56 protein-coding genes (2 of these 56 cut by a window edge) are annotated in these 56,425 nt (G+C 65.2%); 7 read left to right on the forward strand and 49 right to left on the reverse strand.

All coding sequences use genetic code 11. From position 1 onward, the window contains the following. The 19 genes from hisF to D9X30_RS15075 all read right to left on the reverse strand — a co-directional run. A protein-coding gene (hisF, locus tag D9X30_RS14985; protein WP_153949122.1) for an imidazole glycerol phosphate synthase subunit HisF crosses the window boundary here: on the reverse strand, positions 1–693 show its 5' portion. It extends 78 nt beyond the left edge of the window; 693 of the gene's 771 nt are visible here — the first part of the coding sequence; its start codon is at positions 691–693; the stop codon falls past the left edge of the window. Between the two features lie 79 nt (positions 694–772). Continuing rightward, a complete protein-coding gene (gene hisA / locus D9X30_RS14990) occupies positions 773–1,516 on the reverse strand; it encodes a 1-(5-phosphoribosyl)-5-[(5-phosphoribosylamino)methylideneamino]imidazole-4-carboxamide isomerase (RefSeq protein ID WP_153949121.1) in 744 nt (247 codons plus the stop codon). 174 nt (positions 1,517–1,690) lie between these two features. Next, positions 1,691–2,344 carry an imidazole glycerol phosphate synthase subunit HisH gene (hisH, locus tag D9X30_RS14995; RefSeq protein WP_153949120.1) on the reverse strand — a complete coding sequence of 218 codons (654 nt, stop codon included), beginning with the start codon at positions 2,342–2,344 and terminating at the stop codon, positions 1,691–1,693. Continuing rightward, on the reverse strand, positions 2,341–2,964 hold the full coding sequence (locus D9X30_RS15000) for a YchE family NAAT transporter (RefSeq protein WP_153949119.1): 624 nt from the start codon (positions 2,962–2,964) through the stop codon (positions 2,341–2,343). The genes hisH and D9X30_RS15000 overlap by 4 nt, the downstream gene beginning before the upstream one ends. 101 nt (positions 2,965–3,065) lie before the next feature. Then, on the reverse strand, positions 3,066–3,653 hold the full coding sequence (gene hisB, locus D9X30_RS15005) for an imidazoleglycerol-phosphate dehydratase HisB (protein WP_066731163.1): 588 nt from the start codon (positions 3,651–3,653) through the stop codon (positions 3,066–3,068). Between the two features lie 7 nt (positions 3,654–3,660). Further along, complete coding sequence (gene hisC / locus D9X30_RS15010; protein ID WP_153949118.1) at positions 3,661–4,761, reverse strand: histidinol-phosphate transaminase; 1,101 nt, start codon at positions 4,759–4,761, stop codon at positions 3,661–3,663. Positions 4,762–4,795: 34 nt separating this feature from the next. Further along, positions 4,796–6,130 (reverse strand): histidinol dehydrogenase, encoded by a 1,335-nt coding sequence (hisD, locus tag D9X30_RS15015; protein ID WP_153949117.1) that lies wholly within the window; start codon positions 6,128–6,130, stop codon positions 4,796–4,798. Between the two features lie 60 nt (positions 6,131–6,190). Further along, positions 6,191–6,865 carry an ATP phosphoribosyltransferase gene (gene hisG / locus D9X30_RS15020; protein ID WP_153949116.1) on the reverse strand — a complete coding sequence of 225 codons (675 nt, stop codon included), beginning with the start codon at positions 6,863–6,865 and terminating at the stop codon, positions 6,191–6,193. A 47-nt stretch (positions 6,866–6,912) separates the two neighbouring features. Beyond that, entirely contained in the window at positions 6,913–8,163 is a 1,251-nt protein-coding gene (murA, locus tag D9X30_RS15025) for a UDP-N-acetylglucosamine 1-carboxyvinyltransferase (protein WP_153949115.1), read from the reverse strand. A gap of 65 nt (positions 8,164–8,228) precedes the next feature. Then, a complete protein-coding gene (locus D9X30_RS15030) occupies positions 8,229–8,477 on the reverse strand; it encodes a BolA family protein (RefSeq protein WP_092602220.1) in 249 nt (82 codons plus the stop codon). A gap of 34 nt (positions 8,478–8,511) precedes the next feature. Then, positions 8,512–9,339, reverse strand: coding sequence for an ABC transporter permease (locus D9X30_RS15035; RefSeq protein ID WP_400391786.1), 828 nt, complete (start codon positions 9,337–9,339; stop codon positions 8,512–8,514). After that, positions 9,336–10,286: an ABC transporter ATP-binding protein gene (locus tag D9X30_RS15040; protein WP_153949114.1), complete on the reverse strand. Its 951-nt coding sequence runs from the start codon at positions 10,284–10,286 to the stop codon at positions 9,336–9,338. Before D9X30_RS15040 ends, D9X30_RS15035 begins: the two co-directional genes overlap by 4 nt. A 250-nt stretch (positions 10,287–10,536) precedes the next feature. Next, positions 10,537–10,839 (reverse strand): STAS domain-containing protein, encoded by a 303-nt coding sequence (locus D9X30_RS15045; RefSeq protein ID WP_153949113.1) that lies wholly within the window; start codon positions 10,837–10,839, stop codon positions 10,537–10,539. A 136-nt stretch (positions 10,840–10,975) separates the two neighbouring features. Then, on the reverse strand, positions 10,976–11,605 hold the full coding sequence (locus tag D9X30_RS15050) for an MlaC/ttg2D family ABC transporter substrate-binding protein (protein WP_153949112.1): 630 nt from the start codon (positions 11,603–11,605) through the stop codon (positions 10,976–10,978). Positions 11,606–11,856: 251 nt separating this feature from the next. Next, the gene (locus tag D9X30_RS15055; RefSeq protein WP_153949111.1) at positions 11,857–12,639 is read right to left on the reverse strand and encodes an MlaA family lipoprotein; all 783 of its coding nucleotides are present in this window, start codon (positions 12,637–12,639) and stop codon (positions 11,857–11,859) included. Continuing rightward, a complete protein-coding gene (gene mlaD, locus D9X30_RS15060) occupies positions 12,636–13,220 on the reverse strand; it encodes an outer membrane lipid asymmetry maintenance protein MlaD (RefSeq protein WP_153949110.1) in 585 nt (194 codons plus the stop codon). Before mlaD ends, D9X30_RS15055 begins: the two co-directional genes overlap by 4 nt. A 23-nt stretch (positions 13,221–13,243) precedes the next feature. After that, the gene (gene mlaE / locus D9X30_RS15065; protein WP_101680505.1) at positions 13,244–14,020 is read right to left on the reverse strand and encodes a lipid asymmetry maintenance ABC transporter permease subunit MlaE; all 777 of its coding nucleotides are present in this window, start codon (positions 14,018–14,020) and stop codon (positions 13,244–13,246) included. Beyond that, a complete protein-coding gene (locus D9X30_RS15070) occupies positions 14,017–14,868 on the reverse strand; it encodes an ABC transporter ATP-binding protein (protein WP_249640972.1) in 852 nt (283 codons plus the stop codon). Before D9X30_RS15070 ends, mlaE begins: the two co-directional genes overlap by 4 nt. Before the next feature lie 148 nt (positions 14,869–15,016). Then, positions 15,017–16,105 carry a Bug family tripartite tricarboxylate transporter substrate binding protein gene (locus tag D9X30_RS15075; protein WP_153949108.1) on the reverse strand — a complete coding sequence of 363 codons (1,089 nt, stop codon included), beginning with the start codon at positions 16,103–16,105 and terminating at the stop codon, positions 15,017–15,019. Between the two features lie 173 nt (positions 16,106–16,278). Between D9X30_RS15075 and D9X30_RS15080 the strand changes: the two genes are divergently transcribed. After that, positions 16,279–16,812, forward strand: coding sequence for a GNAT family N-acetyltransferase (locus tag D9X30_RS15080; RefSeq protein ID WP_153949107.1), 534 nt, complete (start codon positions 16,279–16,281; stop codon positions 16,810–16,812). A 130-nt stretch (positions 16,813–16,942) separates the two neighbouring features. On the opposite strand, the gene D9X30_RS15085 is transcribed toward D9X30_RS15080, so the two are convergent. The 11 genes from D9X30_RS15085 to pilM all read right to left on the reverse strand — a co-directional run bounded on the left by D9X30_RS15085 (position 16,943) and on the right by pilM (position 32,592). Continuing rightward, positions 16,943–18,406, reverse strand: a complete 1,464-nt coding sequence (locus D9X30_RS15085; RefSeq protein ID WP_153949106.1) for a glutamate synthase subunit beta — start codon at positions 18,404–18,406, stop codon at positions 16,943–16,945. 112 nt (positions 18,407–18,518) lie between these two features. After that, the gene (locus D9X30_RS15090) at positions 18,519–23,186 is read right to left on the reverse strand and encodes a glutamate synthase-related protein (protein WP_194946570.1); all 4,668 of its coding nucleotides are present in this window, start codon (positions 23,184–23,186) and stop codon (positions 18,519–18,521) included. 389 nt (positions 23,187–23,575) lie between these two features. After that, positions 23,576–24,310: a transposase gene (locus tag D9X30_RS15095; protein WP_153949105.1), complete on the reverse strand. Its 735-nt coding sequence runs from the start codon at positions 24,308–24,310 to the stop codon at positions 23,576–23,578. Between the two features lie 73 nt (positions 24,311–24,383). After that, a complete protein-coding gene (locus D9X30_RS15100) occupies positions 24,384–25,544 on the reverse strand; it encodes a deoxyguanosinetriphosphate triphosphohydrolase (RefSeq protein WP_153949104.1) in 1,161 nt (386 codons plus the stop codon). A 55-nt stretch (positions 25,545–25,599) separates the two neighbouring features. After that, positions 25,600–26,706, reverse strand: a complete 1,107-nt coding sequence (aroB, locus tag D9X30_RS15105) for a 3-dehydroquinate synthase (RefSeq protein ID WP_153949103.1) — start codon at positions 26,704–26,706, stop codon at positions 25,600–25,602. Further along, positions 26,703–27,302, reverse strand: coding sequence for a shikimate kinase (locus tag D9X30_RS15110; RefSeq protein ID WP_249640973.1), 600 nt, complete (start codon positions 27,300–27,302; stop codon positions 26,703–26,705). The genes aroB and D9X30_RS15110 overlap by 4 nt, the downstream gene beginning before the upstream one ends. A gap of 214 nt (positions 27,303–27,516) precedes the next feature. After that, entirely contained in the window at positions 27,517–29,646 is a 2,130-nt protein-coding gene (locus tag D9X30_RS15115) for a type IV pilus secretin PilQ (protein ID WP_153949102.1), read from the reverse strand. Beyond that, on the reverse strand, positions 29,643–30,182 hold the full coding sequence (locus tag D9X30_RS15120; protein WP_249640974.1) for a pilus assembly protein PilP: 540 nt from the start codon (positions 30,180–30,182) through the stop codon (positions 29,643–29,645). Before D9X30_RS15120 ends, D9X30_RS15115 begins: the two co-directional genes overlap by 4 nt. Next, positions 30,179–30,853, reverse strand: a complete 675-nt coding sequence (locus D9X30_RS15125; protein ID WP_153949101.1) for a type IV pilus inner membrane component PilO — start codon at positions 30,851–30,853, stop codon at positions 30,179–30,181. The genes D9X30_RS15120 and D9X30_RS15125 overlap by 4 nt, the downstream gene beginning before the upstream one ends. A 2-nt stretch (positions 30,854–30,855) precedes the next feature. Continuing rightward, entirely contained in the window at positions 30,856–31,503 is a 648-nt protein-coding gene (locus D9X30_RS15130) for a PilN domain-containing protein (protein WP_153949100.1), read from the reverse strand. Between the two features lie 18 nt (positions 31,504–31,521). Further along, positions 31,522–32,592: a type IV pilus assembly protein PilM gene (gene pilM / locus D9X30_RS15135; RefSeq protein WP_153949099.1), complete on the reverse strand. Its 1,071-nt coding sequence runs from the start codon at positions 32,590–32,592 to the stop codon at positions 31,522–31,524. Positions 32,593–33,056: 464 nt separating this feature from the next. On the opposite strand from pilM, the gene D9X30_RS15140 reads away from it, so the two are divergent. Continuing rightward, positions 33,057–35,435 carry a penicillin-binding protein 1A gene (locus D9X30_RS15140; protein ID WP_153949098.1) on the forward strand — a complete coding sequence of 793 codons (2,379 nt, stop codon included), beginning with the start codon at positions 33,057–33,059 and terminating at the stop codon, positions 35,433–35,435. Positions 35,436–35,513: 78 nt separating this feature from the next. On the opposite strand, the gene cyaY is transcribed toward D9X30_RS15140, so the two are convergent. After that, positions 35,514–35,849, reverse strand: coding sequence for an iron donor protein CyaY (cyaY, locus tag D9X30_RS15145; RefSeq protein ID WP_101680491.1), 336 nt, complete (start codon positions 35,847–35,849; stop codon positions 35,514–35,516). Positions 35,850–35,981: 132 nt separating this feature from the next. Here cyaY and lptM point away from each other — a divergent pair, with 132 nt between their 5' ends. Further along, positions 35,982–36,233, forward strand: coding sequence for an LPS translocon maturation chaperone LptM (gene lptM / locus D9X30_RS15150; protein WP_194946567.1), 252 nt, complete (start codon positions 35,982–35,984; stop codon positions 36,231–36,233). A gap of 14 nt (positions 36,234–36,247) precedes the next feature. Beyond that, positions 36,248–37,510 (forward strand): diaminopimelate decarboxylase, encoded by a 1,263-nt coding sequence (gene lysA, locus D9X30_RS15155; protein ID WP_153949096.1) that lies wholly within the window; start codon positions 36,248–36,250, stop codon positions 37,508–37,510. Positions 37,511–37,570: 60 nt separating this feature from the next. Here the strand turns inward: lysA and msrQ are convergent, their stop codons facing one another. The 8 genes from msrQ to D9X30_RS15195 form a co-directional block, all read right to left on the reverse strand. After that, positions 37,571–38,272, reverse strand: a complete 702-nt coding sequence (msrQ, locus tag D9X30_RS15160; protein WP_153949095.1) for a protein-methionine-sulfoxide reductase heme-binding subunit MsrQ — start codon at positions 38,270–38,272, stop codon at positions 37,571–37,573. Further along, entirely contained in the window at positions 38,272–39,282 is a 1,011-nt protein-coding gene (msrP, locus tag D9X30_RS15165; RefSeq protein WP_153949094.1) for a protein-methionine-sulfoxide reductase catalytic subunit MsrP, read from the reverse strand. The genes msrQ and msrP overlap by 1 nt, the downstream gene beginning before the upstream one ends. Before the next feature lie 106 nt (positions 39,283–39,388). After that, entirely contained in the window at positions 39,389–40,219 is an 831-nt protein-coding gene (locus D9X30_RS15170) for an anti-sigma factor family protein (protein WP_502799637.1), read from the reverse strand. After that, complete coding sequence (locus D9X30_RS15175) at positions 40,219–40,752, reverse strand: RNA polymerase sigma factor (RefSeq protein WP_153949092.1); 534 nt, start codon at positions 40,750–40,752, stop codon at positions 40,219–40,221. Before D9X30_RS15175 ends, D9X30_RS15170 begins: the two co-directional genes overlap by 1 nt. A 34-nt stretch (positions 40,753–40,786) precedes the next feature. Continuing rightward, the gene (locus tag D9X30_RS15180; protein ID WP_153949091.1) at positions 40,787–41,212 is read right to left on the reverse strand and encodes a COG4315 family predicted lipoprotein; all 426 of its coding nucleotides are present in this window, start codon (positions 41,210–41,212) and stop codon (positions 40,787–40,789) included. A 195-nt stretch (positions 41,213–41,407) separates the two neighbouring features. Then, entirely contained in the window at positions 41,408–42,631 is a 1,224-nt protein-coding gene (gene ccsB, locus D9X30_RS15185; protein ID WP_153949090.1) for a c-type cytochrome biogenesis protein CcsB, read from the reverse strand. A gap of 105 nt (positions 42,632–42,736) precedes the next feature. Further along, complete coding sequence (locus D9X30_RS15190; protein ID WP_153949089.1) at positions 42,737–44,989, reverse strand: cytochrome c biogenesis protein ResB; 2,253 nt, start codon at positions 44,987–44,989, stop codon at positions 42,737–42,739. Between the two features lie 196 nt (positions 44,990–45,185). After that, entirely contained in the window at positions 45,186–45,845 is a 660-nt protein-coding gene (locus D9X30_RS15195; RefSeq protein ID WP_153949088.1) for a c-type cytochrome, read from the reverse strand. 328 nt (positions 45,846–46,173) lie between these two features. Between D9X30_RS15195 and yihA the strand changes: the two genes are divergently transcribed. The 3 genes from yihA to D9X30_RS15210 all read left to right on the forward strand — a co-directional run bounded on the left by yihA (position 46,174) and on the right by D9X30_RS15210 (position 49,440). Next, positions 46,174–46,857: a ribosome biogenesis GTP-binding protein YihA/YsxC gene (gene yihA, locus D9X30_RS15200; protein WP_153949087.1), complete on the forward strand. Its 684-nt coding sequence runs from the start codon at positions 46,174–46,176 to the stop codon at positions 46,855–46,857. Positions 46,858–47,143: 286 nt separating this feature from the next. Beyond that, a complete protein-coding gene (gene hemB / locus D9X30_RS15205; protein WP_153949086.1) occupies positions 47,144–48,142 on the forward strand; it encodes a porphobilinogen synthase in 999 nt (332 codons plus the stop codon). Positions 48,143–48,159: 17 nt separating this feature from the next. Further along, positions 48,160–49,440: a magnesium transporter CorA family protein gene (locus D9X30_RS15210; RefSeq protein WP_153949085.1), complete on the forward strand. Its 1,281-nt coding sequence runs from the start codon at positions 48,160–48,162 to the stop codon at positions 49,438–49,440. 34 nt (positions 49,441–49,474) lie between these two features. Here the strand turns inward: D9X30_RS15210 and dsbD are convergent, their stop codons facing one another. The 10 genes from dsbD to secY form a co-directional block, all read right to left on the reverse strand. Then, entirely contained in the window at positions 49,475–51,469 is a 1,995-nt protein-coding gene (gene dsbD, locus D9X30_RS15215; protein ID WP_153949084.1) for a protein-disulfide reductase DsbD, read from the reverse strand. A 29-nt stretch (positions 51,470–51,498) separates the two neighbouring features. After that, positions 51,499–51,876 (reverse strand): divalent-cation tolerance protein CutA, encoded by a 378-nt coding sequence (gene cutA, locus D9X30_RS15220; protein ID WP_153949083.1) that lies wholly within the window; start codon positions 51,874–51,876, stop codon positions 51,499–51,501. A 100-nt stretch (positions 51,877–51,976) separates the two neighbouring features. Next, complete coding sequence (rplQ, locus tag D9X30_RS15225; protein WP_008642987.1) at positions 51,977–52,372, reverse strand: 50S ribosomal protein L17; 396 nt, start codon at positions 52,370–52,372, stop codon at positions 51,977–51,979. 157 nt (positions 52,373–52,529) lie between these two features. Next, on the reverse strand, positions 52,530–53,510 hold the full coding sequence (locus D9X30_RS15230; RefSeq protein ID WP_066731234.1) for a DNA-directed RNA polymerase subunit alpha: 981 nt from the start codon (positions 53,508–53,510) through the stop codon (positions 52,530–52,532). A 175-nt stretch (positions 53,511–53,685) separates the two neighbouring features. Next, positions 53,686–54,309 (reverse strand): 30S ribosomal protein S4, encoded by a 624-nt coding sequence (gene rpsD, locus D9X30_RS15235; RefSeq protein ID WP_249640976.1) that lies wholly within the window; start codon positions 54,307–54,309, stop codon positions 53,686–53,688. 282 nt (positions 54,310–54,591) lie between these two features. Beyond that, positions 54,592–54,993, reverse strand: coding sequence for a 30S ribosomal protein S11 (rpsK, locus tag D9X30_RS15240; protein WP_066731240.1), 402 nt, complete (start codon positions 54,991–54,993; stop codon positions 54,592–54,594). Positions 54,994–55,017: 24 nt separating this feature from the next. Continuing rightward, positions 55,018–55,383: a 30S ribosomal protein S13 gene (gene rpsM / locus D9X30_RS15245; RefSeq protein WP_011299299.1), complete on the reverse strand. Its 366-nt coding sequence runs from the start codon at positions 55,381–55,383 to the stop codon at positions 55,018–55,020. Between the two features lie 19 nt (positions 55,384–55,402). Further along, entirely contained in the window at positions 55,403–55,519 is a 117-nt protein-coding gene (gene rpmJ, locus D9X30_RS15250; RefSeq protein ID WP_008642959.1) for a 50S ribosomal protein L36, read from the reverse strand. 31 nt (positions 55,520–55,550) lie between these two features. Then, on the reverse strand, positions 55,551–55,769 hold the full coding sequence (gene infA / locus D9X30_RS15255; protein WP_019451035.1) for a translation initiation factor IF-1: 219 nt from the start codon (positions 55,767–55,769) through the stop codon (positions 55,551–55,553). A 30-nt stretch (positions 55,770–55,799) separates the two neighbouring features. Then, positions 55,800–56,425: the end of a preprotein translocase subunit SecY gene (gene secY, locus D9X30_RS15260; protein ID WP_092602192.1), read on the reverse strand. Its footprint extends 718 nt past the window's final position; the window shows 626 of its 1,344 coding nt (coding positions 719–1,344); its start codon lies beyond the right edge, outside the window; the stop codon is at positions 55,800–55,802.

Raw genomic sequence — 56,425 nt, forward strand, 5'->3', positions numbered from 1 at the left:
GCTGGCGGCCAGCACCGCATCGGCGTGACCGAGCTTGATGCCGTCGGCCAGATCCTGCAGGCCGCCCACGCCACCTGATGCAATAACGGGTACCGGCACGGCGTCGCTGACCGCGCGCGTCAGTTCCAGGTCGAATCCGCTCCTGGTGCCGTCGCGGTCCATGCTGGTCAGCAGGATTTCGCCGGCGCCGCGGCGCGCCATCTCGCGGGCCCACTCCACGGCGTCCAGGCCGGTGGCCTTGCGTCCGCCATGGGTAAAGACCTCCCAGCGGGCCGGCTCGCCCGGCGCCGAACTGCGCTTGGCATCGATTGCCACCACGATGCACTGCGAGCCGTACTTGCCGGTCGCATCTGAAACCAGTTGCGGATTGGCGATGGCCGACGAATTCACGCTGATCTTGTCCGCCCCGGCATTGAGCAGCCGGCGCACGTCTTCCACGGCGCGCACGCCGCCGCCCACGGTCAGCGGGATGAACACCTGCGAAGCCACGGCCTCGATGATATGAAGGATCAGGTCGCGACCGTCGCTGGTCGCGGTGATGTCGAGAAAAGTGATTTCGTCGGCACCTTGCTCGTCATAGCGGCGAGCGACTTCAACGGGGTCGCCAGCATCGCGCAGTTCGACGAAGTTGACACCCTTGACCACCCGCCCGTTGGTGACGTCGAGGCAGGGGATGATACGTTTGGCTAGCATGTGGTTCCTTGCCTGCCGCGCCCCGCGCGGGGCACGGCTGGTTGTGGCGTCCTGCCTGGCGGCGTGATCCGGCCGCCGGTTATTCGGCCGTCAGCTTGTCCGCGTGCGCCTGGGCGTCGGCAAAGACCAGGTCGCCCGAATAGATCGCGCGGCCGCAGATCACACCTTCCACGCCCTCGCCTTCCACGGCGCAGAGCTGGTCGATGTCGGCCATGTTCGACAGCCCGCCGCTGGCGATCACAGGGATCGACATCGACTGGGCCAGCTTGACCGTGGCGTCGATGTTGATGCCCTGCAGCATGCCGTCGCGGCCGATGTCGGTGTAGATGATGGCTTCCACGCCGTAGTCTTCGTACTTGCGTGCCAGATCCGCCACTTCATGGCCAGTCAGCTTGCTCCAGCCATCGGTGGCCACCTTGCCGTCCTTGGCATCGAGCCCGACGATGATGTGGCCGCCGAACGCCGAGCAGGCGTCCTTCAGGAATCCGGGGTTCTTCACGGCCGCGGTACCGATGATCACGTACGACAGGCCGTCGTCGAGCCAGCGTTCGATCGTGTTCAGATCGCGGATACCCCCGCCGAGCTGGACCGGAATCTCGTCGCCGACTTCCGCGATGATGGCCTTGATGGCGGCCTCGTTGCGGGGCTTGCCAACAAAGGCGCCGTTCAGGTCGACCAGATGCAGGCGACGCGCACCCTGGTTCACCCAGTGACGTGCCATGGCGGCGGGATCTTCGGAAAAGACGGTAGCCTGGTCCATATCGCCTTGTTTGAGGCGTACACACTGACCGTCCTTCAGGTCGATGGCCGGAATGAGCAACATAGCGTAACGAGCGTGGTGGTTGTGTAAAGGAAAAGGGCAGCGATGCCAGCGCGGGCTGCGCGGGCGCTCAGGTCATGTCAGTTTTGCAGTGGATGCAGTCTGGGTCGGTGGCTCTGAACGGCAGGTATCGCTGTTGATCTTGTGGCGCTTCTGGTAACAGGTGCTTCTGACGCTTTACGGATTCCAGTGCACGAAATTCCGGTATAGCTGCAAACCCATCGCGGCGCTCTTCTCCGGGTGGAACTGCGTGGCGAAAATATTATCGCGTGCCACCGCGCTGGTAAACACGACGCCATAGTCCGTCTCGCCGGCAATATGCGCGGGCTCCTGCGCCTGCACATAATAGCTGTGCACGAAGTAAAACCAGCTGTTGTCCGGGATGCCCTGCCACATCGGGTGCGCCATTGCCTGCCGCACGCGGTTCCAGCCCATCTGCGGCACCTTGAAGCGCGAGCCATCCGGCTGCATCATCCCTTCCAGTTCAAAGCGGATCACCTCGCCCGGCATCAGGCCCAGGGCTGGCGTGCTGGCCGCACCCGACCTGGCTTCACTGCTGCGTTCGAACAGCATCTGTTCGCCAACGCACACACCCAGCATCGGCTTCGACGCCGCGGCCTCCAGCACGGCCTGCTGCAGCCCCGAATCTCCCAGGGCGCCCATGCAGTCGGGCATCGCACCCTGCCCCGGCAGCACCACGCGGTCGGCCGCGCGGATCGCCTCGGGGCGGTCCACAACCTGCACGTCCGCTTCCGGTGCCGCGGCACGCAGAGCCTGCGCCACCGAGCGCAGGTTGCCCATGCCGTAATCCACAATTGCTATGGTAGTCATGATTTCAAAACAGGCAACAATGTCTTCAGCCCGTCCACAATGAATTCAACGGCCAGCGCCGACAGGATCAACCCCATCAGGCGCGTGCCGATATTGATCCCGGTCCTGCCAACCACCCGTGCGATGGGGTCCGCCGCACGGAACGTGCCATACACCACCAGCCCCAGCAGCACGCCGATCCCGACCAGGATCAGCAGCTCGTACCAGTGATGCGTCTTGCCCGCATACACGATCACGGTGCTGATCGACCCCGGGCCGGTCAGCAACGGCAGCGCCAGCGGCACCACCGCGATACTGGTCTTGGCCTCCGCCTCGTCCTCTTCCTCTGGCGTGGCCTTGGTCCGGCCCGTCTGGGCGTTGAGCATGTTCATGGCCATCATGATCATGATCAGCCCGCCGCCCACCTGCAGCGACGCCACCGAGATATTGAAGAACTCGATGATCTGCTGGCCCAGCAACGCCGACAAGCCCACCACGATCGCCACGGCAATCGACGCCGTCTTGATCGTCTTCAGCTTCTCCGCCTCGGTCTGCTGGCTGGTCAGGCTGATGAAGAACGGGATCGCCCCGATCGGATTGATCAGCGCCAGCAGCGAGATGAAAGACTTGAGCGTATCCATCGGATGCGGGTGTGTCGGGGTTGTCAGCGTCGCCGCAACCAGCCGGCACGCCTGCTATATGGGGGCGCAGGTCAGTGTTTCAGGTCAGACACCAGTATGGGTCAGAGCGTACCCTTGGTCGATGGAATCTGGTTGGCCGCACGCGGATCCAGCTCCACCGCCATGCGCAACGCACGGCCAAAGGCCTTGAACACCGTTTCGCACTGGTGGTGGGCGTTGATGCCGCGCAGGTTGTCGATATGGAGCGTTACCCCGGCGTGGTTGACGAAGCCGCGGAAGAACTCGATCGTCAGGTCGACGTCGAAGCTGCCCACCCGGGCGCGCGTGAACGGCACGTGGAATTCCAGCCCCGGGCGGCCCGAGAAGTCGATCACCACGCGCGACAGGCACTCGTCCAGCGGCACGTAGCTGTGGCCGTAGCGCGTGATGCCCTTCTTGTCGCCGATGGCGCGCGCCACGGCCTGGCCCAGCGTAATGCCGACGTCTTCCACCGTGTGGTGGTCGTCGATATGGGTGTCGCCCGTGGCCTCCACCTCCAGGTCGAACATGCCATGCCGGGCAATCTGGTCCAGCATGTGGTCGAGGAACGGCACGCCGGAAGCCAGCTTCTGGCGGCCGGTGCCATCAAGGTTCAGCGAAACGCGGATCTGCGTTTCCGAGGTATTGCGGGTGACCTCTGCAACACGCATGGTGGGGTTAATCCTGCAATGAGGCACGGAATGCCTCAAGAAACTGCGCGTTTTCTTCGGGGGTGCTGACCGTCACGCGCAGACAGTTGGCCAGCAATGCGTGCATTTTACTCACGTTCTTGATCAATACCTTCCGCGCCAGCACGCGCTCGAACGTCTGTGCCGCATCCGGCACGCGCACCAGCAGGAAGTTGGCGGCGCTCGGGTAGACCGTCACGCCCGGCATGGCCGCCATGGCGTCGGCCAGCTTCGCGCGCTCGGCACGCAGCTGGGCGGCCTGGTCGTCCAGCACATCCACATGTTCCAGCGCGAACAGCGCGGTGGCTTCGGTCAGGACGTTGACGTTGTACGGCGGGCGCACCTTGTCCAGCTGCGACAGCCATTCCGGCGACCCCGCCATGTAGCCCAGGCGGATACCGGCGAGCCCCAGTTTCGACACCGTGCGCATCACCAGCAGGTTGCCGAACTCGGTCAGGCGCGGCATCCAGCTTTCCTGGGCGAACGGCTGATAGGCCTCGTCCACCACCACCAGGCTCTGGCATACCTCGCCCTGCGCGGCGCGCACGATCGCTTCCATGTCGGCGGCGTCGAACAGGTTACCGGTGGGGTTGTTCGGGTAGGCCAGATAGATGATGGCGGGCTTGTGCTCGGCCATCGCGGCCAGCATGGCGGCGCGGTCCAGCGTGAAATCCGCGCGCAACGGCACGCCGACAAACCCGAGGCCCGCAAACTGGGCCGACATCGCATACATGACGAAGCCAGGCACCGGCGCCAGCACCTTGGCACCCGGCTTCGATGCGGCCAGCGAAATGATGCTGATCAGTTCGTCCGAACCGTTGCCCAGCATCACGTCCATGCCGGCTGGCACCTTCATGACCGACTTGAGCTGCGCGCGCAGCGCCTCGCTGCTGGGCACCGGGTAGCGGTTCAGGGCCACCTCGCCCAGTCGCGCGGCCAGTTGGGCGCGCAGGTCGGGCGGCAGCCGGTACGGGTTCTCCATCGCGTCGAGCTTCACCAGTCCGTGCGAGTCGGCGACATGATAGGCGCCCATGGCGCGCACGTCGTCACGGATGATGCGTTCGATCAGGGATGGGTCTACGGCTGGCATGGTGGTCCTATGGTTTCGTGCCTTGCGGCATGTCTTAACGCTTGAATCGGTACTCGGCGCTGCGCGCGTGGGCCTGCAGCCCCTCGCCATAGGCCAGTTCGGCGGCGATCTGGCCCAGCATCTGCGCCCCGCCCTCGCTGACCTCGATCAGGCTCGAACGCTTCTGGAAGTCGTACACGCCCAGCGGCGACGAGAAGCGCGCGGTGCGCGAGGTGGGCAGCACGTGGTTCGGGCCAGCGCAGTAGTCCCCCAGCGACTCGCTGGTATAGCGGCCCAGGAAGATGGCGCCCGCATGGCGGATCTTCTCGCTCCACTGGCGCGGGTGTTCGGCGGAAATCTCCAGGTGCTCGGGCGCGATGGCGTTGGCGATCTCGCAGGCTTCTTCCATGTCGCGCACCTTGACCAGGGCACCGCGTCCGGCCAGCGAGGCGGCGATCACCTCGCGGCGCGGCATCGTCGGCAGCTGGCGCTGGATGCTCGCTTCCACGCGGTTCAGGTAGGCCTCGTCCGGGCACAGCAGGATCGACTGCGCCAGTTCGTCGTGCTCGGCCTGCGAGAACAGGTCCATGGCCACCCAGTCCGGATCGGTCGTGCCGTCGCAGATCACCAGGATTTCCGACGGGCCGGCGATCATGTCGATGCCGACCGTGCCGAACACGCGGCGCTTGGCGGCGGCCACATAGGCATTGCCCGGGCCGACGATCTTGTCCACCTGCGGCAGCGTTGCGGTACCGAACGCCAACGCGCCCACGGCCTGCGCGCCGCCGATCGTGAACACGCGGTCCACGCCGGCGATCTGCGCGGCGGCCAGCACCAGTTCGTTGCGCACGCCACCGGGCGTGGGCACCACCATGATCACTTCCTTGACGCCAGCCACGCGCGCGGGGATCGCATTCATCAGCACCGACGACGGGTATGCGGCCTTGCCGCCGGGCACGTACAGGCCCACGCGGTCCAGCGGGGTCACCTTCTGGCCCAGCATCGTGCCGTCGGCCTCGGTGTATTCCCAGCTATGGCTGCCGCATTCGATCTTCTGCTTCTCGTGGTAGGCGCGCACGCGGGCGGCGGCGGCCTCCAGCGCGGCGCGGCGCTTCGGCTCCAGGTCTTCCAGCGCCGCTTCCAGTTGGGATTGCGACAGCTCCAGCGCGCCCATCGAGGGGGCTTCCAGTCGGTCGAAACGGCGCGTGTATTCGAGCACGGCCTCGTCGCCACGGCGGCGCACGTCAGCCAGGATATCGGCAGCGGCGCGATCGATGGCCTCGTCTTCCGACGCCTCGAACGCCAGCACCTGGCGCAGGGCATCGGCAAAGCCGGGCTCGGTCGAGTCGAGCCGGCGGATCGACAGGTTTTCCATATCGGTGTCGTTCATGACTGCTTGTCCTCGGGGAATCCCTGACGGACTCCCGGTCGGGTTCAACTTGTGCGTACCTCAGGCGAGCGCCGCCGAGGCCCGTTCGAATGCTTCCAGGATCGGCGCCAGCCGTTCCCGTTTGAGCTTCAGCGCCGCCTGGTTGACCACCAGGCGCGACGAGATCTGCACGATCTCCTCCACTTCGACCAGGTTGTTCGCGCGCAGCGTGCCGCCGGTGCTGACCAGGTCGACGATGGCATCGGACAGCCCCACCAGCGGGCCCAGCTCCATCGAGCCGTACAGCTTGATCAGGTCCACGTGCACGCCCTTCTTGGCGAAGTGCTCGCGCGCGGTCTGCACGTACTTGGTGGCCACGGCCAGGCGCGCACCCTGCCGCACCGCGTTGGCGTAGTCGAACCCGGCAGGCACCGCCACCGACATGCGGCAGCGCGCGATGTTCAGGTCGATCGGCGCGTACAGGCCGGTCATGCCGTGCTCCATCAGCACGTCCTTGCCGGCCACGCCGAAGTCGGCCGCGCCATACTGCACGTAGGTCGGCACGTCCGACGCGCGCACGATGATCACGCGCACGGCCGGGTCGGACGTGGGCAGGATCAGCTTGCGCGAGGTCTCGGGGTCCTCGGTCACCTGAATGCCGGCCGCGGCCAGCAGCGGCAGCGTTTCGGTAAAGATGCGGCCCTTGGACAGTGCCAGCGTCAGCTGGTTGGGCGAGGCGTTGAAAGCGGGGCTCATCGTCAGTTCTTCAAGGTTCGGGGCGGCCTGGGGCGGCGGCTTCTGGTTCAGGCGATCCGGCGGATCTTCGCGCCGACTGCCGACAGCTTGTCTTCCATGCGGTCGTAGCCGCGATCCAGGTGGTAGATGCGGTCGATCGTCGTTTCGCCATCGGCCACCAGGCCGGCAATGACGAGACTGGCCGATGCACGCAGGTCGGTGGCCATCACGTTGGCGCCCGACAGGCGCGGCACGCCGGTCACCACCGCGGTGTTGCCCTCGGCCGTGATGTTCGCGCCCAGACGGTTCAGCTCCTGCACGTGCATGAAGCGGTTTTCGAAGATCGTTTCGGTGATGCGCGCCGTGCCTTCGGCCACCGCGTTCAGGGCCATGAACTGGGCCTGCATGTCGGTCGGGAAGGCCGGGTATTCCGACGTCCGGAAGCTCACGGCCTGCGGACGTTGCGGCATGGCCAGGCGGATCCAGTCGTCGCCGGTCTCGACCGTGGCACCGGTCTCGCGCAGCTTGATCAGCACGGCGTCCAGGATCAGCGGCGGGACGTCGCGCACGACGATGTCGCCCAGCGACGCGGCGGCCGCGCACAGGAACGTGCCGGCCTCGATACGGTCGGCCACCACGCTGTGCTGCGCGCCGTGGAGCTTGTCCACGCCCTGCACGATCAGGCGGTCGGTGCCGATGCCCTCGATCTTCGCGCCCATCTTGACCAGCAGTTCGGCCAGATCGGTCACCTCGGGCTCGCGGGCGGCGTTTTCCAGCACGGTCTCGCCTTCGGCCAGCGTGGCGGCCATCAGCAGGTTCTCGGTGCCGGTCACGGTAATCATGTCCGTCACCACGCGGGCGCCCTTCAGGCGGCTGGCACGGGCGTGGATGAAGCCGTGCTCGATGTTGATTTCCGCACCCATGGCCTGCAGGCCCTTGATGTGCTGGTCCACGGGGCGTGCGCCAATGCCGCAGCCGCCCGGCAACGACACGCGGGCCTCGCCGAAGCGGGCCACCAGCGGGCCGAGCACCAGGATCGACGCGCGCATGGTCTTCACGAGGTCGTAGGAAGCTTCCGGCGAATTGATGTCGGCGCCGTTCAGCGTGGCCACGCCATTGGCCATGTCGGCCTGCATGCCCATCTGGCGCAGCAGCTTGAGCATGGTGCGCGTGTCCTGCAGGTCGGGCACGTTGGAAAGCGATACGGTATCGGCGGTCAGCAGGCCGGCGCACAGGATGGGCAGGGCGGCGTTCTTGGCGCCCGAGACGCGGACTTCGCCCTTGAGCGGCCCGTTGCCCTGGATCTGGAATTTGTCCATGTTTCTGTCTTGTCAGCCGGCGGTGTCGGACCCGCCGGTATGTTGTCTTGTGAGGTATCGACGCCTTACTTGGCGCCGTCGGCCTGCCATTCGGCCGGCGTCAGCGTCTTCATCGACAGCGCATGGATCTCGGCGCGCATGCGGTCGCCCAGCGCCGCGTAGACGCGCTGGTGCCGCTGGATCAGGCGCTTGCCCTCGAACTCCCCGCTCACGATCGTGGCGAAGAAGTGCTGGCCGTCGCCCTCCACGTGCAGATGTTCGCAGGGCAATCCTTGGGCAATGTAATCCCTGACTTGTTCCGGAGTAGGCAGCATGTCTGTCTCTGTGAATTCGGTGATTTGCGGCAAATCAGTGCCGCAGCTTGTAACCCTTGCGCAGCAGGCGCAGCGCCAGCGCGGCCAGCACCACGAACGCCACGACCACCACGGCCAGGCTGTGCAGCGGCGGCACGTCGGACACGCCGAAGAAGCCGAAGCGGAAGCCGTCGATCATGTAGAAGAACGGGTTGGCGTGCGACACAGCCTGCCAGAACGGCGGCAAGGAGTGAATCGAATAGAACACGCCGGACAGGAACGTGGCCGGCATGATCAGAAAGTTCTGAAACGCGGCCAGCTGGTCGAATTTCTCGGCCCAGATGCCGGCGATCAGGCCCAGCGTGCCCAGGATGCCCGCGCCGGCCAGCCCGAACACCAGGATCCAGAGCGGATGCGCAAAATGCAGGTGTGCAAACCAGGCGGTCACCAGCAGCACGCCCAGGCCCACGCAGAGCCCGCGGATGATCGACGCCGCCACGTAGGCGCCGAACATTTCCCAGTGCGACAGCGGCGGCAGCAGGATGAACACCAGGTTGCCGGTAATCTTGGACTGGATCAGCGACGACGAACTGTTGGCGAACGCATTCTGCAGCACGCTCATCATCACCAGGCCCGGCACCAGGAAGGCGGTATAGCTGATCTGGTCATAGACGCGCACGCGGTCTTCAAGCACATGGCCGAAGATCAGCAGGTACAGCACGGCTGTCAGCACCGGCGCGGCCACGGTCTGGAACGATACCTTCCAGAAGCGCAGCACTTCCTTGTAGAGCAGCGTGCGGAAGCCGACCAGGCCGCCGACTTTCATCGATGCCAGACGCTGTTCCTCGCGCTGGGCCACATTGATCTCGGCGGGATTCTTCATGCCGCGGCCTCCATGGCGGTGTTCGGCGTGCTGCCGGGCATCTCGCCCTCGCGGCGCATGATCTGCACGAACACGTCCTCCAGGTCGGCCTTGCTGATTTCCATGTCTTCGATTTCACAGCCGGCGGCGCGCAGCGCGGCCAGGATGGGTTCCACGGCCTCGTAGCCCGACAGCCGCAGGCGATGCGCGCGCTCGCCCGGGTTGCCCGGCGTGCGCAGTGCGTCCAGTTCGGCCGGCAGCGTCCCCTTCGACAGCGTCAGAACCAGTTGCAGGCCCGCGAACTGGTTCAGCAGGCTGCTGGTGCGGTCCAGCGCCACCACCTCGCCGAACTTGAGCATGGCGATGCGGTCGCACAGTGCCTCGGCTTCTTCCAGGTAGTGGGTGGTCAGGATGATCGTGTGGCCTTCGCGGTTCAGGCGCGAGATGAATTTCCACAGGGTCTGGCGCAGTTCCACGTCCACGCCGGCGGTGGGTTCGTCCAGCACGATCACGGGCGGACGGTGCACCAGCGCCTGGGCCACCAGTACACGGCGCTTCATGCCGCCCGACAGCTGGCGCATGTTGCTGTCGGCCTTGTTGGTGAGATCGAGGTTGGCCATGATCTCGTCGATCCAGTCGTCGTTGCGCGACAGGCCGAAATAGCCCGACTGCAGCCGCAGCGTCTCGCGCACCGTGAAGAACGGATCGAAAACCAGCTCCTGGGGCACCACGCCCAGCATGCGGCGCGCCATGCGGTAGTCGTCCACCACATCGTGGCCCAGCACGCTGACCGTCCCCGAATCGGAGCGGTTCAGGCCGGCCAGAATGGAAATCAGCGTGGTCTTGCCCGCGCCGTTGGGGCCGAGCAGGCCGAAGAATTCCCCGCGCTCGACGCTGAAACTGACACCCTTGAGCGCCTGCAGGTTGCGATAGCGCTTGCGGACATCGGTAATTTCGATGGCTTTCATGGCCGAATGTCTTGGGATGGGGCCGCTTGGCGGTCAGCCTTACCTGGATTTGGGGGGCGCCCCTGAGGTTAGCCGCGCAGCACCTGTGGATCGTGTCAGGACACTTGGGGGCGACATGGGGACGAACAACCCGGAATTATAGGGGATGAGGGGGTTCCCCCGCTCTGCCCGGCGCGGCGCCAGGCCATCGGCCCGACGCCGTGGCATCGCATGGCCGCACGCAATGGCACGCGCGGCGACGGATGCCGGTTCAATGTCGGTGGTGGTGGTGTTCCGGGTGGGTAGCGGTGGCGGTAGCCAGGCCCAGCAGGCCTTCGACCCCATAGAGGGTGGCCAGCGACCGAAGCTGCGGCGACGCACCGGCGACAGTCAACGACTGGCCGCGCTCGGCGGCAGCCCGTTGCCAGGCCAGCAGCACGGCGACGGCGGAGGAATCCACCTGCGTCAGCGCGCTGCAATCCACGGTCACGTCGCCCTGCTGCACGCGCGACAGGCCGTCACGCAGCACGACGGCAGCGTTGCGGTTGGTCAGCGAGGCGCCAAGGGCAGGCATCGATGGATGGGAGCTGGAAACGTGAAACGGGCTTGTCGAATGAAAACTCCCGCCCGGAGGCGGGAGCGTCTGGCCATTGTAGACCAGTTTGGCCGCGCCGTGCTGCGGCGCAACCGGAATCGGGCGGATCGGCCGTTCAGCCCTTGGCGTTGGCCAGTTGGCGGTTGCGGTCCTGCAGCGTCTTGATGACGCCGTCCACGCCCTGCTGGTTGGCGATGGTGTTGAAACTGCCCTTGTACGCCTCGGTCAGCCAGGCGCCCAGCACGTTGATGTCATAGACCTTCCAGCCCTCGGCCGTCTTTTCCAGGCGGTAATCCATCTGGATCGGCTCGCCCTTGTTGATGACCTGGGTGCGGATCGTGGCGTCGGTGTCGTCGGCCGTGCCACGATAGGGACGGAACTGCACCTTCTGGTCGCGGATCTGGGCGATGGCGCCAGCGTAGGTACGGATCAGCAGCGTCTTGAACTCGTCGGTAATCACCTTCTGCTGTTCCGGCGTGGCCTTCGACCAGTTGCGGCCCATGGCGATCTGCGTGGTGCGCGTGAAGTTGGCGTGCGGCAGGATCTTCTGCTCGACGAGCTGGGTAATCTTGCCGATATTGCCGGCCTGCATGTCCTTGTCGGCCTGCACGGTGGACATCACGTCGTTCACCACGGCCTTGACCAGGCCGTCCGGCGTCGAGGCGTCGGCCTGCTGCGCCTGCGCGGCGCCAGCGCCGGCAAAGGCAACAACAGTGAGGAAGGGAAGCAGCAGTCGCTTGATCATGTGAATTTTTTCCTTTCTTTCCGGGAACGTCACCTGCAGGGTATCGGCAGGTTCGCGCCCATCCGACAGGGCAACAACGCACCGCCATCGGAAATCATTGAAACACAGGCGTCAGCCGGGCATGGTATCTGCACATGCATGAAACGCCACTTTCATACACTTTGTTTCAGGCCTCACAGCGCGCTCACAGGCCCGCCCGGGCATTGTCGGGACAAGGCTGGCAGGCAGACCTTCGGGCTGCCCACGGCGCCTCAGCCCTCTTTGGTATCGGCTCCGGCCGGCGCGGACTTGCTGCCGCCGTCCTGATCCGGATGGGGTTGCTGCGGCGCGCCCTCGTCATCCTGCGACGGCGGATTGCCGTCGTGGATCAGGTATTCGCGGCGCTGCAGGTACGAATCGCGCAGGAACGCGTACTTGTCCAGCGCGGCCGCCTCGATCAGGCTCGTGGCACCCAGCAGCTGGGCCCGGCCGTCGACCACGCGCACGGTGGACACCGACAGGCTCGCGTACCACGGTGAAATATAGGTGGTCGGGTCCATGAAGCGGTCCACCACCATGCCGGTGCCGTCGCGCACGCTGCTCGGTCCGAACAGCGGCAGCACCAGGTACGGGCCCGGCGGCACGCCCCACACGCCCATGGTCTGGCCGAAGTCTTCCTTGTACTTCGGCAGGCCGGCCGGCGTGGCGATATCGATCAGGCCGCCCAGGCCGAGCACGCTGTTGATGGCCACGCGCATCGTGTCTTCCGCTGCCCGCGACGGCTTGCCTTGCAGCAGGTTGTTGGCCGCCGAGTAGACATCGCTGACATTCGAGAAGAAGTTGCCCACCGCCGTGCGCACCGGCGACGGGATGTAGTCCTGGTAGCCCTCGGCCACCGGCTTCAGCGCGTACTTGTCGAGGTTGTCGTTGAACGTGGAAACGCCACGGTTGAACGGCTCCAGCGGATCTGCCGGGTTGGCGCCGGGCCCGGTGGCGCAGCCGGCCAGGGCCAGCGCGACCAGCGAAGCCGCGCTCAGGCGATGAAAAGTGCTCATTTGCCGCCGCCCATTCCCGGCGCGGCCGGCAAGGCCGCCGCACCCGCGCCGGACGCATTCGCCGACGGAGACGAGGCCGGCGCCGGGGCCGACGCGTTGCCGTTGCCGCTGTTGCCGCCGGCGCCGGCATCGGCCGCCTTGTTGTACAGGAACTGGCCGATCAGGTTTTCCAGCACCACGGCCGACTGCGTCATCGTGATCTTGCTGCCCTGGGCCAGCATCTTGTCGTCACCGCCGGCTTCCAGCCCGATGTACTGCTCGCCAAGCAGCCCCGACGTCAGGATCTTGGCCGACGTGTCGCGCGGGAACGCGTAGCGTTTATCCAGATTCATCGTCACCGTGGCCTGGTATTGCTTGTCGTCGAAGTTGATCGACGCCACGCGGCCCACCACCACGCCGGCGCTCTTCACCGGCGCACGCGGCTTCAGTCCGCCGATATTGTCGAACTGCGCGGTCACCGCGTAGGTGTCCTGGAACGACAGGCTGCTCATGTTGCCGGCCTTCAGCGCCAGGAACAACAGGGCGGCGAAGCCCACCACCACGAACAACCCCACCCAGTAGTCGAGCGAATTTTTCTTCATGCGAGTCTCTTGTCGAATGCTTGTCAGCTGAACATCAGCGCGGTCAGCAGGAAATCCAGGCCGAGCACGGCCAGCGACGCCATCACCACGGTCCGCGTGGTGGCGCGTGAAACGCCTTCGGGCGTCGGGTTCGCCTCGAACCCCTGGTACAGCGCGATGAACGTCACCGCAATGCCAAAAATAAAGCTCTTGATCACGCCGTTCAGCACGTCGGCACGCACATCCACGCCGCCCTGCATCTGCGACCAGAACGCGCCGGCATCCACGCCGATCAGCTGCACGCCAACCAGGTAGCCGCCCAGGATGCCCACCGCGCTGAAGATCGCGGCCAGGATCGGCATGGCGATGACACCGGCCCAGAAACGCGGCGCGATCACGCGCTGCAACGGGTTGACGGCCATCATTTCCATGGCGGTCAGCTGCTCGCCAGCCTTCATCAGGCCGATCTCAGCGGTCAGCGACGTGCCGGCGCGGCCCGCGAACAGCAGCGCCGACACCACCGGCCCCAGTTCGCGCACCAGCGACAGCGCCACCAGCAGGCCCAGCGCCTGCTCGGACCCATAGCGGTTCAGCGTGTAGTAGCCCTGCAGGCCCAGCACGAAGCCGACGAACAGGCCCGACACGGCGATGATCACCAGCGACAGGTTGCCGACGAAGAACACCTGGTCGGAAATCAGCCGGAATCGGCGCAGCAGTGCCGGCGACAGCGCCAGCACGGCCAGGAACATGCGCGTGGCACGGCCCAGGCCGCCCACGAACTGGCGCACCGCGGCGCCGATGGTAGTGAAGAAGCCGGTCAACGCGCGCCTCCGGCCAGGAAATCTTCGGCCAGCGTGGGGCCGGCGTAATGGAAAGGTACCGGGCCGTCGGCCTCGGCGTGCACGAACTGGCGCACGAACGGGTCGCTGGACGCCCGCAGGTCCTCCGGCGCGCCTTCGGCGGCAATCCTGCCGTTCGCAATGAAATACACGTAATCGGCGATCTGGAAGGTTTCCTGCACGTCGTGCGAGACGATGATGGTGCTGGCGCCCAGCGCGTCGTTGAGGTCGCGGATCAGGTTGGCCGTCAGGCCGAGCGAGATCGGGTCCAGGCCGGCGAACGGTTCGTCGTACATCAGCAGGGCCGGGTCCAGCGCAATAGCCCGCGCCAGCGCCACGCGCCGCGCCATGCCGCCCGAGATCTGCGCCGGCATCAGGTCGCGCGCCCCGCGCAGCCCCACCGCGTTGAGCTTCATCAGCACCAGATCCCGGATCATCGATTCGGGCAGGTCGGTGTGCTCGCGTAGCGGAAATGCGACGTTGTCGAATACCGACAAGTCAGTGAACAGCGCGCCAAACTGGAACAGCATGCCCATCTGGCGGCGCACCGCGTACAGCGCGGTCTGGTCCATGACATCGATGTCGGCGCCGTTGAACGTCACACGGCCGCGCTGCGGGCGCACCATGCCGCCCACCAGCCGCATCACCGTGGTCTTGCCACAGCCCGAACCGCCCATGACGGCCACCACTTTCCCGCGCGGAAAGCGCATGGAAAGGCCGGATAGGATGGGCTTGTCGCCAGCCGCGTATGCAAAATCGACATCCGCAAGTTCGACGACGTTGGGGCCTGTAAAAGCCTGGCCAGACGGGTTCGGCACGGTAGCGGTCACAATGTCACCGGATTTGGACAGGCCGCCATTATAAGGGCTACTACCTATCGGTCGCCGTCCCGTGTGGTGATCTCACCATTGCATGTCCGACAACAATCCGAGGCATTCGTGTGATGCCTGCCGGACAAAACTTGCCCGGCTGCTCCACTCAGGGCTCGCTGCGCGGACCCGCCTGGCGCAGAATCACCTGCCATTGCACCGATTCCGATCGGATGGCAGTAGCAAAGGCGTCGGGCGAGTCGCGAACTGGCGTAAGGCCGGCAGCCATCAACTGGGCCTGCACGCCGCGCTCGCTGGTCACACTGTCCAGCTCGGTAGCCAGTCGCGCCACGATGGCCCGGGGCGTCTTGGCCGGGGCCATCACGCCATACCAGGCGAGCGCCCCGTAGCCCTCCATGCCCGTTTCCTGCAGCGTCGGCACCTGCGGCGACAGCGGCGAGCGCACCGGCCCGGTCACGCCCAGGATTCTCAGTGCACCCGAGCGCACATGGGTCTGCACCGCAGCCCAGGAACAGAAACAGGCGCTGATCCGGCCGGCGAGCATTTCCTGCACCACCGCACTCTCGCCCTTGGCCATCACCAGCGGCACGCTGGTTGGCATGCCCCGCACCGCGTACTCGGCGTACAGATGCTGCGGGCTGCCCGGCTGGCCATAGCCATAGCTGTACGATGCCGGGCTCGATCGCACAGCCGTGACCCACTGCTGGGGTGTCGTCATCGGCAAATGACCATCGATCACCAGGAACAACGGCATGGCGGCCACCCGCGCCACGGGTGTGAAATCGCGCGTCACGTCATAGGGCACCGGTTCGAGTCCGGGCTGGATCAGCATGTTGGCCTGATGGAACAGCAGCGTGTGGCCGTCGGAACTGGCCTTGGCCACAAGGTCGCCGGCCATGGTGCCCGCCGCGCCTGGACGATTGTCCACGTCGACAGGCACGCCAAGCCGCTGGGATAGCCGTTCGGCCACCAGTCGCGCCACGGCATCGGCAACACCGCCGGCCGGGAACGGCACGATCATGCGCAGCGGCCGGGCGGGGAACGAGACCTGACGGGCCGGCGATTCCGTCCGTGCGGCAGGCGGAATGCTGGCAAGCTGGGCGACCGCGGGAGGCTGAGCGAGGGCCGTCGCCGTGCATAGCGCAACGGCAACCGCACACCCCGTCCATCTGGCAGCGAGTATTGGCAACTTCGCTATACCTCGCCAAAGCCGCATGCAATTGCGTACTTCGGGCATCAATTTCCTCCGGGCCGTACCCACCGCTACGGCACCAAATCGGCTGAAAGGGATTTCGAGGCAGTCTCTTCTTATCTAGTTTGAAGAAATTGTAAGGACATTGCCTGGCAGCGCACAGACCGCGTAAACGCTCTCCGGGCGGACCCCAATGTGAGCGCCCGTATAATCGGCCGATGCCTGAATTCACCCTTCGGCCCATGCGCGCCGCCGACCTGCCCGCCGTGCTTGCCGTCCAGGCGCAGTGCTATGGGGATGCACTGGTGGAGTCCGCCGATGCCCTGGAAAGCCGGCTCACGCTATCTCCCGCCACCTGCTGGGTCGCAGCCCTGTCCGCGCCATCGCAAAACGGCCAATCCAGCCCTGCCCTGGCCGCCTACCTGTTTACCCATGCATGGCCAGAGGCGTCCCTGCCACCCTGGAACGGCCGGCTTGCCCGCGACTGGCCCGATACCGAGCCGCTGACATGGTTCATTCACGACATGGCCGTGGCACCGATCGGGCGCGGCGGGGGACTCGCTACCCGCCTCCACCACGCGGCACGCAACGTGGCGATGCACGACGGACTGCGGGCGTCGCGCCTCATCGCCGTCCAGTCGGCCGATACGTACTGGCGCAGGCTCGGGTACGCACCGCTGACCGCCGGCAGGCATGCAGACAAGCTGGCAGCGTATGGAGAGGGGGCGGTGTTGATGGGGCGTCTACTGTAGCGAGCGGGCTGACTCGCCCTAGGAACGGACCGGGCTTCTTGCTCTATTGTGCGATTAGCCCAGGGACCAAAAAACAAAACCCCCGCAAGCTTTCGCTTACGGGGGTTTTGATTGAACCGGGCGCTGGGGCTTAGCGCGGCAGTTCGGAGTGGCCCATCAGGAATGCGTCCACCGAGCGGGCGGCCTGGCGGCCTTCGCGGATGGCCCAGACCACCAGCGACTGGCCGCGGCGCACGTCGCCTGCGGCGAAGACCTTCGGCACGTTCGTCTGGTAGGCGCGGTCGCCTTCGGTCGATGCCTTGGCGTTCTTGCGCGCGTCGGTGTCCACGCCGAAGGCTTCCAGCATGGAGCCCACGGGGTTCGTGAAGCCCATGGCCAGCAGCACCAGGTCGGCCTTCAGCACGAATTCGCTGCCCGGCACTTCCTGCATCTTGCCGTCCTTCCACTCCACGCGGCAGGCCTTCAGCGCCGTGACCTTGCCGTTCTCGCCGATCAGTTCCTTGGTGGCCACCGACCAGTCGCGCGAGCAGCCTTCGTCATGCGACGACGACGTGCGCAGCTTGATCGGCCAGTACGGCCAGACCAGCGGCTTGTTTTCTTCTTCCGGCGGCTGCGGCAGCAGTTCGAACTGCGTGACCGATTCGGCGCCATGGCGGTTGGACGTGCCGACGCAGTCCGAACCCGTATCGCCGCCGCCAATCACGATCACGTGCTTGCCTTCGGCACGGATCTCGTTGGCGCCGTCGCCGGCCACTTCCTTGTTCTGCGGGATCAGGAATTCCAGCGCGTAGTGGACGCCGGCCAGTTCGCGGCCCGGCACCGGCAGGTCGCGCGGCACTTCCGAGCCGCCCGCCAGCACCACGGCGTCGAACTGGTCCATCAGCGCCTGCGCCGAGATGGTTTCGCGCGCGTAGTTCTTGATGCCGGCCGGCAGCGCGCCGTCGGTCACCATCACGCCCGCACGGAAGGTCACGCCTTCGGCCTGCATCTGCTCGATGCGGCGGTCGATCAGGTCCTTCTCCATCTTGAAGTCGGGGATGCCGTAGCGCAGCAGGCCGCCGATGCGGTCGTTCTTCTCGAACACGGTCACGTCGTGGCCGGCGCGCGCCAGTTGCTGCGCGGCTGCCATGCCAGCGGGGCCCGAGCCGACCACGGCCACGGTCTTGCCGGTCTTGTGCTTCGGCACCTGCGGCGCCACCCAGCCTTCTTCCCAGGCCTTGTCGATGATCGCGTGCTCGATCGACTTGATGCCCACCGGCAGCTCGTTGATGCCCAGCGTGCAGGCAGCCTCGCACGGCGCCGGGCAGATACGGCCCGTGAACTCGGGGAAGTTGTTGGTCTGGTGCAGGACTTCGATCGCGGACTTCCAGTCCTGGCGGTACACCAGGTCATTGAAGTCGGGAATGATGTTGTTGACCGGGCAGCCGTTGTTGCAGAACGGGATACCGCAGTCCATGCAGCGGGCACCCTGGACCTTCGCTTCGCTGTCGGAGAGCGCGAACACGAATTCCTTGTAGTGCTTCACGCGCTTGACTACCGGTTCGTAGCCTTCGTTCTGGCGCGGAAATTCGAGAAAGCCTGTCGCCTTACCCATGTTGCATCCTTGGTCTTGCTGGCGCGAGGCGGCCGGGCCGGCCTCGCTTGGGGTCAGTATCTTGTTGGCGCCGCAGCCGTTGCCGCGGCGCCTCTCGTGGTGTGGCTGCCGGTCAGGCGGCTACCGCTTCGCGGTCGCTGTCGCGGGCTGCCTGTTCCTTTTCGAACATCTCGCCCAGGGCGCGCTTGTACTCGGTCGGGAAGACCTTGACGAACTTGCGGCGAGCCGTGGTCCAGTCGGCCAGCAGCGCCTTGGCGCGCTCCGAACCGGTGTAGCGGAAATGCTGCTCGATCAGGTTGCGCAGGATCACTTCGTCCAGCTGGCGCGTGCCGTTGAACTTGTGCCATTGCGATTCCGGCTGGCCCTTCTGCTGGTCGGCCGACGCGAGCACCGCCTCCAGCGCCACCATCGACGTATTGCAACGCTTGTCGAACAGGCCGTCCTCGTCATAGACGTAGGCCACGCCGCCCGACATGCCGGCCGCGAAGTTGCGGCCCGTGCCGCCCAGCACGACCACGGTACCGCCGGTCATGTATTCGCAGCCATGGTCGCCGGTGCCTTCCACCACGGCGGTGGCACCCGAGTTACGGACCGCGAAACGCTCGCCGCCCACGCCGTTGAAGAACGCCTCGCCAGCCAGCGCGCCGTACAGCACGGTGTTGCCCACGATGATGTTGCGGGTCGGGTCGCCACGGAATTCGTGCGGTGCGCGCACGATCACGCGGCCGCCGGACAGGCCCTTGCCCACGTAGTCGTTGGCGTCGCCCACCAGGTCCATCGTGATGCCGTGCGCCAGGAACGCGGCAAACGACTGGCCGGCCGTGCCCTGGAACTGGATGTGGATCGTGTCGTCGGGCAGGCCCTCGTGGCCGTACTGCTTGGCCACCACGCCGGACAGCATCGCGCCCACCGTGCGGTTCACGTTCTTGACCGGCTGGATGAACGACACGCGCTCACCCTTGTCGATGGCCGGGCGCGCCTTGGCGATCAGCGTGTGGTCCAGCGCCTTGCCGGCTTCCACCGACAGGCCGTGATCCTGCACGTCGGTGTGGTAGCGCGGCACGTCGGCCGGGATCGGTGCCTGGAAGAAGATACGGCTGAAGTCCAGGCCGCGTGCCTTCCAGTGTTCGATGCCGTGACGGATGTCGAGCAGGTCGGCGCGGCCGATCAGTTCGTCGAACGTGCGGATGCCCAGCTGGGCCATGATTTCACGCGCTTCTTCCGCAACGAAGAAGAAGAAGTTCACCACGTGCTCGGGCTTGCCCTGGAATTTCTTGCGCAGCGCCGGATCCTGCGTGGCCACGCCCACCGGGCAGGTGTTCAGGTGGCACTTGCGCATCATGATGCAGCCCTCGGCCACCAGCGGCGCGGTGGCGAAGCCGAACTCGTCCGCACCCAGCAGCGCGCCGATCACCACGTCGCGGCCGGTCTTCATCTGGCCGTCGGCCTGCACGCGGATGCGGTTGCGCAGGCCGTTCAGCATCAGCGTCTGCTGCGTTTCGGCCAGGCCCAGTTCCCACGGCGAACCGGCGTACTTGATCGACGACCACGGCGATGCGCCGGTGCCGCCGTCATGGCCGGCGATCACCACGTGATCGGCCTTGGCCTTGGCCACGCCGGCGGCCACGGTACCCACGCCCACTTCGGACACCAGCTTGACCGAGATGTCCGCCACCGGGTTCACGTTCTTCAGGTCGTGGATCAGCTGCGCCAGATCCTCGATCGAGTAGATGTCGTGGTGCGGCGGCGGCGAGATCAGGCCCACGCCCGGCACCGAGTAGCGCAGCTTGCCGATGTAGTCGGACACCTTGTGGCCCGGCAGCTGGCCGCCTTCGCCCGGCTTGGCGCCCTGCGCCATCTTGATCTGGATCTGGTCGGCCGATGCCAGGTATTCGGCGGTCACGCCGAAACGGCCCGACGCCACCTGCTTGATCTTCGAGCGCAGCGAATCGCCGGCCTGGAGCTCCAGGTCTTTCTCGATCACGTGGTCGCCGAGGATGCTCTTGAGCGAGTCGCCCTGCTTGATGGGGATGCCGCGCAGTTCGTTGCGATAACGCTTCTCGTCCTCGCCGCCTTCGCCGGTGTTCGACTTGCCGCCGATGCGGTTCATCGCCACGGCCAGCGTGGCGTGGGCTTCGGTCGAGATCGAGCCGAGCGACATGGCGCCCGTGGCAAAACGCTTGACGATTTCCTTGGCCGGCTCCACTTCTTCCAGCGGAATCGCGCGGGCCGGGTCGACCTTGAACTCGAACAGGCCGCGCAGCGTCATGTGACGGCGGCTCTGGTCGTTGATGATGTTGGCGTATTCCTTGTACGTCTGGTACTGGCCGCGGCCATCGTCGGCGCGCACCGAGTGCTGCAGCTTTGCGATGGAGTCCGGCGTCCACATGTGTTCTTCACCGCGCACACGGAACGCGTACTCGCCGCCGGCGTCGAGCATGTTGCTCAGCACCGGGTTGCTGCCGAATGCGTCGGTATGCAGACGCAGCGCCTCTTCGGCTACCTCGAAGATGCCGATGCCCTCGACGTTCGACGGCGTGCCGTGGAAGTACTTCTGCACCAGTTCGCGCGACAGGCCGATGGCCTCGAAGATCTGGGCGCCCGTGTACGACATGTACGTGGAGATGCCCATCTTCGACATCACCTTGAACAGGCCCTTGCCGATCGCCTTGACGAAGTTCTTGACCGCCTTTTCCGGCGACAGGTCGCCCGACAGGCCCGAGGCCATGTCGGCCAGCGTTTCCATGGCCAGGTACGGGTGCACGGCTTCGGCGCCGTAGCCGGCCAGCAGCGCGAAGTGATGCACTTCACGGGCCGAGCCGGTTTCGACCACCAGGCCGGCCGACGTGCGCAGGCCCTTTTCCACCAGGTGGTGGTGGATGGCCGACGTGGCCAGCAGCGCCGGAATGGCCACCTGGGTGTCATCGACGCGGCGGTCCGACACGATCAGGATGTTGTAGCCCGAACGCACGGCGTCCACGGCTTCGGCGCACAGCGATGCCAGGCGGGCCTCGATGCCTTCCTTGCCCCACGCCACCGGGTAGCAGATGTTCAGTTCGTACGAACGGAACTTGCCGCCGGTGTAGTGCTCGATGTTGCGGATCTTGGCGATGTCCTTGAAGTCCAGCACCGGCTGGGACACTTCGAGGCGCATCGGCGGGTTGATGTTGTTCAGTTCCAGCAGGTTCGGCTTCGGACCGATGAACGACACCAGCGACATGACCATGTTCTCGCGGATCGGGTCGATGGGCGGGTTGGTCACCTGCGCGAACAGCTGGCGGAAGTAGTGGTACAGCGTCTTGTTCTTCGACGACAGCACGGCCAGGGGCGAGTCGTTGCCCATCGAGCCCGTGGCTTCCTCGCCGGCCAGCGCCATCGGCGCCATCAGGAACTTGACGTCTTCCTGCGTGTAGCCGAACGCCTGCTGGCGGTCCAGCAGCGGCGACACCGGCTTCTTCTCGGCGGCCACGTCTTCCGGCTTGGCTTCCAGCTCGTCGAGCTTGATGCGCACGGCGTCGATCCAGCTCTTGTACGGCTTGGCGTTGGCCAGGTTGTCCTTGAGTTCCTTGTCGTCGATGATACGGCCCTGCTCCATGTCGATCAGGAACATCTTGCCCGGCTGCAGGCGCCACTTGTTGACGATGCGCGACTCGGGGAACGGCAGCACGCCGGCTTCCGACGCCAGCACGACGAAGTCGTCGTCGGTCACGTAGAAGCGGGCCGGACGCAGGCCGTTACGGTCCAGCGTGGCACCGATCTGGCGGCCGTCGGTGAAGCAGATGGCGGCGGGGCCGTCCCACGGCTCCATCATCGCGGCGTGGTACTCGTAGAAGGCGCGACGGTTGTCGTCCATCAGCGTGTGCTGTTCCCAGGCTTCCGGGATCATCATCATCATCGCGTGGACGAGCGGGTAGCCCGCCATCGTCAGCAGTTCGAGGCAGTTGTCGAACGATGCCGTATCCGACTGGCCCGGATAGATCAGCGGCCACAGCTTGGGCAGGTCGTCGCCCAGCACCGGCGACGAGATCGCGCCGGTCCGTGCGTTGACCCAGTTCACGTTGCCCTTGACCGTGTTGATTTCGCCGTTGTGGGCGACCATGCGGTACGGGTGGGCCAGTTCCCAGGCCGGGAACGTGTTGGTCGAGAAACGCTGGTGCACCAGGGCCAGGGCCGAGACGGCGCGCGGGTCCTGCAGGTCCAGGTAGTACTCGCCCACCTGGTTGGCCAGCAGCAGGCCCTTGTACACGACGGTACGGGCCGACATCGACGGCACGAAGTACTCCTTGCCGTGCTTGAGCTTGAGTGCCTGGATGGCGTGGCTGGCCGTCTTGCGGATCACGTAGAGCTTACGTTCCAGCGCGTCCGTGGTCATGATGTCGCGGCCACGACCGATGAAGATCTGGCGGATCACCGGCTCGGTGGTGCGCACGGTCGGGGACATCGGCATGTTGCAGTCCACCGGCACGTCGCGCCAGCCCAGTACGACCTGGCCTTCCAGGCGCACGGTGCGCTCGAGCTCCTGCTCGCAGGCCAGGCGCGAGGCGTGTTCCTTCGGCAGGAAGATCATGCCGACGCCGTATTCGCCGTTGGGCGGCAGCGTCACGCCCTGCTTGGCCATTTCTTCGCGGTAGAACTGGTCCGGGATCTGGATCAGGATACCGGCGCCGTCGCCCATCAGCGCGTCTGCGCCGACTGCGCCCCGGTGGTCCAGGTTCTCAAGGATCTTCAGACCCTGCGAAATGATCTCGTGGGATTTCTTGCCCTTGATATGCGCCACCATGCCGACGCCGCAGGCGTCATGCTCGTTGGTGGGGTCGTACAGGCCCTGGGCCTGGGAGCGGGCGGCGAGATCGGAAGATTGTTGCGAGTGGTCCACGGGCTGAATTCCGGTGAAGGCTGCGCAGCCAGCAAGGGCATAGACCGAACGGGATGGGCTGTCGCGGGGGGCCTCTTGATCGGGCGTGGCAGACAGCTGGGACCGCAGCGGCGTACACGAGCGTGACGCGCCGCACAATGACTGTGGGTGCAGCAACTATAAGAGAATCGTCCGAGCCTCGCAAAATTATTAAATGGGGTCAGAACACATTAAATATTGCACCATCGCGGCCGCCATTTTAAATGGGGACACATTACTTTACCGGCATTTTTGCACTGATATGGTGCACTCCATCAGCTCTCCAGCGTGGAGTCGGCCTCTCCGCCCTCAGCATCCGAAATAACCGACTTCCTTGGTCGGCCTTTAGGTAGCGGCTGGACGCGCCGCGTGGCGTGACGCTCAAGTTGCATCAGGAAGGCATCGCTGCCCAGAGGCCAGCCACTATGCGCATGCTTCTGCAGCGTGGCGAGCGTGCGGCCGGACAAACCCTCGGCCGTCAATGCGCGGTAGTTGGACTGCCGCTCGAACGGCGTATTGCCCAGGTCCCAGTAAATGGAGTGATCACTCACAATCGGATGGGATTCGAAGCCAGCGTGGTGCCGATAGCTGCTCCAGCGATCTGCCTCGGGCGCCGTCACGTCGCCGGCGCGCACGGCATTGCCTTCCGTATAGAGCATGGCCGGCAGCAGCCAGGTCTCGGGCTCGATGACCGCCGATCGGAAGCGGCCCTCCCAGAGGGTGCCCGTGCGATCGGCCACGCGGTTGAAATGGCGGGCGTAGCGGCGCCCTACCGCCTGCATGGTCAGGCTCAGCGAATCGGGGCCCTTCGGGGTCGCCACCAGATGGATATGGTTGGGCCGCAGCGCATAGGCGTGGATGGCCAGCTCATGCTCGCGAGCCGCCATGCGCAGGCAATCGAGGTAGTGCAGGTAGTCGTCGGTACCCAGAAAGACGGACTGGCGATTGTTGCCGCGCTGCAACACCATGGCCGGCAGGCCGGGGGGGGAGAAACGGGGAAGGCGGGCCATCGGGCATCCCGGATAAAAGATGCCCGCATGATAACCTGATCTGTCCCCGTTTTTTTGGCGGACTGCCTTCAGCTCAACCGATCGAGTTGCTCTCGCTGACCGCGAAGATGCGCCGGTGCTCGCGGATGGCATAGCGATCGGTCATGCCGGCGATGTAGTGGGCGATCAGGCGCGGCTGGTCGGCGCCGTGGCCAGCCTGGTACTGGGGCGGCAGCAGACGCGAATCCTGCATGAAGGCGCCGAACAGGTCGGTGATGATGCGCTGCGCCTTGGCCGACATGCGCATGACCAGGTAATGCCGGTACAGGTGGCGGAACAGGAAACGCTTCAGCGCCGCGGCTTCCTCGTGGATCTTCGGGCTGAACGAGACCAGCGGCCCGGCAGCGCGCACGTCGGCAATCGACTTCGGATTGGCGGCGGCGATATTGCGGCCGGTGGTCTCGATCAGATCGACGATCAGCGTATTGATCATGCGCCGGACCGTCTCGTTGATCGCCCGGCGCCCGTTGATGCCCGGGAACGCCGCTGCCACCTCTGCGCGATGGCGGCCCCACATCGGCACTTCGTCCAGCTGCTCCAGCGTCAGCAGTCCAGAGCGCAGGCCATCGTCGATATCGTGGTTGTTGTAGGCGATCTCGTCGGCCAGATTGGCCAGTTGAGCCTCGAGCGACGGCTGCGCGCCCTCCAGGAAACGCCGCCCCAGCTCGCCCAGCGCCGCCGCATTGACGCGCGAGCAATGCTTGAGAATGCCTTCGCGCGTCTCGAACGTCAGGTTCAGCCCGTTGAAGCCGCCGTACCGTTCCTCCAGCTCGTCGACCACCAGCAGGCTCTGCAGGTTGTGCTCGAATCCGCCATGGTTCTTCATGCAGCCGTTCAGCGCGTCCTGTCCGGCGTGGCCAAACGGCGTGTGGCCCAGATCGTGGGCCAGCGAGATCGCCTCGACCAGATCCTCGTTGAGCCGCAGGTTGCGCGCGATGGAGCGGGCGATCTGCGCCACCTCCAGGCTGTGCGTCAGCCGCGTGCGGAACAGGTCGCCCTCGTGGTTGACGAAGACCTGCGTCTTGTATTCGAGCCGGCGGAAGGCCGTGCTGTGGATCACGCGGTCGCGGTCGCGCTGGAATTCACTGCGCGAGGACGAGGCCGGTTCGGCATGCACCCGGCCGCGCGTCCTGGCGGAGCGCGCGGCATAAGGGGCGAGATGGGCTTCGAGGTCAGTCGCTGGAGCGGTGGTCATGCGGGCAATCCGTTATTCCGTTGCTGGTTCAGGGTTGCAAGGCATAACCTGGCGCTTACGCGACCGGTGCCTCTGCGGGAGGTTTCAGGACGGCGTGGCGCAGCGTGTCACGCAGATCCGGATCCGGTACGGTGGTAATGAACGCCTCGCCAAGCCCGCGCAGCAGAATGAACTTGATGCTGCCGGCCTCGGCCTTCTTGTCCACCTTCATCAGTTCGATATAGCGGTCGATGCCCAGGTCCGGCGCCACCACGGGCAGCATCGCCGCCTGCGTCAGCGTACGGATGCGCGCGCGGGTCTCGACGTCGATGAATCCCAGCCGATGCGAAAGATCGGCCGCCATCACCATGCCGCAGCCCACCGCCTCGCCGTGGAGCCACTCGCCATAGCCCATGCCGGCTTCGATGGCATGGCCGAACGTGTGTCCGAAATTCAGAATCGCCCGTAGGCCGCCTTCGCGCTCGTCCTGGGCCACCACGCCGGCCTTGATCTCGCACGAGCGCCGCACCGCCTCGGCCATCATGCCATTGTCGCAGGCATTGAGCGCGGCGATGTTGTCCTCGATCCAGGCAAAGTAATCCGCATCGGCAATCGCGCCGTGCTTGATCACCTCGGCCAGGCCGGCGGCCAGCTCGCGCGGCGGCAGCGTCTTCAGCGTGTCGATGTCGGCAATGACCGCGTTGGGCTGGTGGAACGCCCCGATCATGTTCTTGCCGAGCGGGTGGTTGATGCCGGTCTTGCCGCCGACCGACGAATCCACCTGTGACAGCAGCGTGGTCGGCATCTGGACAAACGGCACGCCGCGCATGTAGCAGGCGGCGGCAAAGCCGGTCATGTCGCCCACCACGCCGCCGCCCAGCGCGATCAGCGTGGTCTTGCGGTCGGCGCCCGCCTGCAGCAGTGCATCGAAAATCAGGTTCAGCGTTTCCCACTGCTTGAAGCGTTCGCCGTCCGGCAGCACTACCGTCCGGACGGTCTTGCCCAGGCCGGCCAGCACGGCTTCGACGCGGGCCGCATACAGCGGGCCGACGGTCTCGTTGGTGACGATGACGGCATGCTGGCCGCGCACGTGCGGCTGCAGCAGGTCGGCGCGGTCCAGCAGGCCGCCGCCGATATGAATGGGGTAGCTACGCGCCCCGAGATCGACTTCCAGCGTGATCATGAATGGGTGTCCTGCGCCGGCTGCCCGGCCACCGGATCGGTGTCGGGCACCGCTTCCACGGACGGAAACGTGAAGCCGGCCATTTCGAGTTGCATGAGAACCATATTAGCAAGCTGGGCCACGGTCGGCTTGCCGGTTTCGATAATGAAATCCGCCACTTCGCGGTAGAGCGGGTCGCGCTGGGCGTAGAGCGCCTCCAGCCGGCCTTTCGGGTCTTCGGTCTGGAGCAGCGGACGGTTGCGGTCGTGGCGCGTACGCAGCCACAGGTCATGCGGACTCGCGCGCAGGTAGACCACGGTGCCGTTGGCTTTCAGGGCCGCCCGGTTGGCTTCGCGCAGCACGGCGCCGCCGCCCGTGGCCAGCACGATGCCGGTGCGGCCGGTCAGCTCGGCAATCATCTGCTCTTCGCGGTCCCGGAACCCGGTCTCGCCCTCGTGCTCGAAAATCACCGGAATCTTCACGCCGCAACGCGCTTCGAGCTCGTGGTCGGAGTCGAAGAACGGGTAGTCGAGGCGTCGGGCCACCGAGCGGCCGACGGTGGTCTTGCCGGCGCCCATCAGGCCAACAAAGAAAAGATTCGGGCGATTGGCTGTCACTGGACTGTCTTGCGCGAAAAGGCTCGGGGCATCTGGCACGCCGCCCGGGCCACCTCGCTGGCGTGATTCATACGCCATTGTGCATCATTGCGGTCCGGTTCCGGCTGGCCGTCGGTTCCGCCAACGATGCCGCGAAAAGGAAAAAGGCCGCGTCGCATACCGACGCGGCCTGCCAGTCTACTGCATCCGGGCGCCCTGCTGCACCCGAACGATGTTATTTCAACGATACGCTGTCGTTCAGGATACGCGGCGTCAGGAACACCAGCAGTTCGGTCCGGTTGTTGACCTTGGCGTTGTTCTTGAACAGGTTGCCCAGCACCGGGATATCGCCCAGCCAGGGCACCTTGTTGACGGTATTCGACTCGTCCTGGCTGTAGATGCCGCCGATCACCACGGTGCCGCCGTTCTCTACCAGCACCTGCGTCTGCACGTGCTTGGTGTCGATGGCGAAGCCGTTGACGGTCTGGATACCCACGCTGTCCTTGTTGACGTCGACGTCCAGCAGCACGTTGCCTTCCGGCGTGATCTGCGGCGTGACCTCCAGCTTCAGGTTCGCCTTGCGGAACTGGACCGACGTGGCGCCGCTCGACGTGGCAGACTGGTACGGCAGTTCGGTACCCTGCTCGATCAGCGCCTTGATGTTGTTGGCGGTCACCACACGCGGGCTGGAGATGATCTTGCCCTTGCCGTCGGCTTCCAGCGCGGACAGTTCCACATCCAGGAACCGGCCTGCTGCGGCATTGAAGATGCTGAATGCCGCAGTGGCCGGATTCGTGCCGTTGATGGCCGCTGCCGGCAGGCTCAGGGCCGGCGACAGGTCGTTCGTGGCACCCGGCAGCGAATTGCCATAGTTGCTGCTCAGCGAACTGCCCGCCTTCGGCAAGGCAAAGCCCAGCTTCACACCGAGGTTACGGCTGAAGGTGTCGCTCGCCTCGACGATACGTGCCTCGATGATCACCTGGCGCACCGGAATATCGATCTTCTGCAGAAATCCCTGCACTTCCTCTAGCTTCGAACCGATGTCGGACACGAACAGCTGGTTGGTACGCGGGTCCGCCGTCAGCGAGCCACGCTTGGACAGCATGCGCGTGACGCCTGCAGCACCCGCCCCGCCGCCAGCCGCCGGGACCGCCGATCCGCCACCGGAACCACCGGTGACCGCCAGGCCCAGCAGCATGCGGCGTACATCGTCGGCACGCTGGTAGTTGAGCTGGAACACCTGGCTGCGGATCGGTTCAAGCTCGTTGATCTGCTGCTGCGCTTCGAGCTCGAGCTTTTCCTTCGTGGCCAGCTCGGCCTTGGGCGCCACCCACAGCACGTTGCCGTTGCGGCGCGAAGCCAGCCCCTTGGAATCGAGCACGATCTGCAGCGCCTGATCCCACGGCACATCCTTCAGGCGCAGCGTCAGGTTGCCCTGCACGGTGTCGCTGGTGATGATGTTCAGGTTCGTGAAGTCGGCAAAGACCTGCAGCAGCGAACGGATGTCGATGTTCTGGAAGTTCAGCGACAGGCGCTCGCCCCGGTAGCCCTGGCCGGAGATCAGCTTGTTCGGGTCTTCCTTGACCTGGCGCACCTCGACCACGAACTGGTTGTCCGTCTGGTACGAGCTGTATTCCCAGTTGCCGCGCGGCTCGATCGTCAGCCGTGCGGCGCCGTTGGCGTCGGTGGCGCGCATGGCCTGCACCGGCGTGCCGAAGTCGGTCACGTCGAAGCGGCGGCGCAGGTCGTTCGGCAGCCCGGTGCCAATGAAGTCGACCACCAGATTCTGGCCCTGCTGCTGGATATTGACGCCCGAATCGCGCGACGACAGGTCCACCACCACGCGGCCCGAACCGTCGCTGCCACGCCGGAAGTCGATATTGCGGATCAGCGTGCGGTTGGCCGACACGGGCTGCATCGCGGGCGCCGCCGGCGCGAACGTCGGCGCGGCCGCGGCCGCCGACTGCGTCACGTTGTCCATCAGCACTACGAACTGCTTGCCGCGCATTTCCGTGCGATACGTGGCATTGCGGGCCAGGTTCAGCACCACGCGGGTGCGGTCCCCGATCTGCATCACGTTCGCGCTCTTGAGCAGCTTGCCGGCGTATTCATACTGCGCCCGGCCCTGTGCGAATCCCGTATCGAAGAAATCGATCGCGATCTTTGCAGGATTCTGCGTGGAGAAGTCCACCGGCTTCTGCGCAAGCGGACCTTGCAGGTCGACCGTGAAAACGGTCTGCTCGCCAACCACGTTGGCTTCCACCCGCCTGAGCTGGTTGTTTTGTGCCAGTGCGGCCGGAGAGGCCAGCACCAACGCCATCGCTGAGGCGCCCGCAAGCGCCCGGACCCAACGTGCCGTGATCATGCGGATGCCTCCAGCTTCAGGCTGGTCATTTTCTCTTTCCAATCTGAGACCCCTTCCCGAACCAATTCGCGCAACACGATCTCTTGATCGCTGATGCGGACCACCCGGCCATAGCTCTGGCCGAGATACTGACCCACCTTGACGTGATGGATCTTGTTATCTACGCGTACGACACCGTAGGTCTCGCCGTTTTTCTTCAGCATGCCGAGCATCTTGAAGTTCTCCAGCGGATAGTCTTCAAGCGGCTCGTGTCGCCGTCCGGCCTCCGGCGACTCAGACATCGTCTTGTTCAGTTCGCCGATCTTCGTCTGCGCAAACGGTTCCGGCGATGCGCGCCCGCCGTACTCGCGTGGCGTGTACGACTTGACCTCGGGCAACGGTTCCGGCGGCGGGGCCTTGGCGGCGCGTGTCTGCGCCATCCATTGGTGCAGACCATCGTCGTCGCTCTGGCCGCAGCCGGCCAGGGCCGCCACGGCCAGCGCGGCGGCGGCCAGCGCCTGCAGCTTGGCAGGCTGGGGTCGGGTCAGGCGGCTCACTTGGCGCCTCCCTTCTTGTTCTTCGCGGCGGCGTCGGCGGCAGCCTTGCGCTGCGCGGCCTGCTCGTCCGGGTCCAGTGCGCGATAGGCCATCGCCACCCCTTCCATCGACAGCGTGCCGTCCTTGCCGACCGACATGTTCAGGTTACGCATGGAGACGATCCGCGACAGCGCCGCCACGTCGGCGTTGAACAGCGCGACGTCGTGGTAGCGGCCGGTGACCTTCAGGTTGACCGGAATTTCGGCAAAGTACGGCTTGATGGCCGCCGGCTGCGGCTTGAACAGTTCGAACTGGAGACCCCGCGCCACACCGGCGTGGTTGACGTCGGCCAGCAGCGCGTCCATTTCCGTGCTGTTCGGCAATTGCCGCTCGGCGAGCGCCACGCGTTTTTCGACTTCGGCCTTCTGCGTGCGCAGTGCGTCCAGATTGGCCACCTGCGCCACCTTCGACTTGAACTGCTGCTTCAGCTGTTCGTGTTCGGCGTGCTTGCGGTCGAGTTCGTCGCTCTTGTCGCTCCAGTAGAACTGCCAGCCCAGCACCAGCACGATCACGGCCGCCAGGATCGAGAACAGCACGCGGGGGGCGGCCGGCCAGGTTTCGGGCTCGTTCAGGTTCAGGCCACGGAACTGCGTGGTCAGGTCCTGCAGGGAGATATTGGAATTCAGCGCCATGATCAGACGTTGCCTCCCGCCGGCTTGGCCGCGGCAGCCGACGCGCCTGCCCGCTTCTTGTCAGCCGGTTGCTCCGGCGCGCGATAGGCGAAACGCATCGAGAAATCGAACAGCCGGCGCTGTTCGCGCAGGTTGTTGGTCATCATGATGGCCTTCGACTCCACCAGCTCGGCGTGGTCCAGCCATTGCACCTGGCTGAAGTTGCGCAGCAGTTCCGACACGCGTTCGTTGGACTGCGCCACACCGGTGATGACGAACGTGTCCCCCGACTGCTTGAGCGTGGTCAGGTACACGCCCTCGGGTACCTGGCGCACCAGTTCCTCAAGCAGCTGCACGGGCATGTTGCGCTCGGCCTGCAGGCTTTCGATGGCGCGCTGGCGATCCAGCAGCGCCTCGATGTCCTTCTTGAGCGTCGTGACCTCCCTGATCTGCCCGTCCATGCGGGCATTCTCGGCCGTCAGCGTCTGATTGAGATGGGTCATCTCATCGATCTTGGAATCGATGTAGAAGCCGCCGATCAGCACCACGAGCGCGCCCGCGCCCGCCGCACCGCCCAGCATGCTGTAGACCTTCTTGCGCCGGGCTGCCTTGCGCGCCTCGTGATACGGCAGCAGGTTGACCGACGGAACGGTATTCGTCGTCGTGGACATGCGGGTCCCCCCGGTGACTTATTGGAGGCCGCGCAGCGCCAGTCCCGCACTGACGATGTAGGCAGGCAGGTCGCGCTGGAGATAGCGCTCGTTGACCTTGCCGGCGGTCGTCATGTTTGCGAAGGGATTGGCCAGCGTGGTCGTGATCTGCGTCTGTTGCTGGATCGCCGCCTGGACACCCAGCAGCGAGGCGTGCCCGCCGGAGAGCAGGATCTCGTCGACGCGGCCGAGGCTGGAGCTGGCGATGAAGTTGCCGATGGCGCCCTGCACCTCCATGGCCAGCGCCTCCAGCGACGGCTTGAGCAGTTGCCCTCGCCACGCTTCGGGCAGCGTGTTCTTGCGCTTCTTGATTTCGGCCTTGAGCGCATCGAGCGTGAACATGCGTGCGGCGCTTTGCGTCAGCTGGTCGCCATAGCTGTTCAGCGGCTGCTCGTAGAGTTCCTTCCAGCCCTGGTAGAAGATGGCCTTGGAACGGCTGCCGCCCAGATGGACCACGGCCACCACGGGCAGGTCCTTGGCATCGGTTTCGTTCAGGCCGGCGGGGACGCCAAGCATCTGCACGACCGATCGCTGCACGGCGTACTCTTCCACATCCATCACCTGCGGCTTCAGGCCTGCCAGTTCGGCAGCCGTCACGCGCTCCTGGACACGATCACTGTTGGCAGCCGTGACGCGTACGCCAATGCCGCCTTCGGTTTCGCTGGGACCAATCACCGCGAAGTCGAAATTCACCGCCTGCGACGGCGGATAGAGGCGGTGCGCCTCGGATTCGACCTGCGAATAGAGTTCGTCTTCGGACAGGTTGTCCGGCAGACTGACCGTCTGGGATTCCGTCAGCATGGACGGCACGCCCAGGACCACGTCCCGGGTGCGGATGCCGGCCTTGCCGAGCGCGCGCTTGAGCGCAATCCCGACGGCTTCGATGTTGACCACGTTGCCATCGGCAACGGCGTTGCGGTCCAGCAGTTCGCTGGCGCATTTCTCCAGCCGATAGTCGTTTTTGCCCATCCCAACGGACAGCTCAACGACCTTGACGCTGGACGAACCAATATCCACGCCGACCGTAGTCTGGCGCAGAAGACCCGACAAGATGCCCCGTCGCAAGGTTGACCCCCTGACATTTGAACTCGCCCACGGCATGTCCGCTCTAATGGTGCGAGCCAGTTTCTTGGATGAAACGTTTGCTCTTTTATGTTCGTCGATTCTTACAAAATCCGGAGGCGCTGGCAATGTGCCGGTTTGACCACGCTTTCTTTTTCGGAAGGTCCCCGGGAATCCGTTGCCAAAATCCGACGGTCTGCAACCCCGCCGTCGGGTGGCATGGGCCTGACATGATCCGGGCACGCCAGCTTCCCCTCACCCCCGGCACACGCACCCCTCCCTGAGGCATCGCCCGCCAGCCCGCGTCACGCCTGCGTCCCGCAGCCCGTGACAGACTGATCTCAACGGCATTACATCTTGTAACAGCACGGTAGCGACTTTCGCGCCACTGGCCCGCGGGAGCGGCCTGGTACCGACGATATAATCCGGGCACTCTTGTTAGGTAAACCCTTATGGCCACAGCACAACAGAAGCCGTCCCTTCCCGTCCGCCGTCCGTTGTGGGCGCGCATCGCGTTCTGGGTATTCGGGCTGCTTGCTGCCGGCGTCGTCGCCGTGGCGCTGCTGGTGGGCTATGCGCTGGTCGTGGCCGCCCCCAACCTGCCGTCGCTGGACACCATCACCGACTACCGGCCGAAGATTCCGTTGCGCATCTATACGGCCGACAACGTGCTGATTGGCGAGTTTGGCGAAGAGCGCCGCAACTTCGTGCCGATCACCGAGATCCCCGACGTCATGAAGAAGGCCGTGCTGGCCATCGAGGACGACCGCTTCTACGAGCACGGCGGCGTGGACTTCGTCGGCGTGATGCGTGCCGGGCTGGCCAACCTGCGTGGCGGCCTGTCGCAGGGTGCATCGACCATCACGATGCAGGTGGCGCGCAACTTCTTCCTGTCGAGCGAGAAGACCTACACGCGCAAGATCTACGAGATGCTGCTGGCGTACAAGATCGAGGCGAACCTGACCAAGGACCAGATCCTCGAGCTGTACATGAACCAGATCTACCTGGGGCAGCGCGCCTACGGCTTTGCCAGCGCCGCGCGCGTGTACTTCGGCAAGTCGATCAAGGACGTCACCCCGGCAGAGGCGGCGATGCTGGCCGGGCTGCCGAAGGCGCCGTCGGCCTACAACCCGGTGGTGAATCCGCGTCGCGCCAAGGTACGCCAGGAGTACATCCTGCAGCGCATGCGCGACCTGCGCTACATCACGCCCGAGCAGTATGACCAGGCCGTGCGCGAGGAACTGAAGGTGCGCAGCGAGGGCAACGAATTCTCGACGCACGCCGAGTACGTGGCCGAGATCGTGCGCCAGCTGATGTACGCGCAGTACCGCGAGGAGACGTACACGCGCGGCCTGACTGTCTACACCACGCTGAACAAGGCCGATCAGGACGCCGCCTACGAGTCCGTGCGCAACGGGATCATGACCTACGAGCGCAAGCACGGCTACCGCGGCCCCGAGGCCTTCATCGACCTGCCGTCCGATCCGGCCGACCGCGAGCAGGCCATCGACGACGCGCTGGTGGAGCATCCGGGCAGCGACGATCTGCGCTCCGCCGTGGTAACGAGCGTGTCGCCCAGGCAGGTGAAGGCGACGCTGCTGTCCGGCGAAGTGGCCACCATCGAAGGCACGGCGCTGCGTTTCATCGCGCCGTCGCTGTCGGCCAGTGCCCAGCCGAAGGTCAAGATCCGTCCGGGTGCGATCATTCGCGTGACGCAGGATCCGAAGGACAACACGTGGTCGGTCACGCAGCTGCCCGAAGTGGCCGCCGCGTTCATCTCGCTGAGCCCCGAGGACGGTTCGATCCGTTCGATGGTGGGCGGCTTCGACTACAACCGCAACAAGTTCAACCACGTGACGCAGGCCTGGCGCCAGCCCGGTTCCAGCTTCAAGCCGTTCATCTACACGGCGGCGCTGGAAAAGGGGTTCTCGCCGGCCACGGTGATCAATGATGCACCGCTGACAATCGGCCCGGACACCGGCGGACAGGTCTGGGAACCGAAGAACTACGATGGCAAGTTCGAAGGCCCGATGACCATGCGCCGCGCCCTGGCCAAGTCGAAGAACCTGGTGTCGGTGCGTATCCTGCGCGCCATCGGCACGCAGTACGCCCAGGACTACATCACGCGCTTCGGCTTCGAGGCCGACAAGCACCCGGCCTATCTGCCGATGGCGCTGGGCGCCGGCAGCGTGACGCCGCTGCAGATGGCGGGCGCCTATTCGGTCTTCGCCAACGGCGGCTATCGCGTGAATCCGTACCTGATCCAGCGTGTGGAAGACTCGCGCGGCAAGGTCATTTCCGAGACCCATCCGCAGAAGGCCGGCGAAGACGCCGTGCGTGTGCTGGACGCCCGCACCGCGTTCATCGCCGACAGCATGCTGCGTGAAGTGGTGCGCAGCGGCACGGCCAACCCGGCCAAGCAGCGCCTGGGCCGCAATGACCTGGCGGGCAAGACCGGCACCACCAACGACGCCGTCGATGCGTGGTTTGCAGGCTACACGCCCAAGCTGGTAGCCATCGCGTGGATGGGTTACGACCAGCCCAAGAGCCTGGGCGTGCGCGAAACGGGCGGTGGCCTGGCGCTGCCAATCTGGGTCGGCTACATGGGCAAGGCGCTCAAGGGCGTGCCCGAGAGCCCGGACCGCCAGCCGCCGGAGGGCGTGGTCATGGCGGCCGGCGACTGGACGCTGGAAGAGAATGCAGCCGGCGCCGGCGTGGCGTCGGTGGGCCTGGGCGATCCGTGGCCGGGCAAGCCGGAAGAAAGCTCGCGTCCGCCGCAGGATACCGAGCAGGAAAAGAAGAAGATCCTGGAAATGTTCGGCGGCGCCTGACGGCCTGCTGGCCTGCCAACCTTCCCCAGCAACAAGAAACCGGCCCTGGCGGCCGGTTTTTCGTTGTGCCGCGCGGGCTTACTTCAGCGTCAGCGTGGTGCCAGCCTGCAGGCTCATGTAGCCGGACAGCGCCGCGTACAGCTCGGCGCCGCTGCGCGTGTCCACCCAGCGGGCGCCATCGTGGCGAAAATGGAAGCCGCCGGCCTTGGCCGCCACCCACAGCTCCTGCATCGGCGCCTGGCTGTTGACGATGATCTTGGAGCCGTCCTCGAACTCCAGTTCCATCACGTTGCCGGTACGGTTGATTTCCACGTCGGCGTCGGCGGCATCGGCAGCCGCTTCGATATCGGCTTCCAGCTTGTCCAGGGCCGCGCCGGCCAGTGCCAGGAACTCGGTCTCGTTGAGGGGGGGCATGCTACACTCCAAGGCCGCCGGCAGCCCGTTTCCACGGGCATTCGGACCGGCAAATCAGATTGATGGAAAACGGGAAAGCCGTGCGCTTTCCACAGCCATCCGAAAGCCATCCAGACAATGAAGGACTCCCCGATGCTGCGTCGTGGTGCGATTGTATCGGCCTTTGCCGCCCTGCTCGCGATGCCCCTAGCCGGGTGCGGCATTCGCGGCCCGCTCTATATGCCCCGCGTACCGCCCGAGCCCACGCCCCCCACGGTGGCCGATCCGGGCCTGGGCCAGCCGGGCGCAACCCCGCCCCCGGCGCGTCCGATGGGCGAGCCCGCCACATCGACGCCCGCCGTCGCCGAGCCCGCCAAGGGCAGTTCCGCCCCCTCCGCACGCTGAGTGCATGCCAGACCATGAATGATTTTTTCCATCGCCGCGAAGACGGCACCCTGACCGTCGAACAGGTACCGCTGGCGCGCATTGCCGCCGAATTCGGCACGCCTGCCTACGTCTATTCGCGCGCGGCGCTGACCAAGGCGTACAACGCGTATGCCGCCGCCTGCAAGGGACGCAACGCGCACGTGCAGTACGCGGTCAAGGCCAACTCCAACCTGGCCGTGCTGCAGGTGTTCGCCAAGCTGGGTGCCGGCTTCGACATCGTGTCGGGCGGCGAGCTGCTGCGCGTGATTGCCGCCGGCGGCGACCCGCGCAAGGTGGTGTTTTCGGGCGTGGCCAAGAGCGAAGCCGACATGGCGCTGGCGCTCGAGCACGACGTGCGCGGCTTCAACGTGGAATCGATTCCGGAACTAGATCGCCTGAACGCGGTGGCCGGCCGCCTGGGCAAGCGCGCCCGCGTGTCGCTGCGCATCAACCCAGACGTCGACGCAAAGACCCACCCCTATATTTCCACCGGCCTCAAGGGCAACAAGTTCGGCGTGGCGTTCGAGGACGTGCTGTCGACTTACCGCGCCGCCGCCGCGCTGCCGCACCTTGAAGTGACCGGCATCGATTGCCATATCGGATCGCAGATCACCGAAGTGGCGCCGTACCTGGAGGCGCTGGACAAGGTGCTCGACGTGGTGGAATCGCTCGAGGCCGAGGGCATCAAACTCGAACATATCGACGTAGGGGGCGGCCTGGGCATCACCTATGACGACGAGACCCCGCCGGACATCACCGGCTTTGCCACGACGCTGATCGATCGCGTGGCCGCACGCGGCCACGGCCATCGCGAGGTGCTGTTCGAGCCGGGCCGCTCGCTGGTGGGCAATGCCGGCGCGCTGCTGACCCGCGTGGAATTCCTGAAGCCCGGCGCGGCCAAGAACTTCTGCATCGTCGATGCCGCAATGAACGACCTGGCCCGACCGGCCATGTACGAGGCCTACCACCGCATCGAGCCGGTGGCGCCGCGTGCCGACACCGCCGTCACGTACGACGTGGTGGGTCCGGTATGCGAATCGGGCGACTGGCTCGGCCGCGACCGCGCGCTGGCGGTGCAGCCCGGCGACCTGCTGGCCGTGATGTCGGCCGGCGCCTATGGCTTCGTGATGAGTTCGAACTACAACACGCGCGGCCGCGCGGCCGAAGTGATGGTCGATGGTGACACGGTGCACCTGGTGCGCGAGCGCGAGCTGCCGGCGGATCTGTTCCGCACCGAGCGCCTGCTGAAGGACTGACCGCGCCAACGCAAGCCGAAAAATAAGGAAAGGGCGACATCGTTGGTGTCGCCCTTTTTTCTATTGCGTGGCCACGGCGGCGGCGCGCGGCTTGCGCAACCACCACCAGATCCGCATGGCCAGCAGCACGAATACCACGGCCGCGTAGATCGAAACTTCTCCAAAATCGTGCTTGCCGGCCTTGTGCCACCAGTAGTGCAGGATGGCCAGCACGGCGATGGCGTAGATCGACCGATGCAGCGCCTGCCAACGCTTGCCGCCGAGCCAGCGGACCATGGCATTGGTCGACGTGACGGCCAGCGGAATCATCAGCATGAACGCCGCGAACCCCATCGTGATAAATGGCCGTTTGCCGATGTCCTTGATCATGTAAGCCACGTCAAACCCGCGGTCCACGGCGAGCCAGAGCAGGAAATGCTGCACCGCGTAGAAAAACGTGAACAGGCCCAGCATCCGGCGCAGGCGCAGCAGCCAGTGCCAGCCCGTGAGCCGGCGCAGCGGCGTGATGGCCAGCGTCACGCAGAGCATGACGAGCGTCCACGTCCCCGTGGACCGGGTCACGAATTCGAGCGGATTGGCGCCGAACTGCGACGTCGCCCCGAGATACATCAGCCGCAGGAACGGCAGCAGCGCCAGCAGCCAGACCAGCCCCTTCAGCGTCTTCACGCGCGCAGGCGCGAGCATGGCCAGACCACCGGCCCCGGGCCGGCTGCCTCGGGGCGCGCGTGCCTGCGCCGCCGCGCGCGGATCGCGCTCGGCCATCAGAAGTTCTTCCTCAAATCCATGCCCTGGTAGAGCGATGCCACCTGCGCGCCGTAGCCGTTGAACGGCAGCGTCTTGCGCTTGGGCGCGAATAGCGCGGAGAACCCGCCGCCGCCCTTGTCTTCGCCGATGCGGCGTTCGGTGGCCTGGCTCCAGCGCGGGTGATCGACGTCGGGGTTCACGTTCGAATAGAAGCCGTACTCGTTGGCGGCGGCCAGGTTCCAGCTGGTGGGCGGCTGCTTGTCGACGAAGCGGATCTTTACGATCGACTTGGCGCTCTTGAAGCCGTATTTCCACGGCAGAACCATCCGCACCGGCGCGCCGTTCTGGTTCGGCAGCACCTCGCCGTAGAGGCCGAACGTCAGCAGCGCCAGCGGATGCATCGCCTCGTCCATGCGCAGGCCCTCGCTATACGGCCAGTCGAGCACGCCGCTGCTCAGGCCGGGCATCTGCTTCTTGTCCGCCAGCGTGATGAATTGCACGAACTTCGCCCCCGGCTGCGGTTCGACGCGCTTGATCAGCTCGGCCAGCGGATAGCCGATCCACGGAATCACCATCGACCAGCCTTCCACGCAGCGCAGGCGGTAGACGCGTTCTTCCATCGGCGCGATCTTTAGCAGTTCGTCCAGGTCGTACACCTTGGGGTACTTGACCAGCCCTTCGACGGCCACTTGCCACGGGCGCGGCCGCAGCGTGCCGGCGTTGCGGGCCGGGTCCGACTTGTCGGTGCCGAACTCGTAGAAATTGTTGTAGGTCGTGACGTCGGTGTACGGCGTGCGTCTTTCGGTCACGGCGTAGGCGTTGTTGAGCGTGGCGGGCAGCTTCGGCAGCTTGCCCGGCGCCTCCTGGGCGAACGCCTGGCGCGAGAACCACGGCGAAGCCAGGCCCGCTGCAGCAGCGGCACCGCCCATCGTCAGCAGGCGCCGGCGCGACCGATACAACGGTTCGGGCGTGATTTCCGACGCGGCGACATCGTCACCGCGCAACCATTTGGGGGAAGGAATCAGCATGTTTCGCAGCGTTGGGTAGGACTTGCAGCATTGGACATCAAAAGCTGCCGGAAGGTGCGGAGCCGCCCGGATATCGGGTGATCAGGCGGACGGTCATGTGCCTGGGCTAACCCCGCTGGTATTGCTGGTAGACCGCCTGGGCCAGTGCCAGCAGCCGGTCGCGCTCCAGCGGACCCGCCAGGGCGAAGCCGAGATCGCGATCGACCCAGTAGAACGCCATGGTGGGGTGTCCGGCGGGATTTCGGGCCGGCGTGCGCGGCGGCAGCCGTTCGAGCCGGAAGGCGGTATCGGGCGTGCCCTGTGCCATGCGGCGCAGTTGCAGCGACACGCGCGTGCCAGCGTCGTCCTCGTACATCAGGATGGCCATCGGGCCGCCCTCGGAAGCGCCAAGGCGCCCGCCAATCAGCCGGAATCCCTGCGGATGGAGGTCTGGCACCTGCAACGATGCACCGAGCCGTTTCGACAGCCAGGCAACCAGATGGGCCTCGTCGCTGGCGGGCACTTCGACCACGTGCCTGACTTCGGGCGCATAGACCACATAGCTGGCCAGCGCCTCGCGCGCAAAACGCTCCATCGGCGCGACGGCCACGGCATCGGCCCCAACATGATCGCGGGCGTACCAGCCGCCGGCGGCACCCGCCACCAGCGCACACAGGCTGGCAGCCAGCGCCAGCGGCCACGCCAGGCGCGCCGTGGTCGCGTGGCCGCCCTGCCCGTGCAGTTCGCGCGGCAGCGCAGCCAGCGGCACGGCCTCGTTCAGCACGCCATCCAGTCCGGCATGCAGCGCGGCGGCCTGCTGCCGCCAGGCTTCCACCTTGCTCGCCGCCTCGGCGTCGGCCGCCAGGAATGCCTCGACGGCGGCGCGGCGCGGACCGTGCAACTGGCCATCGGCATAGGCGTGAAGATCGGCTTCGCTCACCGGCGTCTGGGGGCTCATCATTTCACCCGTTGCAGCACATTCGGCGCCGCAACGTCCTTCGCGCCGCCGTCGAGCAGGCGGCGCATCTGTTCACGGGCACGGCTCAGGCGTGACATCACCGTGCCGGCCGGGATTTCAAGCACCTGGGCCGCTTCCGCATACGAAAACTGCTCCAGGCTGACCAGCAGCAATACGGCCCGCTGGGCTTCCGGCAGGGCGGCCAGCGCCCTGATCAGGTCGCGCCGCAGGCCTGGATCGTCGCCGGGCACCGCCACGTCCGGCGGTTCGTCGGTCACGCTGACCAGATCCGCGCGGCGCAGCCCGTTCAGGCGCAACCGGTGCATCAGCGTCAGCAACCAGGGCAGCAGGCCGTCGGCACCGTCGCCCCAGAGCGATCCGGGACGCAGGCGGAATCGCCAACGGTAGCGCAGGGCCCGCTCCAGCGTGTCCTGCACCAGATCGTCGGCCAGCGCGGCGTCGCCGGTCAGGCCGCGCGCGTGGCGCCGCAGCCGCGGCGCCAGCGCCACCAGTTGGCGCTCGAATCCGTCCATGCGCGGGTTGCCTTGCGTTCAGGCGCCCGAAAAATCAGGGCTTCGCCACGTGCCAGACGTTGTTGAGGTTGTCGCCAGTCCGGTCGCCCGGCTTGGCATCTTTGGCAAAGCGGTACAGCGGCATGCCCTTGTAGGCGTACTGGCGCGTACCGTCGTCACGCGTGATGACCGAGTAGCTGCCCGACGCCGTCTTGCCCGGCTCTGCCAGCAGCGGCGGCCAGTTGGTGGCGCACATGCCGTTGCAGACGCTCTTGCCACCGTTGGCGGGGTCGCGATCGAACGTGTAGAGCGTCAGGCCCTGCGGATCGGTCAGCACGCCGTTGGTCACCTTGACGGTCGGCGGCATTTCGCTGGCCCCACCCATGCCCATGCTGGAACAGCCGGCCAGCAGGACCGTTGCGGCGCCTGCGGCGATAACGAGCGGGCGAAGTACGGATGCAGCAGTGTGACGAGTATTCATCTTCAGGTCTCCTTCTCCGGGGCGGTGCCGACCGTCGGCACCGTGTCCCTTCAGTAAACACCGGATGTGACGTCCTTATTCCGTTTGGACCGAAAAAAAGTGGCGCCTTCCTGCTACCTGTGCAGTTTAAGACGCCTGAAAAAACAAAAAGCCTGTCGCAAGGACAGGCTTTTCGATCGGTAGACGGCTGGCGAATCAGAGTTCGCCGTAGCTATGCAGGCCGGACAGGAACATGTTCACGCCCAGGAACGCAAAGGTGGTGACCAGCAGGCCGACCAGCGCCCACCAGGCCGCCACCGTACCGCGCAGCCCCTTCATCAGCCGCATGTGCAGCCATGCCGCGTAGTTCAGCCAGACGATCAGCGCCCAGGTTTCCTTCGGGTCCCAGCTCCAGTAGCCGCCCCATGCCTCGGCCGCCCACAGCGCGCCAAGGATCGTGGCGATCGTGAAGAAGGCAAACCCAACGGCAATGGCCTTGTACATCACATCATCAAGCAACTCCAGCGACGGCAGGCGCTCCGCCAGGATGCCGCGCTGCTTGAGCAGGTACGCCACGGACACCATCGCAGCCAGCGCGAACGTGCCATAGCCGATGAAGTTGGCCGGGACGTGGATCTTCATCCACCAGCTTTGCAGTGCCGGCACCAGCGGCTGGATCTCCTGCGCATTGCGGGTGACCGTGTACCAGAGCAGGAATCCCACCGCCGCCGACACCACCAGCATCACGAACGGCCCCAACGCCCGCGTGGCGTAGCGGCGCTCGTAGTACAGGTAGAACAGCGACGTGATCAGCGTGAAGAGAACAAAGACCTCGTAGAGGTTCGAGATAGGAATATGGCCAATATCGGCGCCGATCAGGTACGACTCGTACCAGCGCACCATCAGGCCCGTAAAGCCCAGCACCACGGCCGCCCAGCACAGCTTGCTGCCAAGGCTCGACCCGGTGTCCGACCGGGAGGCAAACCCGACCCAGTAGAACACCGTCGACAGGAAGACCAGGGCGCTCATCCACAGGATGGCCGACTGGCTCGACAGGAAGTACTTGAGGAAGAACGCCTGCTCGGCGCGCGCCAGGTTGCCCTGGTACATCTGGATGGCAAGCAGCGACAGCACCGCGATGCCGACCATCAGCGGCCGCACCGCCTTCCAGTGCCATCCAAGCAGCGCGAACGTGGGCACGGCGGCAATCAGCACGGCCTTGTCGTACACGTTCATCCAGTGGCCATAGCGCGTCAGCGCAAAGCCGGCGCCCAATACCAGCAGCACGGCAAACGCCCAGTCAACCCAGGTCAGGCGGCGCAGAAAGGACGGTTCGAGGAAATCGGCTTCGAGCTGTAGCGGGTCGTGCGACACATTGCCGGATGCGGCATTTTGTCGCGGCGTCAGGCCCGAGGAGGCGTGGTTGAGATTGGAGGACATGGCATTCCTGCTCTGCGGTGCGATGCACCTGTAATGTCTGCGGTATCAACGTGGCGCGGCAGGCCGGGGTTCTGGTACTTCCGGCCGCCGGAAACCCTCTTTCTACTATAGCGACGGCCTCTGCCTATCATCGGGCCCTGATGCATCCGATTGCGGTGCCGGCGGCGACATCGGCGAGGCGCCATCCGCTGGCACAGGTGTCACTTCCGCGCCCACGGCACGGCCAACATCATCGCGCAATGTGACGAATTCCTTTTCGAAATCCATCGTGCGGCGCTGCGTCGACATGGCCATCAGCACATGGCTGCCGGCGGAGTTTCCGGCGTCGTCCGGTTGCTTGTCCTTGATCCAGATCCAGACGCGGCGTTCGCGGATATAGAACATCGCGAACACGCCCAGCACCAGCAGCAGGCAGCCAAGATACACGATGTTCTTGCCCGGCGCACGGGTCATCTGGAACACGCTGGCCTTGACCTCCTGGAAGTCGTCGAGCTGCAGAAATACGGGCGCCGCGTAGAAGAAACTGTCCGACAGCGCGTTGATGGCCTGCTGCAGGAACTGGCTGCTCTGGGCGTCGTTGGCGATCACGGGCAGCTTGTCCTGCTCGCGTGCCAGTTGCCACAGTTCCCACATCGATCCATTGAGAATCTTCAGCAGGACGTCGGCCGCCTTCTGCTGCTCGCTTTGCGGCACCGATTTTTCGAGGAAGGCCGCGATCGCGGTGAAGCCTCCGGGAGGCGCATCGGCCGACGAGCGCGTGGCGCCGGCAAACAGGTCCATGGCCCGCTGGGCGCTTTCGGCCAGTTGCTTGCGCAGCGTTGCCTTGTCGTCGCCGGGCATCGACACGGCCGCAAAGCGACGCGCCGCCTCGCCACGCATGGCACTGCTTTGCAGCGCGGCGCGCAGGCGCATCCAGTCGGCCACGCTGCGCTGGTCGTCGGCGGGAATACGCAGGTAGCGGAACTGTTCGCTCGGCGAATCGCGCATGCCGGCCAGGAACACGGTCTGGCCGTCGAGTTGCACCGGCAGCATGTAGTTGTTGAACTCGCGCGCCTGTCCGGTGCGGTCGCGCAGCTTGTACTGGACCGACGGGCCGACATTGCGCAGGTTCTTGTCCTTGTCCAGGCTGGCCGCCGCACCCAGATGCTGCTCCAGCGCACCCAGCGACGACTTGCGCGCCACCCCGCGCACATCGGCCTTGCCCGACGCATCGGTCACGGTCTCGACGTTGATTTGCCGGAAATCGCTGAATTCGACGGTCAGGCTGTCCTGGTCGGCAGCCGTGCCGGTGCCGGTCAGCGCCACATTGCCGCCCACCGTGCCCGCGATCGGGAAAGTGCCATGGCTGCTGCCCGTCATCGGATAGCCGACGAACTTCAGTTTCGAGCCGCCGTCCTCGAAGCTGGACTGGTAGATGGCCACGCCATCGACGATCAGCGGTTCGTTTACCTTGATCGTCGCCTCGGTGCGCTTGCCCGTGGCACGATCGGTCACGACCACATCCGACGCGAACAGCTTCGGCATGCCGGTGGAGTAGTAGTCGACCGTGAACTTCTTGAGCATGATCGTGAACGGCAGGTCCTGCACCAGCGCGCCATCGGCGATGTTCAGGATGGCCGTGGAGACGGTGGCCCCCTCCGGCACGAACGCATTGCCGCGGAATCCCGGGTTGGCGGGCGACAGCCGGTGCCTGGCAGGAATCTCGCTGATGATGGCGTTGCCGGCGATCGGCGTCTTGCCGCCGAACCACATCTGGGCGCGGATCAGCATGTCGCCGTCCAGCAGGCCACCCACGCAGATCACGACGATGGCCGTGTGCGCCAGGATGTAGCCCAGCTTGTTGGCAGCGCCCGCCTTGGCGGCCAGCAGCGTTGCGCCGTCATGTTCCACCGGCTTGACGCGGTATCCGCGGTTGCGCAGCAGCGCACCCAGGCGGCCTGCCGCTTCCGCACGGCCGCGCGGCGCCTCATATTCGCCGCGATGATGGAACGCCCGCAGGCTGCGCTCGCGCACATGATCCTTCCACGAGCGCATGTCGACGATCATCTTCGGGGCGTTGCGCGCAATACACAACGACGTGGAGATCACCAGGAATGCCAGGATCAGCAGGAACCACCACGAGCTGTACACCTTCTGCAGCGACAGCGCGTGGAACAGGTCCGCCCAGAACGGCCCGAACTGGTTCACGTAGTTCGGGTACGGTTCGTTCTGCTTGAGCACGGTGCCGATGATGCTGGCGATGGCAATCACCGTCAGCAGCGTGATCGCGAAGCGCATCGAGGACAGCAGCTCGACGGCATCGCGCAGCACGCGGTGTTGGGTCTTCAGGTGCAGCCCTGAAGTGGATGGGGTCGACATGTGCGGTAAAGCCTGAAAGCCGTGTGGCGCCAATAGGGTTGGCGCCAGGGTTGCGCGCCGATGTGACGCGATGTGGTGCCGCTCAAAATGAAAAAGGGTGGACATGCTTTGGCAAGCAGGCCACCCTCTTCGATTGTTGCCCACGCGTCCGGTTCATCCCCCGAGGGATGCGCCGGACACGCAGGCCTGATACGACTTAACGGACGCCGGCGACGTAATCCGCCACCGCCTTGATCTCGGCATCCGACATCCTGGCGGTAATCGTGCTCATGACCGAATTGTTCTTTCGGGTGCCCTGGCGGAACGCCACCAGTTGCGCTTCGGTGTACTCGGAATACTGGCCTCCAATGCGTGGGTACTGGGCCGGAATGCCGGCGCCGGTCGGCCCGTGGCAGCCTGCACAGGCCGGCACGCCCTTGGCGGCGATACCCCCGCGGTAGATCTTCTGGCCTTCCTCGATCGTCGCCTTGTTCTTGGCCGTGGCAGGCTTGAGCTGCTGCTTGGCCAGGTAGGCGCCGATGTCCTTCATGTCCTGGTCGCTCAGCGCCTGGGCGTACAGCGACATGATGGGGTTGTCACGCGACTTGGCCTTGAAATCCGCGAGCTGCTTGTGAACGTAATCGCCCTGCTGGCCAGCCAGCTTGGGATTGACGGCAGCCGTGCTGTTGCCGGCGGTGCCGTGGCAGGAGAAGCATGCCGGGACATTGCGATCGGGAACACCTTGCGTGTAAAGCGTCTCGCCCTTGGCGGGATCCGCCTTGGCGGCGGCCTGCTCTGCGGCAGATACCAGCCCTGTCATTGCGCCCAGCGGAACTGCCAGCGCCATGACTCCCAAAAGTTTCGCAATGCGGTTCATCCTTACACCTTGTCAGATTTTGTTATGAACACCGTAATGCATGCCGGTCGCCTTTGTCCCCTGCCGGCGGTGAGGAAGCGCCATGGGGCAGGAGCTGGAAACGCGTATGCGCGACGTCCTATTCTTGATCGGGGACAATATTCCCGACCCAATTTCAGAGTTCGCCGATGACATCCGGCAAGGATGCCACACGTCACCCGCTCAGGAGACCGTAAACCGGGTTATTGTACAATAAATCGCTTTCCGGATTGACTTAGGTCAGTGTCTGTGGCGACGTCTGCACTGGCCCCTTGCCAGCGCCCTGTCCGCCGGCTCCAAGTATTCACGCATGTCCCTTCTACAGCAGGCCCGTTTCTTCAATACCGTCAACCATCTGCGCGACCTGCCGGCCACGGCAGTGCCCGAGGTGGCGTTCGCCGGGCGTTCCAACGCCGGCAAGTCGACGGCGATCAACACGCTGTGCAGCCAGAAACGGCTGGCATTCTCGTCCCGCACGCCGGGCCGCACGCAGCATATCAACTTCTTCACCGTGGCCCCGGTCAAGGCGCCGGACCCGCTCGGATTCCTGGTGGACCTGCCGGGCTATGGCTACGCCGAGGTCTCCGGCAGCGCCAAGTACCACTGGCAGGGCCTGCTGTCGGACTACGTCCAGAGCCGCACCCAGCTGGCCGGCCTGATCCTGATGATGGACGCGCGCCGCCCGTTTACGGACCTCGATTGCCAGATGGTCGAGTGGTTCCTGCCCACCGGCAAGCCGATCCACGTGCTGCTGACCAAGGCCGACAAGTTGACCAATAGCGAAAATGCCACGGCATTGCGCGAAACAAAGCGGATGCTGGCCGACTATGCAGCCCAGATGAACAATCCGCCGGCCATGACCGCGCAGCTGTTCTCCAGCCTGAAGCGGCGCGGCATCGAGGAAGCCCAGCGCGTGGTGGCGGGATGGCTGGCGCTGCCCGAAGCCCAGCCGCCCGAGGCACCCGAGGCGCCGGCTGGCGCCCCGCAGGCGTAGGGACGCCCGACTTCCACGCATCCGCATCCGGACCGGCCAAAAAAAAGCCCCGTTGCAAGCAACGGGGACGAACTTTCCCACCGGTTCAGGGCGGGTACCCGCTCAGGGAGGAGTAGCGGGGGACACCGCGCTGCACGAAGCAACACAGAGTGTCCGCGAGTATGATAGCGGGCAAGCACAAAAGTTCTTTCTTCTTTTGGCGCAAGCGTTTCTTCATTGCCCGCAGCCCGCTGCGGTGACGTGCGCCACGCATCCGTCCACGACTTTCGCCTCCCCCGATTCCGCCATGTCCACGTTTCCCGAGTACCGTCCCCGCCGCATGCGTCGCGATGACTTCTCGCGCCGCATGATGCGCGAGAACCGCCTGTCGCCCGATAACCTGATTTATCCGGTGTTCATTCTGGACGGCCAGAACAGGCGCGAATCCGTGGCGTCGATGCCCGGTGTGGAACGCGTGTCGGTGGACCTGCTGCTGCCCGTAGCCGAAGACTGCGTGAAGCTGGGGATCCCGGTAATCGCCCTGTTCCCGGTCATCGATCCGTCGCTCAAGACGCCCGATGGCATCGAGGCCACGCGCGCGGAAGGCCTGGTGCCCCGCGCCGTGCGCGCGCTGAAGGACCGCTTCCCCGAACTCGGGGTACTGACCGACGTGGCGCTCGACCCGTACACCAGCCACGGCCAGGACGGCGTGCTGGACGACAACGGCTATGTGATCAACGACATCACCGTCGACATCCTGGTCAGGCAGGCGCTGGTGCAGGCCGAAGCAGGCGTCGATATCGTCGCGCCGTCCGACATGATGGACGGCCGCATCGGCGCCGTGCGCGCCGCGCTGGAAGAGGCCAACCACATCCACACGCGCATCATGGCCTACTCGGCCAAGTACGCGTCGGCCTTCTACGGCCCGTTCCGCGATGCAGTGGGCTCGGCCGCCAATCTGGGCAAGGGCAACAAGATGACCTACCAGATGGACCCGTCCAACACCGACGAGGCACTGCGCGAAGTCGGCCAGGACATCATGGAAGGCGCCGACATGGTGATGGTGAAGCCGGGCATGCCGTACCTGGACATCGTGCGCCGGGTAAAGGACGAATTTCGCTACCCGACCTACGTCTACCAGGTCAGTGGCGAATACGCGATGCTGAAGGCCGCCGCCCAGAACGGCTGGCTGGACCACGACAAGGTCATGATGGAATCGCTGCTGGCATTCCGCCGCGCCGGCGCCGACGGCATCCTCACGTACTTCGCCCGCGATGCCGCGCGCCTGCTGAAGGCCGCCGGCTGACCGGCCAACGCTGCCGCATGCAACTACTGGGCTTCTCGGCCAGCCAGGTACACCCGCTCGCGACGCTAGACGCCGCACGGGACTTTCTTTCCGGCAACGCCGCCGCGCGCTTTGTCTGGGCCGACTTTGCCACCGAGGAGGTGACGCCCGCGCCCGGCGCGTGGCGCGACCGCCTGGTGGCGCTGACCGGCGCGCCCATCCTCGACCTGCATCTGGCCGATGCCACCAACCCTGCGCATCCGTCGTTCTTCGACACGACCAATGCGTATGACATGGTGATCTTCCGCAAGCTGACCTTCGAGACCAGCCGCCAGTTTGCCGAGGCGGACGCCGCGCAGTCCGGCGGCGACACCGCCACGCCGGGTACGATGGCCGCCGCCCCGGTGGCCCCGGCTAGCGGCTCCGCCACGCCGCCGCAGACCGGCCCGGAAGCCGCACCGATGCCCGCCCCGCGCAAGGCGTCGCGCAAGTACGCGCCGGGCTTCCTGCCCGCGCTGGCGCGCATCGACACGCAGCCGGTGGCCTTTTTCGTATTCGACAATGTGCTGATCACGGTGCGGCCATCGCCGTCTCGCACCATCGATCAGGTCCGGCAGCGGCTGCTGGATACCTGCGGCGCGCCGCAATCCGCGCCGGCACGCGCCAACGGCGCGGCGTCGCTGATGCATGGCGTTCGCCCGCCCACGCGCCCGGAAGACCTGATGCTGCGGCTGCTGAACGCCATGGTGGACCGCTACCTGGACCTGCGAACGCCGCTGACGCGTCAGTTGGACCGCTGGCAGCGCGCCCTGCTGAGCGCCCGGCAGAGCTTTTCAAGCTGGGAAGGACTGCTCGACGCACGTATCCAGCTGCGCCGGCTTGAAAACCTGAGCGAGGAACAGCGCGACGCGTTGCAGGAATTCCGCGACAGCCTGCTCGACAACCGCTACAGCGCTGGCGACGGCGACCCCGGCGCGGCCAGCCGCGATGAAGTGCTGCTCGTGCGGCTGACCGACCTGATGGAGCACATCATGCGGGTTCTCGCGCACGCTCGGCGGTTGGAGGATTCGATCGAATCGGCCGTGCAAATACACTTCTCTGCCGTGGCGCACCGAACCAACCGCACCATGCGGGCGCTGACGATCATCACGGCCCTGTTTATGCCGCTCACGCTGATTACGGGCGTGTTCGGCATGAACTTCGCCCGCATGCCGTGGCTGCAGGAGCCGAACGGGTTCTGGTGGTCGATCGGATTGATGGGCGGGGTGGTGGCCGCCATCGGTGGCATCTGGGCGCTGGGACGCTGGCTGGACCGATAGCCTCCGCCCGATCCGGCGCCCCTGGGGTGCGGACTCAGGTCTGCGGCGCCTTGCCGAACGCGCGCTCCAGGCTGTCCAGGAAGCGGTTCGCCGACTGATAGCCGATCACGCGAACCGGGCGCTCGCGGCCGTCCGGTCCGAACAGGATGATGCCCGGCGGGCCAAACAGGCCGAATCGCTTGAGCAGCGCCTTGTCGTCGGCGTTATTGGCCGTCACGTCGGCCTGCAGCAGCACCACGTTGGCCAGACGCGCCCTGACCTTGGCGTCGGGGAACGTCAGCTTTTCCATCTCCTTGCAGGAGACGCACCAGTCGGCATAGAAATCCAGCAGCACCGGGCGGCCCGCTGCCGCGGCCTGTGCCACGCGCGCGTCCAGTTCGGCAACGCTTCGCACGCGTTCGAAACGGACGACTGCGTCCTTGCCGGCGGCCCCTGTCGCCGACGGCCCCGGGAAGCTGCCGAGATGGGACAGCGGCTGGAGCGGATCGCGTCCACCAGAAGCCACCCCGACGATCTGGATGGCGCCCGCCAGCGCGGCAACCAGGCCCAGGCCCTTGCCCAGGCGCAGCAAACCGCGCGGGTCAGGGCCGAGCGAGTCGAACGCGCCAAGATACACGGCCGCGACGATCAGCAGGGCCGCCCACGCAATCATCACCACCCACGCCGGCAGCACCGGGGTCACCATCCAGATCGCCACGCCAAGCAGCAGGAAGCCGAAGAATCGCTTGGTTGCCTCCATCCATTTGCCCGCGCGCGGCAGCAGGTTGCCCGCACCGACGCCCACCAGCAACAACGGCACGCCCATGCCCAGCGCCATGGCCAGCAGCGCCGCGCCACCGGTCAGGGCATCGCCGGTCTGGGCGATATAGGCCAGCGCGCCAGCCAGGGGGGCGGTCACGCATGGCCCGACGATCAGCGCCGAAATCGCGCCCATCGCCACGGCGCCCACCACCTGGCCGCCCTGCCTGCGATTGGAAGACTGCGTCAGCCGGGTCTGCCAGTGCTGGGGCAGCTGCAGTTCGTAGAGACCGAACATCGACAGCGCCAGCCCGATCATCAGCAACGCGAACAGGCCTAGCACCCAGGGCGTCTGCAGCGCGGCGGACAGGCCTTCGCCGGCCAGTCCCGCAGCCACGCCCACCGCGGTGTAGACCACGGCCATGCCCAGCACATAGGCCAGCGACACGACAAAAGCGCGGCCCCGCGTGACGTGCTCGCCGACCACGATCGACGACAGGATGGGCACCATCGGCAACACACAAGGGGTGAAGGTCAGCAACAGCCCAAGCCCGAAGAACAGCGCGCCGATCAGCGGCAGGTTACGGCTGGCCAGCGCGCCGGCGATACGGTCGTTCTCGTCGATTTGCGGACCACGAATGGCGGGTGCCTTGGGCGGCTCGCTGGCTGGACTGTCCGCCTGGGGCGCGCCGGGCGTCGACCGTGCGGGCGCGCTGCGATCGCCAAAAAGATTGCCCAGCGCGGACCCGCCTACCTTGTAGACGCTTTCCATCGGCGGGTAGCACAGGCCCTTGTCCGCGCAGCCCTGCGAGGTCACCACCAGCGTCCAGCGGCCATCGGCCGGCGCCTGTTCGACGGGGACCTTGACGACGACGGCGCCGCGGTAGGTTTCCATGTCCTTGCCGAAGGTCTCGTCGAAATGCACCTTGCCCTGCGGCATGGCCGGGGTACCCAGCTTCACGCCGGCCGGCTGTGCGGCAAAGGCAAATCGCTCGCGGTACAGGTAGTAGCCGTCGGCCACATCGAACCGGACTTCAATGGTCTGGGGATCGACCTGCCTGGCGGCAAACTTGAACGCCTGATCTGGCGGCAGGAAGTCGTCTTCCGACGCCGCACGGGCGCTGCCCCAGGTCACCAGACATACGAGGAAGACCAGGGCAATTGCGACGATATGTCGCAATCCCGAACGCGCCGACGGACGTCCGCCGCGCGCCGCACCGGGCCGTTGTCCGATGGGTGGCGTGGCACCGTCAAGCCACGTTCCGTTCCCGCTGATCCCCGTTGTTCCCATGAGTTGTTCCGATACTTGTTGTTCTGGCTTCAAGGCTGGCTTGCGGCCCCGCTGGCTTCCGCCCGGACCCAGCCCAGATAGGCGGGCAGCCCCACCAGCGGCCACGCAATCAGTTCTGGCACGTCGTAGGGGTGCTCGGCGCGGATCACGGCTTCCAGCGCCGGGTACTGGCCCTGCGTGGTCTTGATCAGCAGCGGCCATTCCTGCGCCTGCTCCAGCTTGCCTTGCCACCAGTACTCGGACTGGCACGGTGCCAGCCGGTTCACGCAGGCCGCGACCCGGGCTTCCAGGACGGCCCGTGCCACCCGCGCCGCGGACGCCTCGTCAGGCAGGTTGGTCATCGCCATCCAGACCGATTCTGCCGGGTCCGGGCGCGTCGCGCTATGGGAGGAGTCTGAACTTGTCATGCGTGGATAGGGGCACAAAACAAAAGAGCCAGGCAAAAGCCTGGCTCGATTGTAGTGCCGTGTCCGATAACCCGTCAGCGGGGACGGGTTCGGTCATCACTTATTCCGCAGCTTCTTCAGCCGGGGCTTCGGTGATTTCCGGACGGTCCACCAGCTCGACCAGCGCCATCGGCGCGTTGTCGCCCTGACGGAAGCCGAACTTCAGGATACGGGTGTAGCCGCCCGGACGGGTGGCGTAACGCGGGCCCAGTTCGGTGAACAGCTTGGTGACCATGTCGCGGTCGCGCAGACGGGCGAAAGCCAGACGGCGGTTGGCAACGGTGTCCTTCTTGGCCAGCGTGATGAGCGGCTCGACAACCTTGCGCAGTTCCTTGGCCTTGGGCAGGGTGGTCTTGATCAGCTCGTGCTGGAACAGCGAGTTGGACATGTTGCGCAGCATCGCGAGACGGTGCGACGAGGTGCGGTTCAGTTTCCGCAGACCATGACGGTGACGCATGATGATTCCTTTCGATTACAGTGTTTGACCAGCTCTTCTATCGCCTTGGCCGCTGGAAGCGGGCTCGGGCGCGGGCCGGTAGTGCTACGGTGCCACGGGCGGAATTGCCTGTGGCGCGTTGACAGTGGAGCCGCCTTTCGACAGCTCCACCCGCCAATTACTTCTCCAGACCTGCGGGCGGCCAGTTCTCGAGCTTCATGCCGAGCGTCAGGCCACGCGAAGCCAGGACTTCCTTGATCTCGTTGAGCGACTTGCGACCCAGGTTCGGGGTCTTGAGCAGTTCGTTCTCGGTACGCTGGATCAGGTCGCCGATGTAGTAGATGTTTTCGGCCTTCAGGCAGTTGGCCGAACGCACCGTCAGCTCGAGGTCGTCCACCGGGCGCAGCAGGATCGGATCGATCTGCGGAGCGCGGCTCGAAGCCGCCTCGGCTGCCGATTCAGTGCCTTCCAGCGCGGCAAACACCGACAGCTGATCTACCAGGATACGGGCCGACTGGCGAATCGCTTCCTCCGGCGAGATCACGCCGTCGGTTTCGATGTTCATCACCAGCTTGTCCAGATCGGTACGCTGTTCCACACGCGCCGATTCCACGGCGTACGAAACGCGGCGGACCGGCGAGAACGAGGCGTCCAGCACGATGCGGCCGATCACCTTGCCCGACTCGTCGCCGAACTTGCGCACGTTGCCCGGCACATAACCACGGCCTTGCTCGACCTTGATCTGCATGTCCAGCTTGCCGCCTGCGGACAGGTGGGCAATGACGTGACCCGGGTTGATGATCTCGACATCGTGCGGCAGCTCGATATCGGCTGCCGTGACCACGCCTTCGCCATCCTTGCGCAGCGACACCGTGACTTCGTCGCGGTTGTGCAGCTTGAAGACCACGCCCTTCAGGTTGAGGAGCAGGTTGACGACGTCTTCCTGAACGCCATCGATGGTGGAATACTCGTGGACGACCCCAGCGATCGTGACTTCAGTCGGCGCATAGCCGACCATCGACGACAGCAGGACGCGACGCAGCGCGTTACCAAGCGTATGCCCGTAACCGCGTTCAAACGGCTCCATCACGACTTTAGCGTGGTGGTCGCCCAGCGGTTCGACGGCGATGATTTTTGGCTTGAGGAGTGCTGTTTGCATTAGGTTGTCCTTTTCAATACCCTCGGCTCGTTACACCGATAAGGCTGACGTTTGGAACCTGAAAAAACCCATCGTATGATGGGCAATAAGCCCGGCGCGCCGCGTGGCGCGCCGGGCTGAAAGCGAAGCCTTGTGGATAAGGCAAGCGATGAACCGTTCGAATCTCGGTCCGCGATTAACGCGAATACAGTTCGACGATCAGGCTTTCGTTGATGTCGCCCGAAATATCGGCGCGATCCGGAGCCTGCTTGAACGTGCCTTCGAACTTCTTGGCATCCACGGCCACCCAGGTCGGGAAGCCCGACTGCTCGGCCAGCGACAGGGCCTCGGCGATACGGACCTGCTTCTTCGACTGTTCGCGGATCGACACGATGTCACCAGCCTTGACCTGGGCCGACGGCACGTTCAGCGGCTGACCGTTCACCAGGATCGCCTTGTGCGAAACCAGCTGGCGCGCTTCGGCGCGGGTCGAGCCGAAGCCCATGCGGTACACGACGTTGTCCAGGCGCGATTCCAGCAGTTGCAGCAGCTTCTCGCCGGTGTTGCCCTTGCGGCGGTCGGCTTCAGCGAAGTAGCGGCGGAACTGACGCTCCAGCACGCCATAGATGCGCTTGACCTTCTGCTTTTCGCGCAGCTGGTTGCCATAGTCGGACGTACGGGCACCCGAGGTGCGGCCGTGCTGGCCCGGCTTGCTGTCCAGCTTGCACTTGTCGGCCAGCGAGCGACGGGCGCTCTTCAGGAACAGATCGGTGCCTTCGCGGCGGGAAAGTTTGGCCTTCGGGCCGGTATAACGTGCCACTTTGTCTTCCTTTGATCGATCACGACGCCATCAGGACGCGCCGCGAGTCCGTCACCTGTCGTGACGGACGGTGGGCTTATGGTTCTTCATCCGCAATGACCAGGGTCACGCGGAGGCAACGCAAAAGCATGATGAATATCGTCCTCGTCGAGGCGAAAGCCTCAAGACGCGGACGCAAAACGAAAGCCCGCCGCAAAAAATTGCAGCAGGCCAACGCGGGATACTACCACACTCCGGAGATACGGGGTAAGACCCTGATCGTATCCCCGGCAAGCCTGGCGCTTAGATACGGCGGCGCTTCGGCGGACGGCAGCCGTTGTGCGGCACCGGCGTCACGTCTTCGATCACCGAAATCTTGATGCCCAGCGCGTTCAGCGCACGGACAGCCGATTCGCGACCCGGGCCCGGGCCCTTGATGCGCACTTCCAGGTTCTTGATACCCTGGTCTTGCGCAACGCGGCCGGCGTTTTCGGCGGCAACCTGGGCTGCGAACGGGGTCGACTTGCGCGAACCCTTGAAGCCCTGGCCACCAGCGGTCGCCCACGACAGGGCGTTACCCTGACGGTCGGTGATCGTGATGATGGTGTTGTTGAACGAAGCGTGGACGTGCGCAATGCCGTCGGCAACGTTCTTCTTGACCTTCTTACGCGCGCGCTGGGCGGCGTTATTCGGACCTTTTGCCATTCGTCTATTCCTCTGCCTTCGGCTTTACTTCTTCAGTGCCACGCCGGCCTTGCGCGGACCCTTACGGGTACGGGCGTTGGTGCGGGTACGCTGGCCGCGGAGCGGCAGACCTTTGCGGTGACGCATGCCACGATAGCAACCAAGGTCCATCAGACGCTTGATGTTCATCGTGGTTTCACGACGCAGGTCACCCTCGACCGTGACCTTGCCCACTTCGTCACGAAGCTTTTCCAGGTCGGCGTCGGTCAGATCCTTGACCTTCTTGTCAAACGGTACACCGGTGGCCTCGCAAATCTTGCGGGCGCGCGAGCGGCCGACACCATAAATGGCCGTCAGGCCGATTTCGGTGTGCTTGTGGTTCGGGATGTTAACCCCTGCGATACGTGCCATTCGTCAATCCTCTTTCCGATTAGCCTTGGCGTTGCTTGTGGCGGGGATCCGACGAGCAGATCACGCGCACGACACCGTTGCGCTTGATGATTTTGCAGTTGCGGCAAATGCGCTTAACAGAAGCCAGCACTTTCATGATTTTCCTCTTCCTTCAATTCCAGTTCGCTTCACTTCGTCCGGAAGACGATACGTGCGCGAGACAGATCATATGGAGTCAGCTCAACCGTCACCTTGTCACCCGGAAGAATCCGGATGTAGTTCATTCGCATCTTGCCGGAGATATGGCCGAGTACTACGTGGCCGTTCTCCAGTTTGATGCGGAACGTCGCGTTGGGGAGATTTTCCAGGACCTCCCCGTGCATCTGGATGACGTCGTCTTTTGCCATACCTGGTGCCCGCCCCGACCCCAGCTTTCCTTAGCGCAAGGTCAGGTTACCCTTGAAATTCGCCTTCTTCAGCAGCGACTCGTACTGCTGCGACATGACATAGGACTGTACCTGTGCCATGAAGTCCATCGTGACGACCACGATGATCAGCAGCGAGGTTCCGCCGAAATAGAACGGAACGTTCCAGCGCAGCACCAGGAATTCCGGCAACAGGCAGACCAGTGTGATGTAAATCGCACCAGCCAGCGTCAGGCGCACCAGGATCTTGTCGATATAGCGCGTCGTTTGCTCGCCCGGACGGATGCCCGGAATGAAGGCTCCACTTTTCTTCAGGTTGTCTGCCACTTCCCGGCTGTTATAGACCAGAGCCGTATAGAAGAAGCAGAAAAATACAATCGCAGTCGCATACAGCAGGATGTAGACCGGCTGGCCCGGCGACAGCGTGGCAGCCAGGTCCTTGATAAACCGGCCAACCGCACCCGTCGAGTCAGACGTGAACCAGCCTGCAATCGTCGCCGGGAACAGGATGATCGACGATGCAAAGATCGGCGGAATCACCCCTGCCATGTTCAGCTTCAGCGGCAGGTGCGACGACTGACCGCCGTACACCTTGTTGCCGACCTGACGCTTGGCATAGTTCACCAGGATCTTGCGCT

The organism is Cupriavidus sp. U2 (assembly GCF_009663685.2).
Lineage (GTDB): Bacteria > Pseudomonadota > Gammaproteobacteria > Burkholderiales > Burkholderiaceae > Cupriavidus > Cupriavidus necator_C.

Excerpts from the sequence above, each read along its gene's own strand:
- hisA (WP_153949121.1), bottom strand. The coding sequence starts at position 1,516 with ATGTTGCTCATTCCGGCCATCGACCTGAAGGACGGTCAGTGTGTACGC.
- hisH (WP_153949120.1), bottom strand. The coding sequence starts at position 2,344 with ATGACTACCATAGCAATTGTGGATTACGGCATGGGCAACCTGCGCTCG.
- D9X30_RS15000 (WP_153949119.1), bottom strand. The coding sequence starts at position 2,964 with ATGGATACGCTCAAGTCTTTCATCTCGCTGCTGGCGCTGATCAATCCG.
- hisB (WP_066731163.1), bottom strand. The coding sequence starts at position 3,653 with ATGCGTGTTGCAGAGGTCACCCGCAATACCTCGGAAACGCAGATCCGC.
- hisC (WP_153949118.1), bottom strand. The coding sequence starts at position 4,761 with ATGCCAGCCGTAGACCCATCCCTGATCGAACGCATCATCCGTGACGAC.
- hisD (WP_153949117.1), bottom strand. The coding sequence starts at position 6,130 with ATGAACGACACCGATATGGAAAACCTGTCGATCCGCCGGCTCGACTCG.
- hisG (WP_153949116.1), bottom strand. The coding sequence starts at position 6,865 with ATGAGCCCCGCTTTCAACGCCTCGCCCAACCAGCTGACGCTGGCACTG.
- murA (WP_153949115.1), bottom strand. The coding sequence starts at position 8,163 with ATGGACAAATTCCAGATCCAGGGCAACGGGCCGCTCAAGGGCGAAGTC.
- D9X30_RS15030 (WP_092602220.1), bottom strand. The coding sequence starts at position 8,477 with ATGCTGCCTACTCCGGAACAAGTCAGGGATTACATTGCCCAAGGATTG.
- D9X30_RS15035 (WP_400391786.1), bottom strand. The coding sequence starts at position 9,339 with ATGAAGAATCCCGCCGAGATCAATGTGGCCCAGCGCGAGGAACAGCGT.
- D9X30_RS15040 (WP_153949114.1), bottom strand. The coding sequence starts at position 10,286 with ATGAAAGCCATCGAAATTACCGATGTCCGCAAGCGCTATCGCAACCTG.
- D9X30_RS15045 (WP_153949113.1), bottom strand. The coding sequence starts at position 10,839 with ATGCCTGCCCTTGGCGCCTCGCTGACCAACCGCAACGCTGCCGTCGTG.
- D9X30_RS15050 (WP_153949112.1), bottom strand. The coding sequence starts at position 11,605 with ATGATCAAGCGACTGCTGCTTCCCTTCCTCACTGTTGTTGCCTTTGCC.
- D9X30_RS15055 (WP_153949111.1), bottom strand. The coding sequence starts at position 12,639 with ATGAGCACTTTTCATCGCCTGAGCGCGGCTTCGCTGGTCGCGCTGGCC.
- mlaD (WP_153949110.1), bottom strand. The coding sequence starts at position 13,220 with ATGAAGAAAAATTCGCTCGACTACTGGGTGGGGTTGTTCGTGGTGGTG.
- D9X30_RS15075 (WP_153949108.1), bottom strand. The coding sequence starts at position 16,105 with ATGCCCGAAGTACGCAATTGCATGCGGCTTTGGCGAGGTATAGCGAAG.
- D9X30_RS15080 (WP_153949107.1), top strand. The coding sequence starts at position 16,279 with ATGCCTGAATTCACCCTTCGGCCCATGCGCGCCGCCGACCTGCCCGCC.
- D9X30_RS15085 (WP_153949106.1), bottom strand. The coding sequence starts at position 18,406 with ATGGGTAAGGCGACAGGCTTTCTCGAATTTCCGCGCCAGAACGAAGGC.
- D9X30_RS15090 (WP_194946570.1), bottom strand. The coding sequence starts at position 23,186 with ATGGTGGCGCATATCAAGGGCAAGAAATCCCACGAGATCATTTCGCAG.
- D9X30_RS15095 (WP_153949105.1), bottom strand. The coding sequence starts at position 24,310 with ATGGCCCGCCTTCCCCGTTTCTCCCCCCCCGGCCTGCCGGCCATGGTG.
- D9X30_RS15100 (WP_153949104.1), bottom strand. The coding sequence starts at position 25,544 with ATGACCACCGCTCCAGCGACTGACCTCGAAGCCCATCTCGCCCCTTAT.
- aroB (WP_153949103.1), bottom strand. The coding sequence starts at position 26,706 with ATGATCACGCTGGAAGTCGATCTCGGGGCGCGTAGCTACCCCATTCAT.
- D9X30_RS15115 (WP_153949102.1), bottom strand. The coding sequence starts at position 29,646 with ATGATCACGGCACGTTGGGTCCGGGCGCTTGCGGGCGCCTCAGCGATG.
- D9X30_RS15125 (WP_153949101.1), bottom strand. The coding sequence starts at position 30,853 with ATGGCGCTGAATTCCAATATCTCCCTGCAGGACCTGACCACGCAGTTC.
- D9X30_RS15130 (WP_153949100.1), bottom strand. The coding sequence starts at position 31,503 with ATGTCCACGACGACGAATACCGTTCCGTCGGTCAACCTGCTGCCGTAT.
- D9X30_RS15140 (WP_153949098.1), top strand. The coding sequence starts at position 33,057 with ATGGCCACAGCACAACAGAAGCCGTCCCTTCCCGTCCGCCGTCCGTTG.
- cyaY (WP_101680491.1), bottom strand. The coding sequence starts at position 35,849 with ATGCCCCCCCTCAACGAGACCGAGTTCCTGGCACTGGCCGGCGCGGCC.
- lptM (WP_194946567.1), top strand. The coding sequence starts at position 35,982 with ATGCTGCGTCGTGGTGCGATTGTATCGGCCTTTGCCGCCCTGCTCGCG.
- lysA (WP_153949096.1), top strand. The coding sequence starts at position 36,248 with ATGAATGATTTTTTCCATCGCCGCGAAGACGGCACCCTGACCGTCGAA.
- msrQ (WP_153949095.1), bottom strand. The coding sequence starts at position 38,272 with ATGGCCGAGCGCGATCCGCGCGCGGCGGCGCAGGCACGCGCGCCCCGA.
- msrP (WP_153949094.1), bottom strand. The coding sequence starts at position 39,282 with ATGCTGATTCCTTCCCCCAAATGGTTGCGCGGTGACGATGTCGCCGCG.
- D9X30_RS15170 (WP_502799637.1), bottom strand. The coding sequence starts at position 40,219 with ATGAGCCCCCAGACGCCGGTGAGCGAAGCCGATCTTCACGCCTATGCC.
- D9X30_RS15175 (WP_153949092.1), bottom strand. The coding sequence starts at position 40,752 with ATGGACGGATTCGAGCGCCAACTGGTGGCGCTGGCGCCGCGGCTGCGG.
- D9X30_RS15180 (WP_153949091.1), bottom strand. The coding sequence starts at position 41,212 with ATGAATACTCGTCACACTGCTGCATCCGTACTTCGCCCGCTCGTTATC.
- ccsB (WP_153949090.1), bottom strand. The coding sequence starts at position 42,631 with ATGTCCTCCAATCTCAACCACGCCTCCTCGGGCCTGACGCCGCGACAA.
- D9X30_RS15190 (WP_153949089.1), bottom strand. The coding sequence starts at position 44,989 with ATGTCGACCCCATCCACTTCAGGGCTGCACCTGAAGACCCAACACCGC.
- D9X30_RS15195 (WP_153949088.1), bottom strand. The coding sequence starts at position 45,845 with ATGAACCGCATTGCGAAACTTTTGGGAGTCATGGCGCTGGCAGTTCCG.
- yihA (WP_153949087.1), top strand. The coding sequence starts at position 46,174 with ATGTCCCTTCTACAGCAGGCCCGTTTCTTCAATACCGTCAACCATCTG.
- hemB (WP_153949086.1), top strand. The coding sequence starts at position 47,144 with ATGTCCACGTTTCCCGAGTACCGTCCCCGCCGCATGCGTCGCGATGAC.
- D9X30_RS15210 (WP_153949085.1), top strand. The coding sequence starts at position 48,160 with ATGCAACTACTGGGCTTCTCGGCCAGCCAGGTACACCCGCTCGCGACG.
- dsbD (WP_153949084.1), bottom strand. The coding sequence starts at position 51,469 with ATGGGAACAACGGGGATCAGCGGGAACGGAACGTGGCTTGACGGTGCC.
- cutA (WP_153949083.1), bottom strand. The coding sequence starts at position 51,876 with ATGACAAGTTCAGACTCCTCCCATAGCGCGACGCGCCCGGACCCGGCA.
- rplQ (WP_008642987.1), bottom strand. The coding sequence starts at position 52,372 with ATGCGTCACCGTCATGGTCTGCGGAAACTGAACCGCACCTCGTCGCAC.
- D9X30_RS15230 (WP_066731234.1), bottom strand. The coding sequence starts at position 53,510 with ATGCAAACAGCACTCCTCAAGCCAAAAATCATCGCCGTCGAACCGCTG.
- rpsK (WP_066731240.1), bottom strand. The coding sequence starts at position 54,993 with ATGGCAAAAGGTCCGAATAACGCCGCCCAGCGCGCGCGTAAGAAGGTC.
- rpsM (WP_011299299.1), bottom strand. The coding sequence starts at position 55,383 with ATGGCACGTATCGCAGGGGTTAACATCCCGAACCACAAGCACACCGAA.
- rpmJ (WP_008642959.1), bottom strand. The coding sequence starts at position 55,519 with ATGAAAGTGCTGGCTTCTGTTAAGCGCATTTGCCGCAACTGCAAAATC.
- infA (WP_019451035.1), bottom strand. The coding sequence starts at position 55,769 with ATGGCAAAAGACGACGTCATCCAGATGCACGGGGAGGTCCTGGAAAAT.